The sequence below is a fragment of the Bacillus sp. SSR7 genome, from assembly GCF_055902415.1.
This window is the reverse complement of sequence record NZ_JBVVXV010000001.1, coordinates 461,374-519,044: the sequence shown is the minus strand read 5'-3', so window position 1 is coordinate 519,044 and position 57,671 is coordinate 461,374. Positions and strand designations below refer to the sequence as shown.

The window sequence follows — 57,671 nt, the reverse complement described above, 5'->3', positions numbered from 1 at the left end:
ACAGTTACAAAGTCTATGTCCACACTTCTTACAACGTTCAGACAAAAAAACATCTCCCATCCTATCAATTAGCTAATAGCTATTAGTAGGATATTCATCTTTTTAATAATTCGAAACGGATACTTGTCCAATAAGGGTTAAATTCATTTATAAAAAGGATCAGCTTAGGTTAAGAGTGAAAACCCTGTATATGATTTTACAAACGAACTTGCTAACACATATGAGAAATAGATATAAAATATCTTTGGTATACCACATTTAAAAATAGAATTAACCAATAAAAAACATTAAAACAAAATACTGAAAAAATTTTTTAATATGTATAGTAAAATATATGTGGACGAAGTGGTTATTAAATATTGAATAAGCGATATGGGGGGGAGAAAAATGAAAATAATAGAACTACCAATTGAATTCGAATTTAACGGGCAAAAACAATGTGTTTACCCAAGTTTAATTATATTACATAATGAATTAACGTTAGTCGATACAGGATATCCAAGTTTTTTACCTTTAATTGAAAATGCAATATTAAAACATGGATATGAGATGAAAAACTTAAAGAATATAATTATTACCCATTATGATGAAGACCATCTAGGGGCTTTATATGATTTCAAAGTGAAGTATCCTCAAATTAATGTTTTTGCTAGTGAAATCGAATCTAACTATATTAGTGGTGATATAAAATCAGAGAGGTTGGCTCAAGCTGAAAAAATGCTAGAATGTATGCCAAATGAAGAAAAAGAATTTGGTAAATGGTTTATACAACAGTTAAAAAAGATAAAACATATTTCCGTCGATGAAAAAGTACAGGATGGTCAAATGATTTTGAATAATGAATGTCAAATAGTAGCGACGCCAGGACATACTTCGGGGCATATTTCATTATATTTTCCGAATTTAGACTGTGTAATTACAGGAGACGCAGCGGTTCAAGAGAATCGAGAGTTAGTTATAGCTAATCCGAATTTTTGTTTAGATATAGAAAAAGCGAAACAGTCTTTAAATAGGATTAAAAGTCTTAAAGCAGCACAGTATTATTGCTACCATGGAGGAAAACTTATTTTATAAAATAATGAAAACTGATCTTTCCTAAATCGAATAGATCGGTTTTTTAGTTCATATATTTTGCAATTTCAACCAAGTCAGTAACATTATATTTCAGTAAAATTGAAATATATATGTAAAGAAGAATATATATAATTTGAGCAAGGGGATAGGGGGAGAAGATGGGTTCGTTATTTGAGGTAATAGCAAATGTTATTTTATTTTATCCTCGAAATGACATGAAATTAAAACATCATATTGAAAAATTAAGTGAATTAGAGTGGTTTCGAAAGCTACACGAAGATACAAAGTATACAAGATTAATTTGGAGTAATAGAAAAGTTAAGAAGTTCATTTTGTCTTCTACTAACATGGAAGCATTAATAAAATCCGAGAAAAAGCAAAAAGAATTTGTCCGACTAGTACACGATGAATATAAAAAAAGAAGATAAGAATTTTTTTATTTTTCATATTTGGCGAAACAAATGGTACAATGAAAGCTAATGTGAAAAATAAGGAAAAGAAGTGGTCTATTTGAAAAACTTTTTAGAATTAGGAATTAGTGAGACTTTTAATCATACATTACGTGAAAATGGAATTACAGAAGCAACACCAATTCAGGAGAAAGCGATTCCGGTTATACTGTCAGGTAAAGATATTATTGGGCAGGCGAAAACAGGAACGGGTAAAACGTTAGCATTCGTGTTACCGATTTTAGAAAAAATCGATCCAGAGTCTAGTGATGTTCAGGCTTTAATTGTTGCACCAACAAGGGAACTAGCCCTACAAATTACAACTGAAATTAAAAAAATGCTTGTTCAAAGAGAAGATATTAATGTACTAGCGATTTATGGCGGACAAGATGTAGCACAACAATTGAGAAAATTAAAAGGTAATACACATATTGTTGTTGCAACACCAGGACGATTATTAGATCATATACGACGTGAAACAATTGATTTAAGTAATCTTTCAACGATTGTACTAGATGAAGCGGATCAAATGCTTTATTTCGGTTTCTTATATGATATTGAAGATATTTTAGATGAGACACCTGGTAGTAAACAAACGATGCTATTCTCAGCAACGATGCCAAAAGATATTAAAAAATTGGCGAAACGTTATATGGATGAGCCGCAAATGATTCAAGTACAAAGTGAAGAAGTAACGGTAAATACAATTGAGCAGCGTGTCATTGAGACGACAGATCGTGCAAAGCCAGACGCACTTCGTTTTGTTATGGACCGTGATCAGCCATTTTTAGCAGTTATTTTCTGTCGTACAAAGGTTAGAGCAAGTAAGTTGTATGATAATTTAAAAGGACTAGGTTATAATTGTGCTGAACTTCATGGTGATATCCCTCAAGCGAAACGTGAAAGAGTTATGAAGAGTTTCCGCGAAGCAAAAATTCAGTACTTAATCGCAACGGATGTAGCAGCTCGTGGATTGGATGTAGATGGTGTAACGCACGTATTTAACTTTGATATCCCTGAAGATGTAGAAAGTTATATTCACCGCATTGGCCGAACAGGACGTGCAGGTGGATCAGGTATTGCAATTACGTTCGTTGCAGCGAAAGATGAAAAACATTTAGAAGAAATTGAAAAAACGCTTGGTGCACCAATACAAAGAGAAATAATCGAACAACCGAAGATAAAACGTGTAGATGAAAATGGAAAACCGGTACCAAAGCCGGCTCCGAAGAAATCAGGCGAGTATCGTCAAAGAGATAGCCGTGAAGGTTCAAGAAGTGATTCAAGACGTGGTTCGAGAAATGGCTCAAGAAGTGATTCAAGAAATAGTTCAAGAAATGAAAACAACCGATCATTTAATAAGCCAAGTAATAAAAAAGGTAGTACAAAGCAAGGTCAGCAAAGACGTGGCCGTTAAATAGTTATAATTGTAAAGAGTCGCAAAATATTGTGGCTCTTTTTTTGTTTGTATAGAACAAGGATGATAGCAAGAAAAAACAAAAATTTCATTCACCGTATTTAAAACTTATAAAGGAAATTTTATAACCCAAAACCAATAGAATAAGGGTATTACAACCATGTCGTAATTCAAGAACAAGTGCAACTTACGTATGGACAATATTTAATCGAAAAAAAATCGAGAGAAAGCAATTCGTACTAGCTCCTCTGATGATGATACGAATTATGAAAAAATCAATTGGTATAACGATACGAAAATATCTTTTGCTAATAAAGAATTGGATGATTTGGTGAAAGAAATTTATAACACATTCAAACGATACGGGAATGTTATGCTACAGTAAAAAGAGAATAGAACTTATTATGTCTACTATTTCAGTAGACCACTTTGGTTGAAAGAAAAGGTATTTAAGTGAGCGAGTATTTTCATTACACATTCCGCAATTATCGAAATGGAACAAGAGAAGTTTATGAAGGATTTAACTCGTATGGGGGTACGAACGTTGGAAACTGAAAAACTAATTTGTTAGTTTTGTTCGATGGGGAACTCGAGAAACACAACTGCCATCCTTATTGGGAAATTGCTTACTACGGCGATGAATGTAATGTAGTGTGAAACTACCAGAAGGGAAAGTGATATAAGAAAAAAGGACTAGCAGTCGTACCTGCTGTCCTTTAATAGGAGAAAAAGTAATCTTGTTTAGAACTACGCATAAACAGAAAATCTGCTTGTGATTAGTTTTACCCTAAATATAAGTGTCTATACAAAAAAGGGATAAGTAAAAAATACTTATCCCCGGAAGGGAAATCCCAAGCACCAAAATGGCTCGTATTGGTATGCAGGTTCAAAAGTAGTATATGTAAAATGAAAAATCTCATACAAAAAGCAGACAACGATTTTTGTTGTCTGCCAGTGAGTTCAATGAGTTAGCTAATTGTGATAAATTGCATCCTCATTACGAGAAGAGTGAAGCTGCTAGTTCAAACAGCTTGTTGGTATTATTTTCGATTTCTTAAAAAATATACAGAGAAAGCAGATAAGTGAAGAACCTACCTGCTTCTGCTGTAACAAAAGAAAGAAGTATTAGCCGTGGATACGGCGGCTTGAAAATAGTATGTATTTTTATTTGAAAAATATTCAAGAGATGAAGAGACATGGAATGTTTAATAAATGGTGTTTGCGAAATTAATCAGCTAATTAGTAAAACAAAGAGAAAAACAATGAGCAAATATAACAATAGAAAGGTAAATGTTCAAAAGAGCGATGAGTATAAAGTAAAACAAAATAGTTATTTGGGAGAAAGGGCGAATGAATACGGGATGAATTGAAGTTGTTGGAGAATTACTCGAGGTGATGAAAGAATGCTTTTTGAATGGAACATCTTTAAAGGTTGAAGCTAATAATTTTAATATTGTATCTTGGCTGATTGAAGAAGCGACGCGTAAAACAAAATAAAGATTTCATTTTGTAGCAAAGGGGAATAGATATGTGTACGTATTGGGAAACGCAGTTAAAGACTTCTTTAAGAGGTAAGAACTGGAACGAAATAAAAGAGCAGCTAGCAAGAGCTAACTGCTCAATAGAAGGAGATACAGAGAAGACTACTTTACATGAATGTTGGCATACAGCCTACATTCAGTATTGACCGAATATTTATTTTAAATTCAATTTATTTAAAGTAAACGTTCCAACAGATAAAATGGCTGCGCCTGCTACCGAACCTAGCCAGTCTCTCCAGCCTAATGTATTTAAAGATGCATCTTTTAAATCCATAATTAAGAAGATAGCAAACATTAATACACCAAATGCTAAGCATCCCCAAAATGTTTGCAAATATTTAATTATCTTATTTCGGAACTTGCTCATATAAATCACCCTTATTAATAATTTATATTGTTATAGATAAATTATTACACATATATAAAAATTAAAAGTACGAAACATGAAATATTGCATATTGGGACTCAACAAAATAATCCATTCATAAGTAAATAGATCGAACAGAGGGGAACCGTATCGTATGAATCAATTGTCATTTTTTGAAGCTATCGGTGAAAAGGAGATGCGTAGACTGTGGTAAAGGAGCTGAAAAACTACAAAGTATTGTGCGTCTGAATGAAGAATTAAGAAAAATAGGTTCAAGCAGGGGGCATCGTTCTTTTCCTAAAATGAAAGTTGACGATAAGAAACATGAGATACGTTTTAAACAAATTGAACGGACGTTATAAAATAAAAATTTATAAAGGAAATAGAAACTAAGATGGTGTATATGTAAAATAACAGGAAACTTTTTACTAACTAAGCATATAATTTAAATAGACCGACAGTCGGTCTGGCGGGAAGGAGAACTTGAATGCGAATAGTAAAGGAGTATGAGGAGCGTAGAAAAGAAATTTTAGAAACGGCTGAACGTTTATTTGTTACGAAAGGTTATACGAAAACAACAGTAAATGACATTTTAAAAGAGATAGGGATAGCAAAAGGGACGTTTTATCACTATTTTAAGTCGAAAGAGGAAGTAATGGATGAAATTATTATGAGGATTATTAAAGAAGATGTTGCTAAAGCAAAAGTAATCGTCTCGAATCCAAATATCCCAGTGTTAGAAAAGTTATTTCGAGTTTTAATGGAGCAATCGCCAAAATCAGGGGATGTAAAAGATAAAATGATTGAGCAATTTCATCAACCAAATAATGCGGAAATGCATCAAAAAAGTATAGTGCAATCCATTATTCATTTATCTCCTGTTTTAGCAGAGATTTTAGAACAAGGAATCGATGAAGGTGTATTTTCTACACCATACCCACAAGAAACGATTGAATTATTACTCTCTTCAGCGCAAGTGATATTTGATGAAGGTTTATTCCAATGGAAGCCAGAAGAAATGATGAGAAGAGCGAAAGCTTATATTAAAATGATGGAAGTATCTGTTGGAGCGAAAGAAGGATCCTTTGATTATATGATGGAGGTTTTAATGAAGCAGAAATAATGCTTTTCTGTTTGTTTATTATAGACCGACAGTCGGTCTAAATTAAAGGAAGGGTGTGATTATAATGTCTATTAGTATAAAACCTTCGATGAAAGATTTTTATTTAATGGTGAGTGGACAAATTATTACTATTTTAGGTTCAACACTTTTACGTTTTGCTCTGTCATTATATGTGCTAGATATAACAGGGCGTGCTGATATATTCGCAGGGTTATATGCAGTAACGAGTATTCCGTTTTTGCTAGCTCCTCTTGGGGGAGCGATAGCAGATCGTTTCAATCGCCGTAATGTAATGGTCATTTTTGATTTTATTAACGCTGCGATTGTATTAAGCTTTATAGTTTTATTATTTACTGGATCTGTATCTATTCTATCGATTGGGACAATTATGTTTTTATTAGCAGTTATTAGTGCAATGTACTCACCAGTTGTAATGGCGAGTATTCCTCAATTAGTTCCAGAGAAAAAGTTAGAACAAGCGAACGGTATCGTAAATGGTGTGCAAGCATTACCTAATATAGTTGCTCCTGTATTAGGAGGAATATTGTACGGCATAATTGGTTTGAAAATGCTCGTAATAATAAGCTGTCTTGCTTTCTTTATATGTGCGATTTTAGAAATGTTTATAACAATACCTTTTATAAAAAGAGCGCAAGAAAGCCATATCATACCGACAATTGTAAAGGATATGAAAGAAGGGTTTATATACGTTTTAAAACAACCATTTATTTTGAAATCTATGCTTTTAGCCGCATTACTAAATTTAATACTAACACCGCTATTTGTTGTTGGTGCTCCAATTATTATACGAGTAACAATGGAAAGTAGCCACACGTTATATGGAATTGGAATGGGATTGATCGATTTTGCTACTATTATAGGTGCATTATCAATAGGTTTTTTTGCGAAAAAGCTACAGATGAAAACATTGTATTATTGGATGATTTTAATAGCTTTATTAGTAATACCAATGGCACTATCAGTTACGCCTTTTATTCTTAATTTAGGATACTACCCACCATTTATCCTCTTTATACTTTCTTCTATTCTAATTGCAATGATCATGACAATTGTATCCATCTATGTGATTACTGTAGTTCAAAAGAAAACACCAAATGAAAACTTAGGAAAAGTAATGGCAATTATAACAGCGGTATCCCAATGTATGGCACCGATTGGGCAAGTCGTTTATGGTTTTATGTTTGAAGAATTCAGTATGAAAATTTATTTACCTATATTAGTTATTAGTTTCATAATGTTATTAATAGCGGTTGTGACGAAGAAAATACTATCGAATGAAGGGAACTAGCTTAATATGATTAGGAGAATGTTAAAAAGAGATTTCTCTCAAAATAAAATGATAATTACCATTTTATTTATGTTTATCATGTTATCAAGTCTTTTAATGGCTAGTGCTTCAAGTAACGTTATTAATCTATTGAACTCAATGGAGCAATTGGTTAAAGTATCAAACGCACCGCATTTCGTACAAATGCATGTAGGAGAAGTAAATCAAAAATCAATTGATTCTTTTGTAGAAAAAACTCCGTTTGTAAAAAAACAACAAACGGCTGAGATGGTCCAAATAAACGGATCTAACATTTTTATAAAGAAGAAAAATGAAGCGGAACATAATAGTGTAATGGACATAAGCTTCGTTAAACAAAATAGTAAGTTTGATTTTTTATTAAATTTAAATAATGAAGTGGTTGATATTAGGAAAGGGGAAATAGGTGTACCAATTTATTATATGCAAAAATATAATTTGCGTATTGGAGATAAAATATGGGTGGTTAAAAATAAGAATGAACTAGAATTTACTATTTCAGCATTTGTTCGTGATGTTCAAATGAATCCATCAATTGTTAGTTCAAAACGATTCGTAATAAGCAATGAAGATTTCAAAAGAATAAAAAGGAATTTTGGAGAAAGCGAATATTTTATTGAATTCCAGCTAACTGATGTAAATAAAATAAATGAATTTGAAAATCTATACGAGTCATCGAACTTACCTCAAAAAGGTCCCTCTATTACGTATTCCCTATTTAAAACACTCAATTCATTAACAGATGGAATAATAGCTGCGGTACTTATCATAATAAGTGCATTATTAATGTTAATTGCAATGTTATGTATTAGATTTACGATCATTACTTCGATGGAAGAAGATTATCGGGAAATTGGTGTTATGAAAGCTATCGGCATTACAAGTAAAGATATTCAAAAACTATATGTAACAAAATATGTTGTTATTTCAGCTGGTGGATGTATATGTGGATATATACTTTCACTATTTGTTACAAAGATATTCACTTCTAATATCACTCTTTATATGGGGGCGGCAGATAAAAGTATTTTACACAATGTTGTGCCATTCATAATTACAACACTGTTATTTTTAGTCGTTATCCTGTACTGTCGTATCATTTTGCGGAAATTTAGGGGAATTACAGCAATAGATGCTTTACGATCAAGAGATAAGTTAGGGAAAAGAAAGATTAGAAACTCTTTTTCACTCAATCGATCTAAATTTAAAAATGTAAATATATTTATTGGTATACAAGATATTATAAAAAGATTTAAGTTATATCGCGTATTAAGTATCGTATTAATAATAGCTGTGTTTATGATTGTTGTACCTGTTAACTTTTTGTATACGATTCAATCACCGAAGTTTGTTAATTATATGGGAACAGGAAAAAGTGATATTCGAATAGATTTACAGCAAACTGAAAATATAGAGAAACGATTTAAGGACGTTATATCATATATACGAAATGATGATGAAGTAGAAAAATATGCAACATTTGTAACGAGTACATTTAAAATGGTAAGCGCTGATGGTACAAATGAAAACTTACATGTAGAAGTGGGAGACTTCACTACATTTCCATTAGACTATATGCAAGGTAGGGCACCAAAAAATGAAAATGAAATTGCTCTTTCTTATATGAACACAAATGAATTAAAAAAGAATGTAGGGGATTCTATCGTTTTATTTGTTGATGGGAAAGAGAAAACACTTACGATTAGTGGTATGTATCAAGATGTAACAAATGGCGGGAAAACAGCTAAAGCGAACTTTTCTTATAATAACGAAAACATATTATGGTATGTAGTAAATGTAGATTTAAAGTCTAATGTTGATTTGCAAGAAAAAGTGAAGGAGTATAAACAAAATTTTAGTTCTGCAAAAATAACAGATACGGATGATTATTTAACGCAAACTTTAGGAGAGACAATTAAACAATTAAGACTCGTGACTCAAGTGGCTATTTTGATTGCGATATTGATATCAGTTTTAATTACTGCGATGTTTTTTAAAATGATATTAGCAAAAGATTCTTCGCAAATTTTAATTATGAAAAATATCGGTTTTTCTTATAAAGATATTCGTATACAGTATATAACTCGTTCTATTGTGATCGTATTATTAGGCATTGTGACAGGGACATGTATAGCTGCTACGTTTGGTGAAATGTTAGTAAGTTGGTTAGGCTCATTTATGGGAGCAGCTCATATAAAGTTTGTCGTAAATCCTATCGTTTCTTATATAATATGCCCAGCTATATTATTTATATCTGTGACTGCAACAACACTTTTCAGTAGTTTTACTATAAAGCAAACAAACGATGTAAAGCCAAATGGGGAGTAGGGGTGTAAAACTTGAAAAAAATTTTAGAAGTAAAGCAAGTAAACAAAACATATTCAATAGATGGAAATGCAAATTATCACGTGCTAAAAAATATAGATTTAGAGGTTTATGAGGGAGAATTTGTATCGGTTATGGGGCCTTCTGGTTCTGGGAAATCGACGTTACTATATAATATTAGTGGAATGGATCAAATGTCATCAGGAAGTGTGAAAATTGGTGATAAAGAAATATCTTGTATAAAAGAAGAAGCGTTAGCCAAGTTGCGCCTTACTGAAATAGGGTTTATTTTTCAGCAGAGCAACCTTCTTAGAAACTTGAATCTATTTGATAATATCATTTTGTCAGCATATTTAGCGAAATGTGAGAGTAAGAAAATAGTAAATAAACGTGCTCTAGAGCTAATGGGGAAAATGGGGATAAGTGATATAGCGTCTCATTATATAACCGAAGCATCTGGAGGGCAATTACAAAGGGTCTCTATTTGTAGAGCGCTCATTAATAATCCAAATATTATTTTTGCTGATGAGCCAACGGGTGCTCTAAATTTAAAATCAACAGAAGAGGTAATGCAAATTTTATTAAATATTAACCGTGATGGAACGACTATTATGTTAGTGACTCATGATGTAAAGGTAGCAGCGAAAACAGAAAGAGTTCTTTTTATGGCGGACGGAGAAATTGTGAGTGAAATACAGTTAGGTAAGCTTAGGAACGATGATTTAAAAGCGCGAGAAGAGAAGTTGTTAAAATGGTTAGCTATACTTGGATTTTAAAAATAAAAACTCCTATTGAATGTAGGAGTTTTTATTTTTGTCTGAAAGTTCTAAAAGATGTATAATGATTTTCTGACTATTTAAATTTGGAGGGATACAAGTGAAAAATGAAACGTTGCATAATCAAGAAGATATTATTAAAATGCTTGATTCATTATTAAGACCAGCAGAACCATTTTGGAATGAATTTTATGCGAATAGAGAAAAAGATGTTCCGTTTTTTGAAAATGTTCCAGATGAGAACCTAGTTTCGTATATAAATAAAAAGTGGGTTTCAAAAGGAAAAGTACTAGAACTTGGATGTGGTCCGGGTAGAAACGCAATTTATCTAGCAAATGAAGGATTTGATGTAACAGCAGTGGATTTATCTATAGAAGGCATTAATTGGGCGAAAGAGAGAGCGTTAGCAAAAGGGATAGAAATTCACTTTATTTGTGATTCGATTTTTAATTTGGAGGGTCAAAATGATTTTGACTTTGTATACGATTCGGGCTGTTTACATCATATTCCACCACATAGAAGAGTAAATTATGTGGATTTAATTAAAAACTCATTGAAATCAGGTGGTTATTTCGGATTAACATGTTTTGCGGCAGGTGATTTAGATGAGCGAAATGGATCAGAAATAACAGATTGGGACGTATATAGAGGATGGAGTCTACAAGGTGGTCTTGCTTATTCGGAAGAAAAATTAAGAGAGATATTTAAAGAATTTGAAGTGAGTGAAATTAGAAAAATGAAGCAAATGGAACAACCAAATACTATGTTTGGAGAATCATTTCTTTGGACAGCATTATTTAAGAAGAAATAAGAAAGTAGATAATTGACAAACTCATCGTTTTTATAGACAATATACTCGCGGGAATATATGTTCGATTTTACTAGCCGATGTATATTTTGCATCAATACATAACAAGGGGTTGTCTCTATATGAGTAACACAAATCAAAAAATCACTACATTTTTAATGTTTGAAGGCAAAGCTGAAGAAGCGATGAATTTTTACACATCACTATTTGATCAATCAGAAATTGTAAGTATCTCTCGCTACGATGAAAATGGACCTGGTAAAGAGGGTACTGTAATTCAGGCAACGTTTACGTTACACGGGCAAGAATTCATGTGCATAGATAGTTATGTAAATCATAATTTTACATTTACACCAGCTATGTCTCTTTATGTAACTTGTGATACGGAAGAAGAAATTGAAACGGCTTTTAATAAATTAGCGGAGGATGGAGCAGTACTTATGCCTTTAGGTGCCTATCCGTTTAGTAAAAAATTTGGTTGGTTAAATGATAAGTATGGTGTGTCTTGGCAGTTAACGCTTGCTGAATAAAAAAGAAAAATTGTAGCTTATTTGTTTAATGGGTTCAGTTAAGAGCTTTAGAAATTAAATAACATAAAAAAAGGCATTCCAACTGTCAACAGATTTGGAATGCCTTTTTATGTGTAAGTGAGTGGTTTGAAACTGCCAATTCTACGGTTATTCTAAGTAAATTGAATGGATATATAATTTTGTGAGTTTTTATAATTTTTAGTAATTATCGTCATTTATCTGTTAATATGAATATAGACAACTATGTAATAACTATCAGGCAGGTTAATAGAAAAAGGAAAGCATAAATAATTAATAAGCTTACACTTAAAATGCAACTAGGTCATTAGGAGGAATAACTGTAATGGATACTACACAACAAAATAGTAATGCATGGGATAAGAAGGTTGAAGAAGGTTCTAGATACACGCAGCCTGTGAGTACCGAGGTTATTGAGAAAAGCAGAACAGGTGAATGGGAGATTACAGTGACTACGGAAAAATCAGTTCCTAGAGATTGGTTTCCAAAGTCATTAAATGGATTAAAGATACTTTGCTTAGCGTCAGGTGGCGGACAACAAGCACCAATTCTAGCTGCTGCTGGAGCAGATGTAACAGTTACTGATATATCAAAGAAGCAATTGGAACAAGATGAAAAGGTAGCAAAACGGGATGGTTTAACTTTAAAAACAGTACAAGGAGATATGTCAGACCTTAGTGATTTTGAGGATGAATATTTTGATATTGTTATAAATCCTGTTTCTAATTTATTTGTAAAAGATGTTCATCTTGTATGGAATGAAGTTTCAAGGGTCTTAAAGAATAAAGGTATTCTCATTTCTGGATTTACAAATCCGTTACTATGGATTTTTGATGATAATCAAGAACAAAAAGGTATTCTTGATGTAAAACATTCAATCCCTTCATCGACATTGGATTATTTACCAGAGGATGAAGTTCAAGATTATATCGATTCAAATCAAACAATAGAATATGCGCATACACTAGAAGATCAAATCCAAGGCCAAGTTGAAGCGGGTTTTATTATAACAGGTTTTTATGAGGATGATTTTGGTGGAACAAGGATATTAGATAAGCATATTAAAACATTTATTGCTACAAAAGCTATAAAGTTAAAGACTGATTAAAAATTTTGACTTGTCACACGAGACGTTAGTCGAAGGATATTCTTAAAATATTATATATAAAAGGAAAAGGATGACACTTGTCATCCTTTTCCTTTTATATAGTTAGATTATGCTTGTAATATTAAGAATTTTGTTGGCCAATTCTTTTTCCAAGTTTAGCTAACAATTCAGGCTGATCCCCTTGGCTCATTACAACTTCAACAAAGGTAAGTTGATTCTTATCAATACTTATTTTACTTAAGGCTTCTTCTAACTCTGTTTCATTTTCTACTTTAAATGTTTGGCTTTTTTCTTCTGTTCCGAATACGTTCGCTAGTTTTGTGTAATCCCACATTTGTATGTCATTATACGGTTCGTTTTGGCCGTGAATTGCACGTTCAACAGTGTATCCATTGTTATTAATTAAAAATATAATCGGTTTTAAATTTTGCCGAAGTATTGTCGATAACTCTTGAACAGTTAATTGGAAAGAACCATCACCAATAATTAATATGTTGCGCCGCGATAAATCAGTAAGCTGTGTACCAAGTAGAGCAGGTAATGTATAACCGATTGATCCCCATAATGGTTGCGCTACATATGTAGTGTTATTAGGTAATGGGATAACGGCACTACCAAAGAAAGGCGTTCCTTGTTCTACGATTAAGACGTCATTTTCTTGTAAGAAATGGTACATTTGCTGCCAAAAACGTTTTTGCGTAACCATTTGCATTTTTGGATTAAACTTTTCTGTAATAGAAACTGATTCTGAAATAAACGGCTTAATTTCAAGAGTTCCCTCATTGCGATGCTCAATTAAGTCACTAAAATGTTGTAAAACATCTTTCATTACAACTGGCCCGTATTTTTTATCTATAATTTTCACAGTGTAGGGATGAATTTCTATAACTTGTTCTTTCGTAAAACCTTGTGTGAAACCGCCTGTAATAGTATCAGTTAACTTCACACCAATACTAATAATACAATCAGATTCATCAATTCTTTTTCTCAAGTACGAAGAACTTACATCACCAGTATAAACCCCTATGAATTGAGGGTGTTTTTCTGGAAATATTCCTTTCCCCATACTTAATGTCGCGATAGGAAACCCAGTTTTTTCTACGAATTGATGCAAATATTCTTCCGCATGAAAACGAGCCACTTCAAAATCAGCTAAAATAACAGGTTTTTTGGCGCTATTTATTTTTGAAATGGCATGTAGAAGCATTTTATCCAGCGCATCTTTATTACTTAAAACTGGTTTATGTAAAATTGGTTCCGTAGGTTTGTTAATAGGTTTATTATACACATCAATTGGTAATTGAATATGAACAGGGCGTTTTTCACTCCAACATGCACGTAACACACGGTCAATTTCTTCAGCGGCATGTTCAGGAATCAAATTTGTTTGTGCGACAGTGATTTCTCTATACATATTGGAAAAATGATGGAACTTTCCATCACCTAACGTATGATGAACGAGTGCTCCATTCTCCATTACTGTTGTTGGTGGTGTCCCCGTGATTTTTACAACAGGTACGTTTTCTGCGTATGAGCCAGCAACACCGTTAATGGCGCTTAATTCTCCAACACCGAAAGTGGTAATAAGAGCGGCGATTCCTTTTATACGAGCATATCCATCAGCAGCATATGCCGCATTTAACTCATTACAATTGCCAACCCACTCTAACTTTTCATGTGCTACTACGTCATCTAAAAAAGCTAAATTATAATCACCAGGGACACCAAAAATATGCTCAATTCCTAATTCGCTTAGTCGGTCTAATAAATATGTACTTACAGTATATTGCGTTTTCAAGTGAATCATCTCCTCATTGTTTTGCTTTCTTGTAATAAACGAAAGCAGTTCTAGAGTATTGATTAAAATATTCATTACTAGATTGTGGTATAATTTACATACAGGGGGAAAGTAGATGACACAACATAAAGAAGAACAGATGAATGAAGCATTAGCATTATTTTACTTTGCATATAAAACATTTACTGAAAAGCCAGATGAAATTATAAAAGAGTATGGTATACAACGAGTACATCACCGAATTTTATTTTTTATCGCACGCTTTCCAGGGATAAGTGTAAATGAGTTATTATCATTATTAGAAATAAGTAAACAGGCTCTTCACGGACCACTGCGTCAACTTGTAGAAAAGGGTTTAATTGAGAGCAATGAAGCTACACATGATCGCCGTGTGAAACAGTTATCTTTAACAGAAAAAGGTGTAGATTTAGAGAAAAAACTTAGCGATGTACAAAGGCAACAAATGAGTACTATTTTTTCAAAATTTGGTGAATCATGTGAAGAAAATTGGCATCAAGTTATGAATGAAATGGCAAATAGCCGAACAGGTTTTGATGCTTGGATATCGAAACGGGAAGTTGTAATCGATCAAAAATAATGAAAACTATATTTGTTTTTATAGTTTGAAAAAGAACAAATTTTATCCATACATTTGGCAACTATGGTTTGGTCATAGAGTGAATGGATAAAAAGATACATTACTAGATACTTTATACGTGTACGCAATGAAACAATAAAATTCACATTTCCGAGAGGGGAATTATCATGATTAAACTTGTACTTATTCGTCACGGACAAAGTCTATGGAATCTTGAAAATCGCTTTACTGGATGGACAGATGTAGATTTATCAGAGAATGGATTAAGTGAAGCGAGAGAAGCAGGAGCAATATTAAAGAAAAATGGATATACTTTCGATGTTGCTTATACATCTGTATTAAAACGAGCAATCCGGACCTTATGGATTGTGCTGCATGAGATGGACCTTACTTGGGTGCCAATACATAAATCTTGGAAGTTAAATGAAAGACATTATGGTGCATTGCAAGGTTTGAATAAAGATGAAACTGCGCAAAAATATGGTGAGGAGCAAGTTCATATTTGGAGAAGAAGTGTTGATGTGAGACCACCAGCTCTTACTGAAGAGGATACTCGATATGAAGCGACGGATCCAAGATATAAAACACTCAAAAAAGGTGAATTTCCGTTAACTGAATGTTTAGAGGATACGGAGAAAAGGGTGCTTGCTTATTGGCATTCAGAAATCGCGCCGACATTAAAGAGTGGTAATAAAGTAATCATTTCATCACACGGTAACACAATTCGCTCACTAGTGAAATATTTAGACAACCTTTCAAGTGATGGTGTAGTTTCATTAAATATCCCAACTAGCATTCCGCTTGTGTATGAATTAGACGAAAATTTACGTCCGATTCGTCATTATTACTTAAGTATGGACGGAGAAGTACCTGAAGGGGAAATTCCGAAACATATTACTTTTTAACATGAAAATTTGAAATGAATGCTTGTCTACATATACAATGTAGACTCATGATAAAGACGTGGCACCTTCTAATGTATATGCGATGTAGCTAAATTTAGAAGCTTGTCCACGTCTTTTGTCATAAAGAGAGTTGCTTGTGCATGTAATGATATCGTGAGTATTTTTTGAATGGAGGGTGATGTCATTGGTGATCTCTAACATTCGAATCGGCTTATTTATTTTAGCAATCGTTTTTCTATTACTTGTTTTCTTCTATTGGAAAAACGAAGAGTTGTACGAGGAGAAGAAGCAACGTATTCGAAAGACTTGGTATGGGTTGTTTATAATATCAGTCACCGTATATTTCATGATAAAAGGAATTGATTTAACCCTCTGGAAAAATCTTTTAATGTTCACTGCAATGGTTATTTTCGTTGATGTTGCATTTATTTTAACACCTAATATTTCAGAAATATGGGGAGCGAAATTTAGCGATATCGGCAAGACGGTTCAATCGATAAAACGGTCATTAATTGCTTCTAAAGCAAGAGGAGAAATATACACAACAATTATTCAAAATGTCAATCCAGCAGTATTCGGTACGATGGAATGGCATACGGAGGAAGAATATACAAAAAGCTTAAACGTATTTTTAGATTCGTACGGGGAAAAGATTGGAGCAAAAATTGTTGTATTTGAAGCGGCAAAGGAATTAAATACAAACTTTCGTGGTATCCGTTCTCAATTTAGTACTATGATTCCGTTAGAGTACATTGAGCAATTGAATGAGCAGAAAGCAGTGCAAGTAGAAAATGTCGGAATTATACCAGCAAAAATAGTGAGTGATGTTTTCATTGTTATTGACGGGAAGAAAAATAATCTTCAAGACCGGGATTTTGAAAATGTATATAATTTAACGATACATCATAGTTATTTTATTAAGTAGGACAGAATCTTCTGTCCTACTCTTTTATACATAAATTCGGACAAAGTTGAATAAAATCGGACAATCATTCCTACACTAGCACGTAGAGGTGATTGTAGTGATAAAAGATTATGACAATGATTTTTTCAAAGAAGATAATGAAGATACAACTGATTTCTCTTTAATAAAAGGAGATACGTTGCAGCAAGTAGAAGAGTTAGAAGAAGAATTAAAAAGAAAATGATACTTGTACACGCTGTCTACATTTGCGATATAATATAAATAGAAGATTGTATCTTTTTGAAAAGGGGGAGAAGAGATGGCTGAAGTAAATGTACAAAAGTCTTCGTTTTTTAAAGAAAAAAAAGAAGAACCAAATACAGATTTCTCTCTTGTGAAAGGTGCGTTAACGGAAAATATAAATCGCTTAGAGAAACTGATGAATAATAGCAGTTCAAAATATATACGAGTGAAAAAAACAAAAGAAAATGCATAGTGCATTTTCTTTTGTTTTTTATTTAATATTAAACTTTTCTTTTATTTTTTCAGGTAAATCTGCTTTCTGAATCTCTTCATAGGATTTTACTTCAATTGATGATATTTCATTTTTGTTCTTATCATCTTGATCTACATAAAGACATAAAAATGCATTTTCATTTAATTTATGTTCGTTTGATGCTTTCTTACTTCTAAATGTAATTTGTTTTTTTACTCCGTCTTCGTCATAAGCAGGCAGTGTGTAGTTTCTTAAGTTTTTACCTTCAACTTTTTCGATAGTTCCTTCGCCTTGTATCTGTACGTAATATACATCTTTACCAATTCGATTTAGTGATGCTCTCTCACAGCCAATAGTAAAACTAGAAAATAATAAACATAGTGTAATAATTGTTAAAAACTTTTTCATTTTCTTTATCTCCTTCAATTTCTTTCTTTACACAGTATACGGCTATTATGAAGTGAGAAAAATCGATATAGATTACAACATCCTTACAATGTTGTAAGAGTGTTGTACATAAAATGAATAACATATTAAAAAGTTAAAAGAAAAGTAAAATAACGAATCATGGTATAATGATAAAAGACCTACATATTATTTTGTTATTTTGAGAGGAGCTTAAAAATGTATTCTACTTTAGAACAATTAACAAAGCACCCTGTATTTTATCATTTTGCAGAAATTTCAAAGATTCCTAGAGGATCAGGTAATGAAAAAGAAATTAGTGATTACTTAGTAAATTTTGCGAAAGAGCGGAGCTTAGAAGTTATTCAAGATGAAGCGTTAAATGTCATTATTAAAAAAGAAGCAACTGTTGGTTATGAAAATGTACCAGCTATTATTATTCAAGGTCATATGGATATGGTTTGCGAAAAAAATCAAGCAACCGTACATGATTTTGAAAAAGATCCAATTGAATTACGAATTATTGGGGACATGTTATATGCAAATCAAACAACTTTAGGAGCTGATAATGGTATTGCAGTTGCATATGCATTAGCTTTATTAGATTCAAAAGACATTCCACATCCAGCACTTGAAGTAGTTATAACTACTGAAGAAGAAACGACAATGGGCGGAGCTTTCGCTGTTGATTCAAATCATTTTGAAGGAAAGATTTTTATTAATATTGATTCTGAAGAAGATCATAAATTATTAGTAAGTAGCGCAGGTGGTGCGAAAGCTGTTGAAACGATTCCAGTAATTTGGGATGAAGCACCCGCGAATATGGATGCATACCGTCTATATGTTGGTGGTCTAAAAGGCGGACATTCTGGTATGGAAATTGATAAACAACGTGGTAATGCGAACAAAGTATTAGGACGAGTATTACGCGATTTATCAGCAAATATTCAATTTGATATAAGTGAAGTTCACGGCGGATTAAAAACAAATGCAATTCCGCGTGAAAGTGTAGCTACAATTTTATTACGTCAAGAAGATGTAGAGAAGGTAGAAGAAAAGCTAGAGTCATGGACACGAGTATTACAAGAAGAAATGCGTGCTGTTGATCCAGATGTTCATGTTACACTTACAAAATTGGATGAGAAAGTAGAAAAAGTATTTGCTAAAGAGACACAAAAACAACTTATTGCATCATTATTCTTAATTCCAAACGGCATTCAAAGTATGAGCATGGATATTAAAGGTCTTGTAGAAAATTCAACAAATTTAGGTGTTATTGAAACGTTGCAAGATGAAATTAAATTACGTAACGAAGTGAGAAGTTCTGTAAGTAGTTTAAAACAACATGTTGCAGATGAGATTAAATGTATCGCCGATTTAGTTGGTGCAACATTTGAAATCGAGTCAGAGTATCCAGAATGGCCATACAATCCGAATTCACAAATTCGTAATTTGTTTGAAAAAGTGCATCAAGAAAAATACAATAAAGATGTTGAAATCTTTGCTGTACATGCAGGAATCGAATGTAGTGTATTCGTTCAAAAGATGCCTGAATTAGATGCAATTTCATTCGGTCCAGATATATTTAATGTTCACACTCCAGATGAACATATTAGTATTTCTTCTGTTGTGAATAACTGGGGATTCTTTGTTGATGTAATGAAAGGTACGAAGGAATTAGCTAAATAATAGTAATGAAATGAAAAGTAGCCTATAAAACTTTATAGGCTACTTTTTGTATAGAGTTTTATTAGAAATTCGTTTTTATGTAAGTATTTAATTTTTACTTTTATTTCTAAAAGAGATTGTACCAAAGATTGCTCCGGATATTGCTCCGATTAAAGTCATAAAAATTGCACTCCAAGCTGCAATTGACATTATTACACCTCCAAATAATAAATTATTATTTCTTATTCTTTTTAATAGAAATGATGATTGCAACAACTGCTAAGAAAATAAGAGGAGACCAAGAAAAGAAAGACATGTAGCATTCTCCCTTCAATAATTATGTAAGATATTTATATAAATTAATTATCACATGTTTTAAAATCGAACATGTGTAATATGCAATATTGCATATTGAATTGTAGAACTTAAAGAAGTGGAAACAGTTATTGAATAAAAATGATAATTTATAAAGAAAGTAAGGATTTTTTCTAACCTTAAAAAGGCAAACAATCAAAAACCTCCTCTATCTTATATAAGGTAGAGGAGTTTTTTGATTGTTGTTTAAGGAAAATAGTATTCAATATTTATTTACTGGTGAGATAAACGTAAATTATTTTGAGATTTTAAAGCTGCCCCCATAATAATAATTTTCTCCAAGTTTCATAACAGCTACATATGTTCCTGGATTATACACATTAGTAATAGGCGTTACAAATCTACCATAATTATGTTTTAAACCAGTGTCATAAATGGTTTTATATCTATGCAAGTTTATTTCATCATTTCCACTCAATTGATATATTTTTACAATACCAGTATCCTTACCACCAGTATATATAGTAACATCGAATGTATCTCCATGTTTTAAGTCACCAACTGCTAACTCTTCTATAAAATCTGCATTATGATGTAATAAAAAATAGCTTTGCCACTGCCAATTATCTAAAAATCGTGATTCTTTTTGTGTAAGTTGCGATTCAGCAGACACAGGTGGGAGCGTACCAATTGTATTCGAAAATAAAAATCCTCCAACAGTCAATGCACCAATAATTGTAGATTGCCTTAAAAGTTTCATCTTCTAAACCTCCTATTTACTTAAGGATTCAGAAATCGTTTTTGTGAAAAACTAGCTGTGAAATCTAAAGGATGATTATATCTTCTATAATCATATTAACATTTATTGATTTATCAGACAAATTAAAGGGTATAAAATTATATTAAGGGAGTTAAGGGGAATATAAGAAAGAGGTTAGATGTAAAACTAAGCAATCTTTATCATATGTAATTAGGATTTATTATTTCAAAACCTGATTATTTTAATACTGAAATTTTAATTCACACCATAAGTTTGAGTACATAATTTTACAATTTGACTAATATAATTTATCACGATATGATTCCTTTATAATAAAAGAAAGGCTTGAAGACAATGATTCGTCGTTTGAGAAAGCTAAAAAATGTAGCAGTCGTAGTAAGCTTCTAAGTAAATTACAAAAATCTACACTACTTAGAAGCGAGGAATAAAGTTATGGAGCATCCATTATTTAATCATTGGTCGGAAACAAAGTATATAAAAGATATAGTAACAAATCCACTTATTGAAGTAGGAGAGCACTCCTATTATTCAGGTTATTATGGTCATCAAAATTTTGAAGATGGCTGTGTAAGGTATTTGTGGGGGGATGCTAAGTCCCGAACACTGTTCAATCCAATTGAACAAATGGGATGGCATCTTGATAAACTCATTATTGGGAACTATGTTTGTATTGCCAGTGGAGTAGTCATTTTGATGGGTGGTAATCACAATCATCACTTAGAATGGATTACAGTATATCCATTCGCTGAGCAAATCGAACATTCATATAAACCGAAGGGTGATACAGTCATTAAAAGTGATGCTTGGATTGGAATGAATGCTATAATAATGCCTGGCGTTACAATCGGTGAAGGTGCAATCGTTGCAGCAGGATCTGTCGTAAGTAAAGATGTTCCGCCGTATACAATAGTGGGTGGAAATCCTGCTAAGGAAATAAAGAAGCGGTTCACAGATACAGAAATGAATATGCTAATGGAGATGCGTTGGTTTGATTGGGATAGAGCATTAGTTGATAAGGCAATTCCTATTTTATCTAGTTCATCTATTGAATTATTATATGATTTTTATAAAAAGGAAGTAAAAAATAGATAGATCTGTGAAAAAACTACATTCTATATAGGATGTAGTTTTTTTATTATAAAAAATGAATAGTCTAGACTAAGGAAAATTCATCTCTAGTATGAATTTAGCAAATAACTGAATTAAATAATTAAAATCCTTGATAGATAATAAAACCGGTGTGTCTCGATATTTAATCGGGACACACTGGTTTTATTTTTTGAAAATGTGGAACAAATGTATAATTTTGATTGTCTATTCATTGTAATCCTAAAAAATATGAAAGTACGGATCATCTTGAAAAATACAAGGGTATTAAAAATAGGTATGTGTGTAGGAACACAAAGTATCAGTGCGCCTAAAAGTGTGGGATGAGATGGTCTATATGAAAGCAATCCTAACGTCGTATATGTATATAGAATTTGAGAATACTGTCTATTTTTTGAGGATTATGTAAGAATAACATTTTTTTGAGTACAAAGATATTGGAGGTAACAGAAGTGAAAGGTATGTTTTGCAAGAGAAGTATTTCAATAGTAACAGTGCTTACACTATTTTGTAGCATGGTCGTTACATTTGGAAGAGCATCAGCGGAAACAGTGCCTGCTATAGACGTGGAAGCAGGATCAGCAATTTTAGTAGAAGTAAATTCTGGGAAAATTTTATATCAAAAAAATGCAGATGAATCATTAGCAATTGCTAGTATGACAAAAATGATGAGTGAATACTTAGTTCATGAAGCGGTGGATAAAGGAAAACTTAAATGGGATCAAAAAGTTAAAATCTCTGAATATGCATATAAGATTTCACAAGATCGCTCATTATCAAACGTTCCATTAGAAAATGGTGGCTCTTATACAGTAAAAGAGTTATATGAGGCAATGGCAATTTACTCTGCAAACGGTGCAACAATTGCTTTAGTTGAAGAAATTGCTGGAAAAGAATCCGATTTCGTGAAAATGATGAATGATAAGTCAAAAGAGTTTGGAATGAAAAATTATAAATTTGTAAACTCTACAGGTTTAACAAATCAAGATTTAAAAGGATATCACCCAGAAGGGACAACTCTAGACGAGAAAAATAAAATGTCCGCAAGAGATTGTGCGATTTTAGCACAACGTCTCATTCAAGATTTTCCGAAAATATTAGATACAGCAAAAATCCCCAAAAAAACATTCCAAAAGGATGGCAAATATCCAATTGATATGGTGAATTTTAACATGATGTTAAAAGGTTTAATTAAGCAATACGAAGGTGTTGATGGATTGAAAACAGGAACTACTCCAGAAGCTGGTGATTGCTTCACTGGCACAGTAGAAAGAAACGGTATGCGTCTAATATCTGTAGTGATAAAAGCAAACTCCCATACAGCACGTTTTGATGAGACGAAGAAATTATATGATTATGGATTTGCGAATTTTGAAGTGAAGAATATTTACGGAAAAGGTTCAGTAGTAAAAGGGCATGAAACAGTGCGAGTAGCAAATGCAAAAGACAAAGATGTAGTAGTTCAAACGAAGCAAACTGTTTCACTTCCAATACCGAAGAGCAACAAAGACGTTTATAAAAAAGAATTTAAAGTATTGAATAAAGAACAAGAAGCGCCTATTAAAAAAGGTGTAACAATTAGTAAAATGATTATCTCGCCTAAAGATAATACAGATCCTGGGTTCTTATCAGGTAAATCATTACAAATAGACCTTGTAACAAAATCTGATGTGGAACAAGCAAATTGGTTTACACGTTTTATACGTAAAACAGGATCTTTTTTTAGTAGTATGTGGGATAGTGCGATTGATATAGTAAAAAGCTAATTTTATAGGATACAACTAAATGTTTCACTTTATAAAAATTTAATAAAATCTTTTCTTTGTATTAAATATTTTGTTTTAAATTATGTATATAAAGAAATGGAGGTCAAATTAACTTTGTACTGCTTATATTAGGAATTTAAAGAAAGAATATGTACAATTCTCCCACTACATTCTTATAGTGGCCTTTATGAACAGCAAAATTTACAATTTACAAGGAGAACATTTTATGAGTAAGAGAATAAAAGAATTAGATTCCATACGAGGTTTAGCGGCACTTACTGTGGTATTTGGACATTTTTGTTTAATGCTACCATCGTTGCCTAATTCTATTAAATTTTCCCCGCTAAGGTTTTTATGGGCGGGTGGAGAAGCTGTTATCGTTTTTTATGTACTAAGTGGTTTTGTGTTATCTATGGCACTTTATCATTCAAAAATAAATTATTGGGGGTATTTAATTAAGAGATTTGTAAGAATCTATATTCCTTATTATTTTTGGATAATCGTTACCTTTGTTTTATTTATTTTGTTTTCGTCGTATGAAGTGGTAGGACTAAGGGATTGGTTCTATGATAGGTGGCAAGGGTCTACAACAAAATTAGATATTTTAAACCACTTTGTGCTTCTTAATAACTTTTTTACGGAAAATTATAATCCAGTTATTTGGTCATTGGCTCAAGAAATGCGTATATCTATTGTGTTTCCTTTGTTGTTCCTTCTTTTTTATAAACTGAATTGGAAGAAAACGATACTATTTGCTTTGAGCTTTTCTTTAATTAGTGTTGTTCTTAATATGTTGCATATTGGGAAAGCTGAAGGATTTTATAATGGTTATGCTGATACACTGCATTTTACATCTATGTTTATGGTTGGAATGTTACTTTTTAAGTATCAGGAAAAACTTATCTACTCATATAGAAATATGAAAAAATTTAAAAAAGGATTTCTTATTGTATTAGGGATTATTCTATATTTATATTCCATTTTAATTTATGGTTTTTCCCGTAATGATACAACTTTCTTATTAAAAGATTGGGGTGTCGTAATGGGGGTTAGTATATTTATTATAATGGCTATGAGTAACCTAAAAGTAAAAGCATTTTTAAATAAGAGTGTATTTGTATACTTAGGAGAAATTTCATACAGTATCTATTTGTGTCATTTTCCAATCATGATGGTACTATTTAAACTATTGTATACAAAGATACCTATCTTTTTCCTTCTTACTTTGTGCAGTGCAATGACATTACTTTTTTCTATAGTTTCATACCATTTAATCGAAAAGAAATGTATCAACTGGGCAAAACAAAGAACAACAAATTTTTTGAAAAAAGTATAATTCCTAGATAGATTTTATTTTTTTAGTAAATATATGAATATGACCGATTCCTAAGTATACTTAGGAATCGGTCAATTTTAGATTCTAAATGTAAATATAGTAAAGTGGAATATAATTGAAATCAAAAACTACTTAGAAATAACAATTACGGTGTGAGCTATTGTATAGTATAGATATGGTTAATAATAAAGGGGGAATACATATGTGGAAGCGATTTGTAGCAATTGGCGATAGTTTTACAGAGGGGATAGGGGATGAAGTTGAGGGAATTGCATTAAAAAGCTGGGTAGATCATTTTGTTCAACTGTGTGAAAACGATATAGAATATGCCAATTTTGCAAAGCGTGGGTTAGTAACTAAAGAAATTCGCTCGCAGCAATTGGAAAAGGCGCTAACTTTTAATCCAGATTTGGTTAGTCTCATTGCAGGGGCAAACGATGTTTTAAAAGGACGTTGGAATCATGATGCATATAAGAACGATATGGAATTTATGATAGATACATTAAGTAAAGCAGGGGCTGATATTATTATAGCAAACCTTCCAGATTTTACAGTTAGGCTTCCTTTTGCTTCTGAAAAAAAACAAGTAATAAAAGAACAATTATTAGAGGCGAATGAAGTTATACATTCACTGAGCAGAGAGTATAAGCTTTATCATGTTGATTTTTGGAATCATCATTTAGTTAATGACAATACGCTTTGGTCTAAGGATTTAATTCATCCAAACTCAAAAGGATATGTAAAAGTTGCTGAATTGATTTTTAGTAGTTTGCCTGTACAGAAGACAAAATAATAGTTTGCAATTTAACAAATATGATATTAATTGTATGAAGCTATGTTTTTTAATAAATGGAAAGAACTAAACATTTAGCAAACAAAGCGTATCTACGATATATTTCTACAGTAGTGCACAAATGCAGAATCACAAGAAAAGATCACCTACGGAAATAGGTGATCTTTAAACATTCTTATACCTAAATTAACATATTATATTACTAAATAAATTCGTACTACATAAAAATTAAGTTCTTTTATAGAAAAAATGATGATACATTAGCTTAAAATATATTATATTTTACAAGAGATTCATAACAATATTATATAATAACATAGTCAAATCATATTTTAGGGATTTATCCCGATTGTGTATAATATGTAATTTTTTTGAAGTAGTAATGTCTAATAAATTAAATAGGTAGTAAATGTATAGGTTCAATACTATATGATTCAATCTTTGTTATGAGTGCATTAGTAATTGTTAGTATTACATTTTTAATATCTATTTTAGTTATTGGAATTAATTTGAATAGAAAATATGTAGGATAGGGAAAGGTACATATACTTTAATGTATATGTACCTTTTTATTTAGTAGGATTTATAGTCTCTATTAACTATTATGTTAATAAAATTAAAAAGCTTAATTCTTAATATCCTTATGGTTAAAGCTATCTATAAAATGAAAATATAACTAAATAATAGTTTGTTATGATTTGTGGATTTGGTTTTTTTATCCGAATTTTCTGATTCAAATATTTCAACTTTATGAATATAGTAGGTGAAATATTTGTGTGATAGTATTTGAGATAGAAAAAAGCCAACTTTAAAAAGGATGTGAATTGAATGTGCAAACGACTGTAAAGGATTATATTAAGGCAACGTTTAGCTGTTATTAGTGTGAGGAAAAGGTCTATGTTGTAACAGTTGATATAAAAATGAAGAAATAGGTGTGTTTAAATTTATCTGACTATTTTAAAAATACAAAACCTTGAGGTTAGTCTAGATTTTAACGAAGTTAAATTCTAGGTGAAATATTTATAATGATTAATTAAGTTTAATAAAGGGGTACCTTATACCAAAAGCGTTTATATTAGTAACTTAAGGAGCTTGCTTTTATGAAAACTACCAATTCAAAAGGCCTATTAGGAAATAGGGTTTATTTACAAGTTTTCTCTGCCTATTCATTGCTTATGCTTGGTGTTTTTATTGATATGTTAGCGATTATGACTATAGTTGGGTTTGAATGGGAAGTAGATCCTACTATGATTGGATTGATTCCTGTTGCATATGCACTTCCTGGAATTATTTTTGGCTCATGGGCAGGTGTTATTGCAGATCGTTTTAGAAAAATTCCAATTATGATGTTCTGTAATCTAATGGTTGGTCTAATAACAATTGCTCTTTTATTTGTACAAGATATCCACTGGCTCTTAGTGGCATTAATGATTCGTTCCATTTTTATTGTTTTCTATTATCCTGCACAGCAAACACTAACAAGACAGATTGTATCCCCGGACTTGCTTACTAAAGCAGTAAGTATCAACGGAATAGTAGAGCAGGGTACAAAGATAGTAGGCCCACTTATAGGGGGCATGTTGCTGAGCTGGTTTCAACCAGAGTTCTGCCTCATTATAAGAGCTATAAGTTGTTTATTAGCTACCTTAGTTCTGATACCCACAATAAAATTTAAAGAAACTATATCGAAAGAATTTGTTGAAAAGCAAAAACAAAGTACTTGGACCGCTTGGGTACAAGGGTGGGGTTATGTGTTATCTAATCGGATAATATTATCAACCATGATTTTCGTTACAATAGCCATGGCAGTATTACAATTAGTAGACTCACAATTCCCAACTTTATTTAAGAGCTTATTCCCACATGATAAAAGTAAAATGGGATATATCATTTCTATTATTGGTCTTGGCGGAATACTTGGTGCATTACTAACTCAGAAATTAAAACAATTTCAATATGGCTGGGTAGTATGTGGAGGTATGGTTTTAATGGGAATTGGTTTTGGGGGGATTGGTTTGATAACGCCCGGTACGGTCTTCGTTTTAGCCTATTTAATTAGTTTTATCGCTGGTATCGGAAGTGGGCTGATGCTTGTATCTAATCAAGTCATTTTACAAATAGAATCCGATCAAGATCAAGTAGGAAGAGTATTTGGTATACAAAGCAGTTTAACAAACGCAGTTCTAATTATTTCTCCTGCTATGAGTGGTCCATTAGTGCATTTGTTTGGAGTAACTCAACTCTATGTTTATGGAGGGATTGGGCTTGTTATTATTGGAGTAATTGGAGTTTCACTGCAGAAATATTTATGGGCTAAACATAAACACGAACCTATAAGAGCAAATAATTTTTGAAGGGAAGATTTTTATGACCAATGAGGAATGTTATCCATTAAGCCATCCGCAGCGAAGAATATGGTATACAGAAGTTGTTCATTCTGATAAAGGAATATGTAATTTAAGATTTTTATTTAAACTTCATCGAAAAATGAATTATTCAAAATTAAACCAAGTTGTGAATCGCGTTATCAGTGAAAATGAAGGTCTGTGCATTAGGTTAAAAGAAAATGGGCATCAGGAACCGAAACAATATTTTACTAAACATGAAGAACAAGAATTTGAGTTTTTTGATTTCAGTAATGTGGAGAAAACAAATTTGCTTGAGGAATGGATTGAGCAGAAAACAAAAGAAACGTTTACATTATTTAATTCAAATCTATACTATTTCGCTTTAATAAAATTAAACGATAATGAATGTGCAGTCTTTGGAAATGTTCATCATATTATTATGGATGGTTTATCAATTCAAATATTTACTGAGCAGATTGCAAAATATTATTATGACATGCATAACGAGAATGAGGAAGGCGAAATTAAAAATTCATATGTTCAATTTCTGACCAATGAACAAACATATTTGAATAGTAGTCGCTTTCAAAAAGATCAAAAATTTTGGTTAGAGGAATTTAAAACACTGCCATCTGTGACTGGATTGAAGCCTTATAATACGTACCAAGTTAGTACCAAAGCATCACGTGAGACGTTTATATTAACGGAACATTTGAAGAGAAAGATAGAAAAATTTTCTGAATGTTACAAAATTAGTTTGTATACTCTTTTTGTTACTGCTTTCTCGTTGTCCATGTATCGGTGGACCTCATCGCTTGATATTGGTTTAGGAATGGCTTACGGCAACCGTATGACTAAAATGGAACGAAAATTGATTGGAATGATGGTGAGTACAGTTCCTTTAAGAATGGATATTGATCCAGAAGAAGAAGTACTTTCATTTATTAGTAGGGTGTCCAGAAAACAAAGTAAATCATTGAGACACCAGAAATATCCGTTTGATTTGTTATTAAAGCAGATTAATAAAGAGAATAACAGCAATGTGAGACTTTTCGGAACTACGATTGATTATAGGGATCGTGATGAAAGTGGTGATTCACTATGGATCGCAAACCGTGAAGAGGTACAAGATCTTGCAGTGCATATTGAAAATCTAATTGATATAGACTCCTTACATGTACATATTGATTATCGTGAGGAGCTATTTTCTAAGGAAGAGATAAAACGCTTTTTTAACGTTATGTTAGCGATAATGGAAAACACTTTTGAAAACCCAAAGCAAAAGGTAGCTGAAATCGAAATTATTTCTGATGAAGATAAAAGAAAAAGTATAGTTGAGTTCAACAATCCTAAGCTGGATTTCCCACCTCGGGAAACTCTTCATGAATTGTTCGAACGACAAGCAATGATTTATCCACACGCTATTGCAGTTACGTATGAAAAAGAAAAAGTTACTTATAGGCAACTTAATGAACGTGCAAACCAGTTAGCTCATTATCTGCAGAAAAAGGGAGTAGGACCTGATACTTTAGTTGGACTGTGCGTTGAACGTTCCCTCGAGATGATTGTAGGTATTTTAGGAATTTTGAAGGCTGGTGGGGCTTATGTTCCACTTGATCCAACATATCCAGAGCAGCGACTTCAATATATTTTAGAAGATGCTAGCATTCAGTTATTCGTAACGCAAGAAAGTTTAAAAGAATTGAACTGGTTACCAGAAAATGTTGAGTCGATTTGCCTGGATCGTGATCAAGATGAGATTGGGAAAGAAAGTAAGACTTTGCCGGTTTCTAGTGTCGGTCCCCAAAATCTGGCATATGTGATCTATACTTCGGGATCAACGGGAAATCCAAAAGGCGTTATGATAGAGCATCACAATGTTATACGGTTATTTAAATCGACGGATTGTTGGTATCAGTTTAATGAAAAAGATACTTGGACGCTTTTTCATTCGTATGCATTTGATTTCTCAGTATGGGAAATTTGGGGAGCGTTATTATATGGTGGAAAATTAGTTGTTGTTCCGTACTGGATTAGTCGATCACCTAAGGATTTTTATCAATTATTGGTGGAGGAAGAAGTCACAGTTCTAAATCAGACACCTTCCGCATTCCGCCAATTAATACGAGTGTGTGAACAAGAAGATAAGAATAAAAATTTGCAGCTGCGTTACGTGATATTTGGCGGAGAAGCGTTAGAACCTATTGGCTTGTTACCGTGGTTTCAAAGGTATGGGGAGAAAAAACCACAGTTAATTAATATGTATGGAATTACAGAAACTACAGTTCATGTTACATATTATCCAATTACTCTAGATGATGTGCAGCATGCTTCAAGAAGTAATATTGGAAAGCGGATTCCCGATTTAGAAGTGTATATACTAGACGCTTATCAACAACCTGTTCCTATAGGTGTTGATGGTGAACTTTATATTGGTGGAGCAGGATTGGCACGTGGATATTTAAATAGACCTGAATTAACAGCAGAGCGTTTTATATCTCATCCATTTAGTAGTAATCCAAAAGCAAGATTATACCGGACAGGAGACTTAGCTAGGTATTTGCCAGATGGGAATCTAGATTATCGCGGAAGAATTGATCATCAGGTTAAAATACGTGGTTTCAGAATTGAGATTGGGGAAATTGAGTCTACTTTAAATACATATGCATCTGTAACAGAGGCAGTTGTAATTGTAAGAGAAGATCAGCCGGGCGATAAAAGATTAGTAGCATATGTTGTAGGAGATGGAAATGTAGATGCGTGGAGAGAGTATCTTAAAGCGAAACTACCAAGTTATATGGTTCCTTCGGGATTTGTGGCGATGGAAGCTATTCCACTTACAGCTAACGGTAAAGTTGATCGAGAGGCCTTACCTATGCCAGAGGAAAAGCAGGTTAATAGTGAATGTGTTGGCCCTCGGAATAGTAACGAACAGATACTGACTACCATTTGGAAGCGAGTATTAGGTGTTAAAAAGGTGGGAATCTATGATAATTTCTTTGAAATTGGTGGCGACTCGATTCTCAGTATTCAAATCATATCTCAAGCAAGTCAAGTGGGGTTAAAACTTACTCCAAAGCAAATGTTTGAATGCCCAACTATCGCTGAGCTGGCACAAGTGGCTATAGAAACGCAGGGAGTACAAGCGGAGCAGGGAATTGTGATAGGTGATGTGCCTCTTACTCCAATTCAGTGCTGGTTCTTCGAGCAAGAACAACCACATACAGAGCATTGGAATCAATCAATGCTTTTAAGAGTAAAAGAAAGATTGGATGTGAAGTTACTAGAGGGAGCAATATTAAATTTAATCAAACATCATGATGCTTTACGTTTTCGGTACGAGCAGTTACCAAACGGAACATGGAGGCAGAGAAATGAAGGGACTGATGAGCTGTCAGTACTCCATGTTGTAAAACGGAACAAAGTTAATGAAAAAGAGTGGAATAAAATAATACAAGAAGAGATGAACATTAATCAAGCTAGTTTCAATTTAGTTACTGGTCCGTTAATGAGAGTAGTGTACTTTGAAGATAACTTGACTGGAAATGATCGAATATTCTGGGTGATTCATCATTTAGTAGTAGATGGAGTGTCATGGAGGATTCTATTGGAAGATTTACAGGTGGTATATAATCAGATGAAACAAGGTCAAGAAGTTCGCTTACCTGCGAAAAGTACCTCTTTTAAAGAATGGTCTGAACGACTTCAGACATACAGTGATTCGGGTATTTCAAAAGAAGTACTGGATTATTGGAATGAACAAGTAGAAAAAGAAATAATGACAATTCCAATGGACTATCCAATACAAGAAACAACAGAAGAATCGATTGATCAAGTGACGAGGACTTTAGGGGTAGAAGAAACACAAGCATTGTTACACGAAGTTCCAGTCACTCATAAGACAAGGATTAATGAGGTACTATTGGCGGCATTAGGACAAGCTATCGTCGATTGTACAAATCAGCAAACGGTTTCTATTCATCTAGAAGGACACGGGAGAGAAGAGATGATAGAAGGTATTGATTTATCACGGACAGTGGGCTGGTTCACGAGTATTTATCCTGTTCATCTAAATTTTCAAGGAACTAAAACACCAATTGAAGGCTTAAAGGCTGTCAAAGAACAATTGCGTCGAATTCCGAATCAAGGAGTAGACTATGGTATTTTACGTTACTTGAATAAAGAAATACTACCGTTTCATCAGCAAAAGCCTCCAATAAGCTTTAACTATTTGGGTCAATTTGATCAGGTGTTTTCAAAGGAATCTTTGTTTATGCAAGAGGCAGGGTTTACATTTTTAGATCATGCTCCAGATTCCAAGCCATCTCATCTAATTGATGTTATCGGAATGGTGAAAGATGAAAAGTTACATTTTATTTGGATGTATAGTAGAGAACAGTTTTCTAAATTAAAAATTCAAGTAATAGCAGATGGTATGTTGAGACATCTTTGCCAACTTATAAATAAACCAACAACAGAGTCTGCTTTTACGGTATCAGATTTTGCTGATGCAGAGGATCTTACGGATGAAAGCTTAAGCAAAGTATTACTTAAATTAACAAAGAAGAGGGTGTAAAAATGGGAGACGTTATTGATATATATGGTTTATCACCTTTGCAAAAAGGAATACTGTTTCATACTTTATACGATCAAGATGATGAACATTCTTTTTCCTATATTGTACAAGTAGGTTTCTTGCTCGGGGGGCAATTGGATGTTGCTACTTTTGAAAAAGCTTGGGAATATGTTATTCAACGACATGAGGTTCTGCGCTCAGTATTTGTTTGGGAGGAAGTAGAAAAACCTCTACAAGCAGTTTACGAACGTCTTCCTTTTACTATTCATCAAGAGGATTGGAGTACCTATTCGCATGAGGAGAAGGAGAAGAAATTACAACAGTTTTTGACTGCAGATCGTAGGAAAGGATTTTTATTGGATGAAGCACCATTGATGAGAGTCACTGCGATTAAAGAAGCAAAAGAGGAAACGAGAATTATCTGGACACATCATCATATTTTGCTAGATGGATGGAGTGTGTCATTGGTCTTTAGTGAAGTGATGGAAGTTTATCTCAAGATGATAAAGGGAGAATTGTTGAATCTTCCTAAATCTCTTCCTTATAAAAAATATATTCAATGGATAAATAAACAAGATCAAAGTCAAGCAGAGGAATTTTGGAAAGAAGAATTAAAAGGGTTCTATGCACCTACTCCATTAGCAATGGAAAGAAAGGATCAAGGACAAGAGAAGGGTTATGGGGAGTTTGCTTATCAAGTATCTGAGGAACTTACTGAGAATTTACAAGAGTGGGTACGAAATAGTCGATTAACGTTGAATACGTTAGTACAAGGTGCATGGGCTTATTTGATGAGTAGGTATAGCGGTGACAGTGACGTCGTATTTGGCGTAACTAGCGCTGGACGTCCTACTGATTTAATGGGTGCAGAGAATATGGTGGGGCTATTTATTAACACATTACCTACCAGAATTCGATTAACGGATAATACATCAGTAGTAGATTGGCTTCGTAAAATACAAATGAAAGAAATGGAACGAAGACAGTATGAGTATAATTCGTTGATAGATATTCAAGGCTGGAGTGAGGTTCCGCGAAATAGCTCCTTATTTCATACCTTGTATGTGTTTGAAAATTATCCAATTCAAGGTGAGAGAAATGATGATTTAAGATTACTAGATGTTAAAAGCACAGAACAAACAAATTATCCTTTAACACTCATTGTAATGCCCGGTAAGAAAATTACTTTAAAGTTGATGTATGATCGAAGCTATTTTAATGAAGAAACAATAAATCGGATTCAGAATCACTTATTGCAAATATTAATTCAGATGACGAAAAGCCTAGATTCAAAACTATTTGAAATTACTCATTTAACAGAAGAAGAACAAATACAGTTACTAGAGGAATGGAATCATACTCAAGTTAATTATTCGGCTGAAGGCATGATTCATACGATGTTTGAGGAGCAAGTTAAAAAAACACCGGAAGCAATCGCGGCTAGTTACGAAAATGAACAAATTACCTATAAAGAGTTGGAGAAGCGTGCAAATCAGCTAGCTCATTATTTACAAAAGCATGGTGTAGGCCCAGAGTCTCTAGTTGGTGTATATATGGAACGTTCATTACAAATGATGGTAGCGTTATTAGGTATTCTAAAATCAGGAGCAGCGTATGTTCCACTTGACCCTACTTATCCAGATAATCGGCTTCGATATATATTAGAGGATGCTGGAATCGAAGTACTAGTGACGGAAGAGAATTCTAAAAACTTGTTTTTATCTGAAAATATCGAGACGATTTGTATGAATAAAGATTACACTGCAATTGAAAAAGAAGAATCAACCCCATGTATAAGTGGTGTCACAGGAGAAAATTTAGCGTATGTTATGTATACTTCAGGATCTACAGGGAATCCAAAGGGAGTAATGATTGAGCATCATTCAGTAATTAATTATCTAGAATGGATGCAACATAAATATCCGCTTTCTGAAAAGGATGTGGTCTTGCAGAAAACGCCATTCTCATTTGATGTCTCTGTTTGGGAATTGTTTTGGGGCATTCACGTTGGTGCAAGTGTATCTTTCCTACCTCCAGGTGGAGAAAAAGATCCTTCTATTATAGCTGAAGTGATTAAACAACATCAGGTTACTATAGTTCAATTTGTACCTTCGATGTTATCTGTTTTCTTAGATCACTTCAATCATATTGAATTGAACATGAATTGTTCGTCCGTACGCCATGTATTTTCTGGTGGAGAAGAACTAAGTTCAGGGTTAGTTAGACGATTTCAACAGAAATGGAATTATAGTGGACAAGTGAAATTAACCAACTTTTATGGACCAACTGAAGCCACTATTTATGTGAATGCATTTGATATTCAGCCTAATCAAGAATTTGTTTCTATTGGGCAGCCAATACAGAACACGCAATTATATGTATTAGACCAACATCAACGCTTGCAATCAATAGGAACTGAGGGTGAGTTATATATTGGTGGTGCTGGTTTAGCGCGTGGATACTTAAATCGTCAGAATCTTACTGCTGAAAAATTCATTTCGCACCCATTTCGATTGGGGGAACGGCTATATCGAACAGGAGATTCAGTAAGATATCTAACTGATGGAAATATAGAATTTATAGGTAGAATGGATCATCAAGTCAAAATGCGTGGTTTTAGGATTGAATTAGGAGAAATTGAAGCAACTTTAGAAAAATGTTCGTTTATTAAAGAGGCTGTCGTATTAGTTAGAGAAGATCGTCCAGGTGATCAACGATTGGTTGCATATGTAATAAGCGATGGAAATACCCAAGAGTGGAGAGAGTACTTACAAAACCAATTACCGAATCATATGATTCCAGCGCACTTTATAGAGTTAGAACACTTCCCGCTTACTCCGAATGGGAAAATTGACCGAAAGGCCTTGCCAGCACCTGATGAGCAAGCTATTGAAGATTTAAATGTGCTACCTCGGACGCCATCGGAAGAGCTTATTGCCTCGGTTTGGAGTCAAGTGTTAGGAACAAAAAATATTGGCATTCAGGATTCCTTCTTTGAACGTGGTGGGCACTCACTACTTGCTACTCAAATCGTCTCTCGATTGCAAGAACTGTTCCAAATTAAAATTCCATTACGTGAACTTTTCAAGCACGATACAGTGGAAGCATTGGCGAAACGAGTGGATCAGTTACGAAAAGCAGATAAAAAAAGAGAGGTTGCTCCCCTTGTACCTATGAAACGAGAAGAAGTTATCCCACTTTCCTATGCGCAGAAACGTCTATGGTTTATTGATCAATTAATGCCAAATAGTGCTATGTACAATATCCATGCAGCGTGTCGCTTAACAGGTGAATGGTCAATTGAAGCATTGGAGGTCGGATGGAATCAATTGTTGGAGCGTCATGAATCATTAAGGATGACAATTCTAGAACAAGAGGGTGAACCTTTTCAACAAGTTCAATCTCATGTATTCAGACATATTCCTCAAATGAATCTAACAGATCTCTCTTTGGAAGATAGGGAAAGAGAAATGAAACGGATCATTCAAAACGAAGCTGAGGAACCATTTCATTTTGGACAAGGTCCTCTGATTCGAACACGAATATTGAAAGTGGACAGGGAAGAATGGGTTCTCATTTGTACGATGCATCATATTATTTCAGATGGATGGTCAATGGGGATCTTACTTGAAGAATGGATGGCTTTTTATGAAGGAGCATTAAGCGGCAAACCGGCGGAATTGAAGGAGTTATCTATCCAATATGCAGATTTTGTCATGTGGCAAAAGGAATGGCAAAAAGAAGAGAATTTGAATCAGCACCTTCAATATTGGAAGGAAGAATTATCTGGGGAACTACCGGTTTTACAATTACCGATGGATCGTCCTCGACCTGCAGTTCAAACCCATCGTGGTGCAAGTCAGTCCTTAATAGTGGCGAATTCCCTACAGGAAAAGCTCAAAGATTTAAGTCTGCAAGAAGGATGCACTTTATTTATGACATTGATGGCAGCGTATCAAAGCTTCCTTTCTCGTTATACAGGACAGGACGACATTATAGTTGGAAGCCCGATCGCTAATCGAAATGTGAAAGAGATTGAGGGATTAATAGGATTCTTTGCAAACACGTTGGTTTATCGAGCTGATTTCAGTGAAAATCCGACGTTCCAAGAACTTTTGTCGCAGGTAAGAAAAAAAGCGCTAAAAGCATACGAGTATCAGGACATCCCATTTGAGAAAGTGGTAGAATCCGTAAAACCTGAACGGAGTACAAGTCATTCACCAATATTCCAAACTATGTTTACTTTACAGAATACGAAACAAGAGTTTCTTCAGTTATCTGGACGACAAATGGAAATCATGGAAAGCCATGCTTCTGTTGCCAAATTTGATTTGAGTTTATTTGCTTCTGAGACGGAAGAAGGATTATCACTAACCTTTGAATACAATACTGATTTGTTTGATGATACAACCATTGAACGTATGGCAAGTCATTTTAAACATTGGTTAAATCAAATTGTCTCTCATCCAAAATGTGTACTATCAGAACTGAATATGTTATCGAAAGTAGAATATAAGCAACTACTAGAGGAATGGAATAAATCGGGTGTTATAGATATGGAAGAAAGTACGATTCATACAATGTTTGAAGAACAAGTAGAAAAAACACCAGAAGCAATTGCAGTAGTGTGCGAAGATGAAGAACTAACATATCGAGAGTTGGACGAACGCTCGAATCAGTTGGCACATTATTTACAAAAAAGTGGTGTAACATGCGAATCATTGGTTGGGATTTGCGTTACACGTTCATCCGAGATGATTGTTGGTCTCTTAGGAATTATGAAGGCGGGAGGAGCATATGTCCCAATTGATCCAGCGTATCCGGAAAGTCGACTGCAGTACATTTTAGAAGATGCTCAAATAAAGGTACTGGTGACACAGGAAAAGATACAACAAAAAATGGTTATACCTAAATTCGTTGACGTGATTTGTATGGATTGTAATCGTGCAGAAATAGAACAAGAAGTTACTACGGTATGTATGAGTGAAGTGACGGGCGATAACTTAGCCTATATTATCTATACTTCAGGTTCCACTGGAAATCCAAAGGGAGTAATGATTGAGCACAGGAATACAGTAACAATGATTCATTGGGCGCATCACACGTATTCCCGAAAGGAATTAGCGGGAGTGTTAGCTTCAACTTCGCTATCTTTTGATTTATCCGTTTTTGAAGTATTTGTTCCCTTAACGATGGGTGGTAAGGTGATTGTCACTGAAAATGCTCTACATCTAGAGAAGTTGTCTACCAAAGGTGTAACTTTGGTTAATACTGTGCCATCGGTAGCGAAGGAACTGGTTCGAGCAAAAACAATCCCTTCTTCGGTAAAGGTGATGAACTTGGCTGGAGAACCATTGCCATATTCGCTTGTTCAAGATTTATACGAGAGAAGTACGATCGAAAAGGTGTACAACCTATATGGACCGTCCGAAGATACTACGTATTCCACGTATATGGAATTAGAAAAGGGTGACATGCATAGGGTACCACCAATTGGTAAACCAATATTCAATACAGAAGTATATGTACTGAGTGCCGAACAAAAAATGGTTCCAATTGGTGTAGTTGGTGAGCTATACATTGGTGGATCAGGGTTAGCGCGTGGATATTTAAATCGCCCTGACTTAACGCAAGATCGTTTTATACCGCATCCGTTTAAAGAAGGAGAGCGAGTATACCGGACTGGAGATCTAGTAAGGTATTTACCAGATGGAAATTTGGAGTATGTTGGACGAATCGATCATCAAGTGAAAATTCGTGGGTTCCGGATTGAACTAGGAGAAATTGAAGCGACATTACAAAGGCATACACTAGTTAACGAAGTTATTGTGATGGTGCGGGAAGATTATCCTGGCAATCCACGTTTGATTGCCTATGTTGTAGGAGATGGAGATGCTCAAAAGTGGCGTGATTATCTCAAGGATCAACTACCAAATTATATGATTCCAGCCTATTTTGTTGGATTAAATGCATTTCCACTCACTCCTAATGGGAAAATTGATAGGAAGGCCTTACCAGTACCAGAGAGACAGGAGATAGCAAGTGGTTATATTGCTCCTCGTACGTCTACGGAAAAAACAATCGTTTCAATATGGCATGAAGTTTTAGATATGGAAAACATCGGAATTCAAGATTCGTTTTTTGAAATTGGTGGCCATTCACTACTCGCTACGCAAGCTGTTTCCAATCTTAAAGAGGCTTTTGGAATCGAGATACCATTGCATGATTTATTTATGTTTCATACGGTGCAGCAATTGGCAGAACAGATTGATCAATTGCTCTATAACAAAAATCGAGAAATGCAGAATGATAGTAAGGAGAATGTAAGTCTTCAAGACTATATTCAAAAAGAAGCAGAAGTCAGTAATGATGAAGAATTAATAGAACTGCTTAAGCAATTAGAAGAGCTATCAGAGGAAGAAGCACAAGGGATATTCGAGAGTAATTTGATTCAGGAAGGGGTAAAAAAATGAAAAGTGATTTACTTGCAAAGCTGAGTTCACTTTCTCCTGAGAAGAGAGCATGGCTTCAGAAGCAAATGCAAAAAAAGGAGAATAAAGAAGCACTCCCGTTGTCTTATGCACAAAAACGTTTGTGGTTTATGGACAGATTTAACCCAAACAGTTCTTTATATAATATTCCAACAGTATGGCATCTAAAAGGAAATTGGATACCTGAATCATTAGAGAAGGGATTCAATCGACTCATTGAACGTCATGAATCATTACGAACGGTTTTTAAAGAAATAGGAGAACAGCCTGTGCAGCAAATTGTCGAATTCCTTCCTAGAGCATTACCTGTAAGGGATTACTCTCAACTTTCTCTAGAAGTAAAAGAAAAAGAGGTAGATAGTTTAATTGCGAGAGAAGCGCAAGAACCATTTGATTTAATGAATGGTCCTTTAATTCGTAATCAACTTGTTCAATTAGAGAAGGATGAATGGTTATTACTGTGTACGATGCATCATATTATTTCTGATGCTTGGTCCATTGGTATATTCATGAATGAATTACTTGCTTTCTATGAAGAAGAAACGGGCGGAAATCCTGCTAAATTAAGTTCATTATCCATTCAATATGCAGACTTTACGAAGTGGCAAAAGGAGTGGTTGCAAGGTGATGTGCTAAATCGTCAGCTTACGTATTGGCAGGAAGAATTGTCTGGTGAGCTTCCTATCTTACAACTGCCAGTGGATCGACCTCGACCGGTTAAGCAGACTTACCCTGGGGCTGCGCATCATGTAATTTTGCCTTATAAATTGCTCAGTCAATTGAAGGATATAAGTCGACAAGAAGGATCTACTTTATTTATGACTTTAATGGCCGCATACCAGAGCTTTCTTGCTCGTTATACAGGACAAACAGATATTCTAGTTGGTAGTCCGATTGCAAATCGGAACCATAAGGGAGTAGAAGGATTAATTGGTTTCTTTGTTAATACGTTGGTTTATCGATCAGATTTGAGTGGCACCCCTACTTTTCGGGAGATTTTGAACCAAACAAAGAAAAAGGCGTTAAAAGCTTACGAATATCAAGATATACCATTTGAAAAAGTGGTAGAAGCTGTGCAACCTGAACGAAGTATGAGTCATTCCCCTATATTTCAGACCATGTTTACGCTACAGAATATAAAACAAGAACGACTAGATTTGCCTGATAGAAGTATTGAAATGGTAGAAAGTAATATGTCTATTGCTAAATTTGATTTGAGCTTAACTGCCTATGAAGTGGAAGAAGGTCTATTTGTCTCATTTGAATACAACACGGATTTATTTGATAGTAGTACCATTGCACGTATGGCAGGACATTTTGAGAACTGGCTAAATGAAATCACGCATCAACCAGATGAATCATATACAAAGCTGTCAATGTTATCGGATACTGAGCGAAAACAACTCCTAGAAGAATGGAATGATACGGACGTAGTTTATGGTCATGATTGTATGATTCATGAGCTATTTGAGCAGCAAGTTGCACGGACACCTGATGCAGTGGCGGTAGTTTATGAGGGTGGAAAGCTAACGTATCAAGAACTTAATGAAAAATCGAATCAATTGGCACATTTTCTACAAAAACGAGGTATCGGACCTGAATCATTGGTCGGTATATGTATTGAACGTTCTCCTGATATGATTATCGGTCTCTTTGGGATTTTGAAGGCAGGTGGGGCTTATGTCCCACTGGACCCAAGTTATCCCGAAAACCGCCTAAGATATATTTTGGAGAATTCACAAATTCAAGTGCTGTTAACAAAAGAAACACTACAGGACTGGTTACCTAAAGATATTCAAGCTATTTGTTTAGACCGGGATCAAGTGATGATTTCTAAAGAGAGTAATTTAGCTCCGGTAAGTGGAGTAACAGCAAATAACTTAGCCTATATTATATACACTTCGGGTTCGACGGGAAATCCAAAGGGGGTAATGATTGAACATCATTCCGTTATCAATCGTCTACAGTGGATGCAGAAAAAATATCCATTGTCCGAGGAGGATACAATCCTACAAAAGACACCGTTTTCGTTCGATGTTTCTGTCTGGGAATTATTTTGGTGGTCATTTGTAGGAGCACGTGTTTGTTTACTTCCACCAGGAGGAGAGAAAGATCCTGCGGTGATTGAGGAGTATATTGAACGATACCGTGTATCCACCATGCACTTTGTTCCGTCGATGTTATCTACTTTCTTAGATTATATGGAACTATATAATTCGAAAAGGGATGTCTCGTCTTTAATTCAAGTTTTTACTAGTGGAGAAGCGTTAAACACTGAGCAGGTTCGCCGGTTTAAGGGGATCTTTTACAATGCTCAGCAAACAAAGTTAATTAACTTGTATGGTCCTACTGAAGCGACTGTGGATGTGACTTATTATGATTGTGATTTAGAAAAAGAAGCAATGCTTATTCCGATTGGTCGTCCGATTGATAATACAGAGTTGTATGTGTTAGATCAATATCAACAAGTGGTCCCGATTGGTGTGGCAGGGGAACTTTACCTTGGAGGAGTAGGGTTGGCACGTGGCTACTTCAATCGACCAGATTTAACTACTGAACGTTTTATTCCGCATCCCTTTAAGGACGGGGAACGATTATATCGAACGGGTGACTTGGTGAGATATATGAATGATCGTAACTTAGAATATATTGGAAGAATAGATAACCAAGTTAAAATTAGAGGATTCCGAATTGAATTGGGAGAAATTGAAGCAGCTTTACATGATCACTCATCTGTAAAAGAGGCAGTCGTGTTGGTGAAGGAAGATCGACCAGGAGATAAGCAGTTAATAGCTTATGTAGTGGGTGAAGGGGATACTGGGGAGTGGCGTGAATATCTCAAGAAGCAACTGCCACATTATATGGTGCCGGCATACTTTTTCAAAATTGAAGGTATGCCACTCACTCCAAATGGTAAGGTGAATCGGAAAGCCTTACTGGAATTAGAAGAACAGTTCATAAGTGAAGATATTACTTCATCACGAACACCAGTGGAGGAGCTTATCGTTTCCGTTTGGAGCCAAGTGTTAGGAATAAAAAATATTAGTGTTCAGGATTCCTTTTTTGAAATCGGTGGTCATTCACTACTAGCTACTCAAGTAGTGTCACGTTTACAGGGGATTTTTCAAATCGAATTACCAGTACGTGAACTATTTGAATATACAACGGTGGAGTCACTAGCAAAGCGATTAGATCAGTTACGTAAAGGAGATAAAAAACGAGAGATTCCGCCTCTAATACCAATGAAACGAGGAGAAGCTATTCCACTATCTTATGCCCAACAACGCTTATGGTTTATTGATCAATTTACACCTAATAGTGCCCTTTACAATATGCCAATGGTATGCCGCCTTACAGGGCATTGGCTACTTGAGGCACTGGAAACGGGATGGAATCAACTAATAGAACGTCATGAATCACTGCGGACGGTCTTTCACGAAGTGAACGGTCAACCCGTACAGCAAATTGAACCGTATGCTTTTCAATCAATTCCGAAAACCGATTTAACTATGCTTTCTCCAGAAGACCGAGAAGAAGAAGTTAAACGTTTGATTCAACAAGAAACAGAAGTGCCATTTGATTTAACAGAGGGTCCATTAATCAAGGCAAGTATTTTGCACGTGGGAGAGGGAGAATGGATACTCCTTTGTACTCTACATCATATCATTTCAGATGGATGGTCAATGGGAATCCTACTTGAAGAATGGATGGCATTTTATGAGAAAGCAACGGATGGAAAGGTAGAGGAACTTGAACCATTGCCGGTTCAATATGCCGACTTTGCTCAGTGGCAAAAAGGATGGCTAAAGGAGGAGGTGCTCGATCAACAACTCCAATATTGGAGGGAAGAATTGTCTGGGGAGCTTCCTGTACTCCAACTTCCTATGGACCGCCCGCGACCCGCGATGCAAACTCATCACGGGTCGATATACACTCTGGTTCTGCCAAGCACGCTACATGATAAATTGAATGAACTTAGTCGAAAAGAAGGGGCTACACTCTTCATGACGCTTTTAGCTGCATATCAAAGTTTTCTATCTCGTTATACGGGACAAGAAGATATCCTGGTCGGAAGCCCAATTGCGAATCGGAATAATAGAGAAATTGAAGGACTAATTGGTTTTTTCGTTAACACGCTGGTTTATCGAGCTAATTTGAGTGGTAGACCGACATTTCAAGATGTACTATATCAGGTTCGTCAAAAGGCATTGAAGGCGTATGAATATCAAGATATTCCATTTGAAAAAATTGTAGAAGTTGTGCAACCGGAGCGAAGTACAAGTCATTCGCCAATCTTCCAGACTATGTTCATTTTGCAAAATATGAAACAAGAGTTTCCGATGTTATCTAGTAGAAGTATTGAAATGATAGAAAGCCATAGTCCAATTGCAAAGTTTGATTTAAGTGTAATGGCAGCTGAGACGGAAGAGGGATTACTTTTTACTTTTGAGTACAATAAGGATTTATTCAATGCTACTACTATTGAACGGATGGCAGGACACTTTGAGAAATGGCTACATGAAGTTTCTCATCGTCCACAAAATCCGTTGCATGACCTGAGTATGCTATCAGAACCCGAGCGTACTTTGTTATTAGAAACATGGAATGACACTGTAATGGAAATGTCTCATCAGGGTCTTGTTTGCGACAGATTTGAGGAGCAAGTAGTAAGGCGTCCGGATGCGATTGCGGTAGTTGATCAAACAAAACAGTGGACTTATGGTGAACTGGATACACAAGCAAATCAGTTGGCAAATGTTTTACAGCGAAAGGGAGTAGCCCCAGAGTCAGTGGTAGGAGTGTATCTTCCTAGGTCAGCTGAGCTGATGGCAAGTTTACTAGGCATTTTAAAAGCTGGTGGAGCTTATGTCGTTTTAGATCCGTTGTATCCAAAATCAAGGTTAGAATACATGATTGAAGATGCAGGAATTCAATTTGTAGTGACGGCGGAAGGACAAGAAGGACATTTCGCACACGTCGAAATGGTGAGGTTAGAAGAATTAACGGTGGAAAGTGTAATCGCACCTACACGTCAAATAAATCCAGAGAACTTAGCCTATATTGTCTATACCTCTGGTTCTACAGGAAAACCGAAGGGTGTCATGGTTGAATATCGCTCATTAATGAATATGGTTTCTTGGCATCAGGAAGTTTATCATATTTCAGCAGAGGATCGTGCGACTCAGATTGCAGGGGTTGCTTTTGATTCGGCTGTCCAGGAGATTTGGCCGTATCTAACTGCTGGCGCAGCACTCTACTTGTCAACAGAGGAACTGAGAATTAATCCAGAAGCGCTAAGGGACTGGCTCATTGATTCACAAATAACAGTTAGTTTTGCACCTACGCCTATTTTGGAAAGACTCTTGAAATTATCTTGGCCAGATAAAACGGATCTTCGTTTTATCATTACTGGTGGGGATCAATTAACGCAGTATCCATCTAACGATATTCCTTTTGCGGTAATTAATCAGTATGGTCCATCGGAAAATACCGTTGTTACCACAGATTGTTACGTACCTGTAGGAGTGACAACAGGTACGCCATCGATTGGTCGACCGATTGCGAATACAGAAGTTTATGTGTTGGATTCTCATCTTCAGCTAGTACCAATTGGTGTAATTGGAGATCTCTATATTGGAGGGAAGAGCCTTGCACGTGGATATGCTAATCGTCCGGATCTTACAAAGGAAAAATTTATCCCACATCCTTTCAAGTCAGGAGAACGTCTCTATTATACAGGAGACAAAGCAAGTTATCTTTCTGATGGTAATCTCCAGTTCCATGGACGTATAGATGACCAAGTGAAAATTCGTGGTTTCCGGATTGAATTGGGAGAAATAGAAGCTGTTTTGCAGGCACATTCTTCTGTGAAAGAAGCAGTTGTATTGGTACAAGAGGATAATCAAGGTGACAAGAGATTAGTAGCTTATGTAGTTGGTGAAGGAAGTGTACATGAATGGCGAGAACATCTACAAACACATTTACCAAATTACATGGTTCCAACAAACTTTATTGAGATGGAAGTTTTACCACTTACACCGAATGGAAAACTTGATTTGAAGGCATTGCCTATACTTAGTGAACAATCCGCCGAAAATACTGTATACCCACGAACTCCGCTGGAAGAACTTATCGCTTCAGTGTGGAGTCAAGTGTTAGGAATAAAAGAAATTGGTGTTCAGGATTCTTTCTTTGAGCTTGGTGGTCACTCTCTACTTGCTACACAAGTGGTCTCACGTTTACAGGAAGTCTTTCAAATCAAATTGCCAGTACGTGAACTGTTCGAATATTCAACGGTCGAGGCATTATCGAAACGAATAGATCAGTTACGTAAGGGGAGCGAAAAACGAGAAATCCCACCATTGGTGCCGATGGAACGCGGAAATAATATTCCACTATCTTATGCCCAACAGCGCTTATGGTTTATTGATCAATTTGCACCTAATAGTGCACTTTATAATATGCCAATGGCATGCCGCCTTACAGGGAATTGGTTACATGAGGGATTGGAGTTGGGATGGAATCAGTTGATAGAGCGTCATGAATCTTTACGGACTGTATTTTATGAAGAGGATGGCCATCCTATGCAGCAGATTCAACCGTACGTTTTCCGTCCGCTTCTCCAAATGGACTTAACTAAGCTTTCATTAGAGGAGCGAGAAAGAAAGTTGGAGCAATGGATTCAAACTGAAGTCGAATCTCCATTTGATTTAGAACAGGGGCCATTGTTCCGTGGGAAACTCATAAGAATTTCAGAAGAAGAATGGGTTCTTCTGTGTAATATGCATCATATTATCTCAGATGGATGGTCGATGGAAATCTTGCTTCAAGAATGGATGGCATTTTATGAGAATGCGATTGGTGAAAAACAAGCAGAGCTGGAATCACTACCAGTTCAATATGCCGATTTTGCTCAGTGGCAAAGAGAATGGTTGAAAGATGAAGTACTATATCAACAACTTGCGTATTGGAAGGAAGAATTATCCGGTGAGTTACCAGTCTTAATGTTGCCAATGGATCGTCCGCGTCCGCCAGTGCAAACCCACCATGGATTAACTCATAATGTTTTGTTATCGCGCTCATTACTGGATAAATTAAACGAACTAAGTCGTCAAGAAGGAGCCACACTTTTCATGACCTTATTGGCATCGTATCAAAGTTTCCTTGCTCGTTATACGGGACAAACAGATATTATTGTTGGCAGCCCAATTGCAAATCGAAACTATCGAGAAATTGAAGGACTGATTGGTTTCTTTGTCAATACATTGGTTTATCGAGCTGATTTAAGTAATGCACCGGCATTTCAAGAGTTGTTGTCTCAAGTGCGGATAAAAGCATTGAAGGCGTATGAGTATCAAGATGTTCCGTTTGAGAAAATTGTAGAGGTTATCCAGCCTGAACGAAATACAAGCCATTCTCCGATTTTCCAAACCATGTTTACTTTGCAAAATACGGGACAGAAGCTACCAGAACTACATGGAAGAAATATAGAAGTAATGGAAAGTAATGCTCCTATCGCTAAGTTTGATTTAAGTTTAACTGCTGCAGAAGTGGAAGAGGGTTTATTACTTACCTTTGTTTATAGAACTGATTTATTTGACAGCTTAACTATTGAATCCATGGCTGAACATTTTGGGAACTGGTTGAATGTAATCGTGGAGAATCCTGATAAATCATTAGCTAAGTTGCCTATATTGTCAGGATTACAACAAAAACAGTTGGAGGAGTGGAATAATGATGCTGTAGCATATCCACAGGAAAGTACGATTCATCAGCTGTTTGAAGAGCAAGTAAATCGTACACCTGATGCGGTAGCGGTGGTAGATGAAAAACAGCAGTTAACGTATCGAGAGCTGAATGAAAAAGCTAATCAATTGGCCCACTATCTTCAGCAATGCGGAATTGGGAATGAATCATTGGTTGGACTTTGCTTTGAGCGTTCAGTTGAGATGATTGTTAGTATTATGGGGATTTGGAAGGCTGGAGCAGCCTATGTTCCATTAGACCCATCATATCCAGAAAGTCGTCTACGATATATTTTGGAGGACACTGGAATTCAAGTATTAGTTACGAACGAGTCATTGGAAGACTGGATACCTAAAGAAATCAAGATAGTTTGTCTAGATAGGGATCAAGCAATGATTTCAAAAGAAAGCATTCTTTCACCAAAATGTGAAGTAACAGGAGAAAACTTAGCATATGTTATCTATACTTCAGGATCAACGGGGAATCCAAAGGGTGTCTTGATACAGCATCATTCTGTACTAAACTTGTCGCATGGTTTACAAAAAGAGGTTTTCGAACATGAGATACCATCTAACATGCATGTCGGTTTAAATGCGTCAATTGCCTTTGATGCATCTATCCAGCAATTACAAATGCTGCTTTATGGTTCAAGTTTGTATATTATTCCGAATGAAGTACGAAGTGATCCGGAGCAGTTTGTAGCTTATATTAGGGAGAACAAGTTAGAAATCTTTGATATAACACCTTCATTGCTTCAATTACTTATAGATGTCGGATTGTTAGAAACGTGCGATAGCGTTCATGTTCCAAGTAAGGTACTGGTTGGTGGTGAAGCGATTATGCCGTCATTATGGGAACTGCTAGTAGAGACTGATAAAATACAGTTTTATAATGTATATGGTCCTACAGAATGTACGGTTGATGCAACATGCTATCATATCAAAAAAGATAGTAAGAGAGTAACAATTGGGCGTCCATTGCCTAACGTCCAAACTTATGTATTAGATAGAAATAGGTTGCCAGTTCCAGTTGGTGTGATGGGTGAACTTTATATCGGAGGAGCGGGTCTAGCGAGGGGATACTTAAATCGTCCAGAGTTAACATCCGAACGATTTATTTCTCATCCATTCAAAGAAGGCGAGAGATTATATAGAACAGGCGATCTCGTGAGATATCTTTCTGATGGTAATATAGAATATTTAGGAAGAATGGATAATCAAGTGAAGATTAGAGGATTTCGAATCGAACTTGGGGAGATTGAGTCGGCTTTACAGGAGTATGACTTGATAAAAGAGGCAGTTGTAATAGTTAGGGAAAATCAGTCGGGAGATAAGAGGTTAGTAGCTTATATAGTGGGCGAAGGCAGTTTAGAAGAATGGCGTGAGTATCTTAAAATAAAACTGCCAATCCATATGATACCTTCCTACTTTGTCGAAATGAAAGAATTACCGTTAACCATAAATGGAAAGGTTGATCGGAAATCATTGCCTATACCAGATTATCAAGGAACACAAGAAGGCTACGTAGCCCCAAGAAATGAACGTGAACACAAGCTTTCTATCATTTGGGAACGTGTGCTGGGTTCAAAACGTATTGGTATTTATGATAACTTTTTTGAAATTGGTGGAGATTCAATTCTTAGCATTCAGATTGTCTCTCGTGCGAAGCAAGCTGGTTTACAGTTGACACCAAAACAACTATTTGAACACCAAACGATTGCTGAGTTGGCGCAAGTAGTCAAAGAAGAACAAGGTGTACAAGCTGAACAAGGAATTATAATTGGAGAGACGATACTTACACCTATTCAGCAAAGGTTTTTTGCACAAAATCATCCTAACCCACATCATTGGAATCAATCCATGTTCTTTAGAACGAAAGAAAAATTGGACATAGGATCACTAGAAAAGGCAGCGCGTAACCTTCTACTTCATCATGATGCCCTGCGTTTAAGATATGAACGTTTACCTAATGGGGCTTGGAAACAGTGGAATGAAGGAATTGAAGAACAATTGATGCTGACTGTCATTTCATTAGACGAAGTGCTGGAAGCGGATTGGCATGAAGTTATTCAAAAAGAGATTAATATTGCACAAGAAGGTTTAAATTTACATGAAGGTCCGTTAATGAGAATGGTGTATTTTGATGAAGGTGAGAAGACTGGCCGATTATTTTGGACAATTCATCACTTAGCCGTGGATGGTGTTTCTTGGCGAATTTTATTAGAAGATTTGCAAACAGCATATACGCAAGCAGTCCAAGGGCAAAAATTTCAATTACCTATGAAGAGTACATCTTTTAAAGAATGGTCGGAGAAATTACAACATTACGCTGAAACTGGAATATCAAAAGAAGTGCTACATTACTGGGAGCAGCAGGCTGAACAAGACGTGGTTATACTGCCAGTAGATGGTACTATAAGTAATCCAGTAAGCAGAGTAACTGAGGAAATTACTGTGGTGTTAAATGAGAATGAGACCCGTATGTTATTGCAAGAGACTTTAAGCACTCACCGTGTCCAAATCAATGAAGTATTATTAGCAGCATTGGTACAAGCTACAGCAGCATGTACGGGGCAGCCGATATTAAGCGTAGATTTAGAGGGACATGGTCGAGAAGAGATTATTGAAGATGTTGATTTATCGAGAACCGTGGGATGGTTTACAAGTATTTACCCAGTGCATTTAAATATTACTAGTGCTAATACGCCAATTGCAGCATTAAAAGCAGTTAAAGAACAAGTTCGCAAAATTCCTAATAAGGGTGTTGATTATGGGGTGTTGCGTTACATGAACGCAACAATGTGTGAGCAATTGAGCTCTCAACATACACCGTCTATTAGTTTTAACTATCTTGGACAATTTGATCAAATGTTTTCTAGCGATGCAATGTTTATGCCGGAGAATGAATTTAAGCGTTTAGATCATGCTGCCGGTTCCAAGCGATCGCATGTAATTGATGTAATTGGGGTTGTAACGAATGGAAAACTTCAGTTCACTTGGGTATACAATGTTGAACAATTCGCCAAATCAACGATTCAAAGTATTGCACAGAATATGCTATATCAACTGAGCAGATTGATTCAACCTTCAGATGGAGAATCTGCGCTGACCATTTCGGATTTTGCAATGGCTAATCTTAACCAAGTAGGTTTGACAAATGTACTAAACAAAATGAATCGTGGAAAGAACAATCAGATTACTGATTTATATCCACTATCACCTTTGCAAGAAGGTATGATTTTCCACACATTGCATGACCAAGGGAATGAACATGTTGCACCGTATATAGTGCAATTAAGTTTTATGATTAAAGGGAAAATGGATATTCCTACTTTTGAGCAGGCGTGGAAATCTGTAATTCAGCGGCATGAAATTTTTCGTACAGCATTTGTTTGGGACGAAATTGAAGAACCATTACAAGTGGTGTATGAAAATATCCCATTTAAAGTGAACAAAGAAGACTGGCGTACAATGACAACTAAAGACATAGAGGAAAAAAGAAAAGTCTTTTTGGCATTAGATCGAAAGCAAGCCTTCCAATTTGATGAAGCGCCATTAATGCGGGTAACGGTCATTCAAGAAGGTGAGGAAGAATATCGGATTGTTTGGACACAACACCATATTTTACTAGATGGATGGAGTTTACCATTGGTCTTTAATGAATTACTTACAGTCTATCAGAAGAGAATGAATGAAGAAGCTGTAAAGTTACCTAAACCCTCACCATATAAGAAATATATCCAATGGCTCAGAGAACAAGATAAGGAGCAGGCGGAAAAATTCTGGAGAGAAAAGCTTAAAGGTTTTACTGCACCAACTTTGCTGGGCTTAGAAAGTAAAGAGGAAGAAAAAGGTTATACAGAAAAGGTTACCTATTTATCAAAAGAGCAGACTCAAGCGTTACAAGGATGGGCGAAACGAAATAAACTTACTTTGAGTACAGTAATTCAAGGTGCATGGGCATATCTCATGAGCCGATATAGTGGAGAAAATGACATTGTCTTTGGTGTAACAAGCTCAGGACGTCCTACGGAGATTATTGATGTTGAAAACATCGTAGGTCCTTTCATTACAACGTCACCGACGCGAATTCAATTGATGGATGATATAAAAGTAATAGATTGGTTGCAGAAGATACAAGAGGAAGAGATAGAAAGAAGACAATATGAGTATGCTTCTTTGACAGAGATTCAGGGGTGGAGTGAGGTTCCTAGAGGTACACCGCTGTTCAATTGTTTATATGTGTTTGAAAATTATCCAGTGAAAGAAGAATCTTCAGGAAATTTGGAAATTGGTGAATTGAAAGGGGTAGAACAAACCCACTACCCATTAGGATTGGCTGTAGTTCCAGGAATCCAGTTATCGTTAAAGTTAATGTATGACCGTAGTAAGTTTAATAGAGTAACCATTGAACGAATGCTGGGTCATTTACACAAAGTGTTAATGCAAATGCTCAAAAACATTGATCAAAATCTATCGGAACTAGTATATATTACGGAGGCTGAACAAAGAAGGCTATTGGAAGAATGGAATAATAATGCTTTATCCTATCCACGTGAGAATGTAATTCATCAACTATTCGAAGAGCAAGTAAATCGTACACCTGACGCAGTGGCAGTGGTAGATGATAAACAGCAACTAACGTATCGAGAGCTGAATGAAAGAGCTAATCAATTAGCCCATCATTTACAGAAATGTGGAATTGGGACAGAGTCATTAGTTGGCCTCTGCTTTGATCGATCAGTTGAGATGATTGTTGGTCTCATGGGAATTTGGAAGGCTGGAGCAGCCTATGTTCCATTGGATCCATCGAATCCGGAAAGCCGCCTGCAATATATTTTACAAGACACGGGAATTAAAGTGTTAGTTACAAATGAGGTATTACTAGGATGGATACCTAAAGACATCAAGACAGTTTGCCTAGATAGGGACCAAGCGATGCTTTCTCAAGAAAGCAAATTTTCACCAATATGTGAGGTAACAGGGGAAAACTTAGCGTATGTTATCTATACTTCTGGTTCGACAGGGAATCCAAAGGGGGCTTTAGTACAGCACCATTCTGTAATAAACCTATCCTATGGTTTACAAAAAGAAGTGTTCTCACATGAGATACCTAGTAATATGCGCGTCGGTTTGAATGCGTCAATTGCCTTTGATGTATCTATTCAGCAATTACAAATGTTGCTTTATGGTTCAAGTTTATATATTATCCCAAGTGAAGTTCGCACTAATCCGGAACAATTTGTGTCCTATATTAGGGAGAATAAATTGGAAATGTTTGATATGACACCTTCATTACTTCAATTACTTATAGATGGAGGATTGCTAGAAATAAGTGCTGATGTTCATGTACCAAGTAAGATATTAGTCGGTGGTGAAGCAATCATGCCGTCATTATGGGAACAGCTAGTAGAGACCGAAAAAATTGATTTTTATAACGTATACGGTCCTACAGAATGTACGGTTGATGCAACGTGTTATCATATTCAAACAGATAGTAAGAGAGTTACGATTGGACGTCCGTTGCCGAACGTTCAAACTTATGTATTGGATAAAAATTTGCTACCTGTTCCAGTTGGTGTAACAGGTGAGCTATATATCGGTGGTGCAGGTATAGCGAGAGGATACTTGAATCGTCCAGAATTAACAGCAGAGCGATTTATCCGTCATCCATTTAATGAAGAAGAGCGTTTATATCGTACGGGAGATTTGGTTCGTTATTTACCTGATGGTAATTTAGATTACTTGAGAAGAATTGATAATCAAGTGAAAATTAGGGGCTTTCGTATTGAACTTGAAGAGATTGAAGCGAGTATAGAGAGGCATCCATTGGTAAAAGAAGCAGTAGTTTTGGTAACAGAGGATAAATTAGGAGAGAAGAGATTGGTTGCTTATGTAGTTGGAGATGGTAGTATGCATGAGTGGCGTGAGTATCTCAAGACACAAGTACCAAATTATATGGTTCCCGCACACTTTATTAAGGTAGACGAGATTCCTCTTACAATGAATGGAAAAATTGATCGAAAGGCATTGAACAATTTAACTATTCATAGAGAAAATAACTTCTCTACACCAATCATTCCAAGGGATGAAATTGAATATCAGTTGATTAAAATCTGGCAGGATGTGTTACAGATAGAAGATGTCTATGTAAATGATGATTTCTTTAATAGAGGAGGACACTCTCTCCTTGTAATTAAATTAGTTTCAAAAATTAGGGAGAAGTTTGGAAAAGAGATTAAGGTGTCAACATTGATGAAGAATCCAACATTGGAAGGAATCGCATGCCTTATTCGTGATAAGCATGATATGACGAAATCAGTAGCAGCGCTAGTTCCACTACAAGAATCAGAAAAAAGCCCTTTCTTCTGTGTTCATCCGTTTATGGGGAATGTATTTTGTTACATTCAACTAGCAAGATTACTTAAGAACCATTGTTCATTTTATGGTTTACAGAATCCTCTTATAGAAAAGGGAGATATTAATGAATTGACCTTGCCGGAACTAACTCAACTTTACATTGAAGAAATCAAACGTGTTCAGCCAGAAGGCCCATATCGTCTTGGAGGATGGTCTTTAGGCGGTGCAATTGCTTATGAAATCGCAACGGTGCTAAAGAATCAAGGTGAGGAAGTTGAGCTGTTGATATTAATGGATACTAAAGTACCTTCAGAGCAGGACTATAAAACAACGGAGGAAATGCTCTCATATATATATGAGCATTTCATTCCTAGAGATTTTACTGAGCAGGGGGAAGGTCTCTTCCATGAACAAGATATGCTTGTAGAGCAATTAATTATAGAGGGAGTACTCCCGCCAGATGCAGATCTTATGAATTTGAAGCAAGTTATCAATGCTCATAGGAAATGCCTGAACTTAATGGCAGAGTATGATTTAATACCATACTCTGGAGAAGTTCTCTACTTTAGTGCTGAGGAAGGAAAAGAGTTGTTTACAGATTGGGGACCTTTATTAAAAGGAAGAGTAAATATGTATTCAGTCCCTGGATCACATGAAGAAATAGTGGATTCACCTGCAGTTGAAAAAATAGCTATGTATCTACTAAATGAATTTGAAGGAATAAAAGAAAAATCCATTTTATTAACGGAAAAGTAGAGAGTATAAAAGATGCAACGCAATGAACGAAAAGGGGAGACCAATACCTGCATATCAAGTGTAGGGAATAATGAATATATTAAGAGCATTGCTTTTTAAGGGGATAATGTAAAAAGTAATTGGTAGAGACATAGAAATCTTTGTAATAGAAGCGAATGCCTGATGATATTACTGAGGAAAGGTGCATATTTTCATTGATATGTAAATATGCACCTTTTCTATTGTATTTGCAATTTAATAAAGTTAATTTGAATTTATGTAACGCACATATATGAAGCCATCCTTTAAAAAAGGAAGTGATTTATCATACACATTCAAGCTGTGAAAATACCAAAGAATATTGAAAGTCATTTGTTTAAGCAACTTAGTAACTTGGTTTCAAATGAGAAGAAAGAACGAATGAAGCGTTTATTAAACTCATGCGACGTTAATAGGAACCTGATAGGGGATTTACTAATCCGATCTCTAATCTGCCAAAAGTATAAAATTAATAATGAAGAAATTAGATTTATATATAATGAGTATGGAAAACCTTTTGTTGAAAACTTTTCTGACTTTCATTTTAATGTGTCACATTCAGGAGAATGGGTGGTTTGTACTACTGCTAATTTTAATGTGGGTATTGATATAGAAAAAGTTTCAGAAATAGAGGCTTTTAAATTAGCACATGAATTTTTTTCAGAGGAAGAATTTTATGATATATCTAATATGAATTCTGATGAACAAATTAATTATTTTTATGATTTATGGACATTAAAAGAAAGTTATATCAAAACGATTGGAAAAGGACTTTATATCCCGTTAAATTCATTCTCTATAAAAAAAGAGTCACAAACTGTAATTCCATACAAGAATATACCTAAAAACTTTTACTTTAAACAATATAACATTGATCCAAATTATAAGTTATCTGTTTGTGCAACAAGAGATGAATTTCCGCAAGAGATAATAATTAAAGACATTTATACAATTTGCCAAACTATATACAAATTTGAAAGTAAGGAGAAAATCAATGCAGAAGACTAAACTTTTTTGCTTTCCACATGCTGGGGGATCTGCGTTTAACTACGCAAAATGGAAAAATTACTTTAATCCATATATTGAAGTAGTCCCGATAGAATTAGCTGGTAGAGGATATAGAATTGAAGAAAGCTTGTACCAAGGTATGGAAGAGGCCGTAAATGATGCCTACACTAGTATAGTTAAGCAAATTGACGCTTCGCCCTACATTTTATTCGGGCATAGCATGGGGAGTTTGATTGCCTATGAAGTAGCCAGGAAAATACAGGATTCTAATAACGAATTACCTAAATTTCTTGTTTTATCCGGTAGAAATCATCCAAATAGTAAAATAAAAAATATCCGACATAATCTTTCTAACGAACAATTTAAAAGAGAAGTTATTGCAATGGGAGGTACACCATCTGGGGTACTTCAATCAGAAGAATTAATGGAGATTTTTCTCCCTATTTTAAGAGCAGATTTTAAGATTGTCGAGACATACATTCATGATAATAATATAAAACCATGTGATATTGATTTTCTTATATTTAATGGGAAAAATGATGAATTTACTACATATGATCAAGTAATAAAATGGAATAAATATACAAATAAAACATGTACTTTTCATTCTTTTGAAGGTAATCATTTCTTTCTAAATGAAAATATTGAAGAAATAGCAAAGAGTATTATAGGAAAGTTAAATTCTAAAAGATTATCAACTAGTTTTTAGAGGTTTTCTTTCATCATCAGACAGTCGTTGGATAACTGGCGAGTTAATTGATGCAATTTGTGGATCTTGCTTATAATGCTAATTGTAAGTATTATGTACTTTAAAATCAAAACTTTCTCAATTTAATGTTGAGAAAGTTTTGGTTTTTATTATTCTAGTAGTAATCACTTTTTAAAGTTATAGAAATTTAAAAATAAAGTATTGTATACATGTAAGTATGATTAAAAATGAAAAGTTGTAAATGCTAAATTTAATTAAATACGCCTTACTCTCTTTAACATTGGCCTGAATGAATAGTTTATAGGAGATTACACTGGCTAAAGATGCGATAATTGTTCCAAGCCCTCCAATATTTACTCCTAGTAATAAAGCTTTCCAATTAGAAGTAAAGTTTGATAGAAGAATTGAAGTAGGAAAATTGCTAATCAATTGACTCAAAAATATGGAACTAAAGAAGACTGAAGTATCTCCTCTTAAATTAGCGCGAGCAAATGTCTCCAGCGCATCCGAATGGGAAATGTTTCCGATAAAAATAAAAAAACCGACAAAGGTTATTAGAAGAAAGTAATCGATCTTAAAAAGTAAGTTTCTATCTAACGTAAATGCAGCTATCAATGTGACTATTAGCGCAATGTAATAATCAATGACACCAAAAATAGATGCAATGATAGTGATAAGTATCAAAATCCAGACGGTAGCTTTTTTTCGATTTTTCACGGTAATAACAGGTAGTTCTATTTTCAAATCTGTTTTTTGAAGTTTTTGAGTAAATATAAATAACAAACTAATTCCAAGTATAGCTAAAAGCAGGATTGAACCTAAAAATGGGATGAGCTTAATTCCATAGTAAGAATATAGGTATAAATTTTGTGGGTTTCCCATAGGCATCAAGCTACTACCGATGTTTGCTGCAATTGTCTGCAGGATGATTGTATCCATCATGTTCATTTGTGTTTTTTTACTAATGACAAGTGTTATTGGTACAAAAGTGAGGAGAGCGACATCATTTGTTACAAACATGGAGCAAATAAAGCATAACAAAATTAGAATAATAGATATTGACCTGCTGTTATTGCATTTATTTAAAATCGCAACGGCAAGTTTGTCTAATATCTTTAGCTGTTCCAAGGCCTTAATGGCCACCATTAGATTAAATAAGCTAATTAACACTTCAAAGTTAATATATTCGATCTTTGGCGAATGTATTAAGCAGCTTACAATTGCTAGTATCAGTGAAATGGTAAGCACTAAATCCTTTTTTAAAAATTCGAATTTCATAAGGAGTCTTTTTTTATTTTGAACGAATACTATTTCTTTCACAATACACCACCTGTAATCTATGTTAGTAAATATACGTTTTTTGGGATAACTCGATATTGCTAGAAAAGAGGATGTCATAAGGTCCTAAATAAGAGTTTTGTAATGTTTCATCCCTTCAACAAAATCCTTTTTTTCTTAGTGTCTTTCATGTTGTAAATATGTGCAATATAGACGAATCCAACTAGGGGGATTAATTGAGAAAACAAATGTTTTTTGTATGATACCATAAATAAATTAAATGCTTTATTTTTTGAATATTCTTATAATATTCTTATAATATTCTATTGATTCTTGATTTCAAATACTTTATATGAACTTCTAAAAGAGAAAAAGTATGCATGTTTTTATGAAGAAAATAGAGGCTTGTCAAAGGATAGGTAGAACAAAATCTGCGACGTTTGGATACTGTATAAAATTCACAAAATCTCACTGTTTTTTTAGATGGAAAATCTCAAAAAATTTTTTGTTTTTATAAAAATCTGTACTTTTTCGTAACATTCTGTACTTTTAATTATAAATTAAAGACAAGGTTTTTTTATTTAAAGATTGAAAGCGCTTTATAGATTTTTCGTGAAATTTTTACCTAGCCTATTTTTGAGATTAGT

35 protein-coding genes and 1 pseudogene (1 of these 36 running past the window's edge) are annotated in these 57,671 nt (G+C 34.7%); 30 read left to right on the top strand and 6 right to left on the bottom strand.

Going from position 1 to position 57,671, the window contains the following annotated elements; all coding sequences use genetic code 11:
- Nucleotides 1-45 carry the 5' end (the start) of a hypothetical protein gene (locus tag AC0NJG_RS02560; protein WP_061680180.1) on the bottom strand. Its footprint begins 501 nt before the window's first position, so only the first 45 of its 546 coding nucleotides appear in the window; the start codon lies at nt 43-45; its stop codon lies off the left edge, out of view.
- Nucleotides 46-387: 342 nt separating this feature from the next.
- Here AC0NJG_RS02560 and AC0NJG_RS02555 point away from each other — a divergent pair, with 342 nt between their 5' ends.
- From AC0NJG_RS02555 to AC0NJG_RS02535, 5 genes are all read left to right on the top strand, one after another.
- On the top strand, nt 388-1,074 hold the full coding sequence (locus AC0NJG_RS02555; protein WP_087996819.1) for an MBL fold metallo-hydrolase: 687 nt from the start codon (nt 388-390) through the stop codon (nt 1,072-1,074).
- A 158-nt stretch (nt 1,075-1,232) separates the two neighbouring features.
- Nucleotides 1,233-1,502 (top strand): hypothetical protein, encoded by a 270-nt coding sequence (locus AC0NJG_RS02550; RefSeq protein ID WP_270821519.1) that lies wholly within the window; start codon nt 1,233-1,235, stop codon nt 1,500-1,502.
- A 73-nt stretch (nt 1,503-1,575) separates the two neighbouring features.
- Nucleotides 1,576-2,940 carry a DEAD/DEAH box helicase gene (locus AC0NJG_RS02545; protein ID WP_087996823.1) on the top strand — a complete coding sequence of 455 codons (1,365 nt, stop codon included), beginning with the start codon at nt 1,576-1,578 and terminating at the stop codon, nt 2,938-2,940.
- A 1,196-nt stretch (nt 2,941-4,136) separates the two neighbouring features.
- Entirely contained in the window at nt 4,137-4,310 is a 174-nt protein-coding gene (locus AC0NJG_RS02540) for a hypothetical protein (RefSeq protein ID WP_165507110.1), read from the top strand.
- A gap of 158 nt (nt 4,311-4,468) precedes the next feature.
- Nucleotides 4,469-4,627, top strand: coding sequence for a hypothetical protein (locus AC0NJG_RS02535; protein ID WP_173601326.1), 159 nt, complete (start codon nt 4,469-4,471; stop codon nt 4,625-4,627).
- Between the two features lie 8 nt (nt 4,628-4,635).
- Here the strand turns inward: AC0NJG_RS02535 and AC0NJG_RS02530 are convergent, their stop codons facing one another.
- The gene (locus tag AC0NJG_RS02530; protein WP_087996825.1) at nt 4,636-4,848 is read right to left on the bottom strand and encodes a hypothetical protein; all 213 of its coding nucleotides are present in this window, start codon (nt 4,846-4,848) and stop codon (nt 4,636-4,638) included.
- Between the two features lie 173 nt (nt 4,849-5,021).
- Here AC0NJG_RS02530 and AC0NJG_RS02525 point away from each other — a divergent pair, with 173 nt between their 5' ends.
- The 8 genes from AC0NJG_RS02525 (at nt 5,022) to AC0NJG_RS02490 (ending at nt 12,863) form a co-directional block, all read left to right on the top strand.
- Nucleotides 5,022-5,210, top strand: a complete 189-nt coding sequence (locus tag AC0NJG_RS02525; protein WP_176398057.1) for a hypothetical protein — start codon at nt 5,022-5,024, stop codon at nt 5,208-5,210.
- 125 nt (nt 5,211-5,335) lie between these two features.
- Nucleotides 5,336-5,971: a TetR/AcrR family transcriptional regulator gene (locus AC0NJG_RS02520; RefSeq protein ID WP_087996827.1), complete on the top strand. Its 636-nt coding sequence runs from the start codon at nt 5,336-5,338 to the stop codon at nt 5,969-5,971.
- Between the two features lie 61 nt (nt 5,972-6,032).
- Nucleotides 6,033-7,280, top strand: a complete 1,248-nt coding sequence (locus AC0NJG_RS02515; protein ID WP_140421189.1) for an MFS transporter — start codon at nt 6,033-6,035, stop codon at nt 7,278-7,280.
- A 6-nt stretch (nt 7,281-7,286) separates the two neighbouring features.
- Nucleotides 7,287-9,626, top strand: a complete 2,340-nt coding sequence (locus AC0NJG_RS02510) for an ABC transporter permease (protein WP_429680601.1) — start codon at nt 7,287-7,289, stop codon at nt 9,624-9,626.
- A gap of 11 nt (nt 9,627-9,637) precedes the next feature.
- The gene (locus tag AC0NJG_RS02505; RefSeq protein WP_087952594.1) at nt 9,638-10,399 is read left to right on the top strand and encodes an ABC transporter ATP-binding protein; all 762 of its coding nucleotides are present in this window, start codon (nt 9,638-9,640) and stop codon (nt 10,397-10,399) included.
- A 100-nt stretch (nt 10,400-10,499) separates the two neighbouring features.
- Entirely contained in the window at nt 10,500-11,210 is a 711-nt protein-coding gene (locus tag AC0NJG_RS02500; protein ID WP_087952595.1) for a class I SAM-dependent methyltransferase, read from the top strand.
- A 119-nt stretch (nt 11,211-11,329) separates the two neighbouring features.
- Complete coding sequence (locus tag AC0NJG_RS02495; protein ID WP_087996838.1) at nt 11,330-11,737, top strand: VOC family protein; 408 nt, start codon at nt 11,330-11,332, stop codon at nt 11,735-11,737.
- 343 nt (nt 11,738-12,080) lie between these two features.
- Entirely contained in the window at nt 12,081-12,863 is a 783-nt protein-coding gene (locus tag AC0NJG_RS02490) for a class I SAM-dependent methyltransferase (protein ID WP_088326846.1), read from the top strand.
- 121 nt (nt 12,864-12,984) lie between these two features.
- Here the strand turns inward: AC0NJG_RS02490 and AC0NJG_RS02485 are convergent, their stop codons facing one another.
- A complete protein-coding gene (locus AC0NJG_RS02485) occupies nt 12,985-14,670 on the bottom strand; it encodes an alpha-keto acid decarboxylase family protein (protein WP_088328200.1) in 1,686 nt (561 codons plus the stop codon).
- 106 nt (nt 14,671-14,776) lie between these two features.
- Here AC0NJG_RS02485 and AC0NJG_RS02480 point away from each other — a divergent pair, with 106 nt between their 5' ends.
- From AC0NJG_RS02480 to spoIISB, 5 genes are all read left to right on the top strand, one after another.
- Nucleotides 14,777-15,259: a MarR family winged helix-turn-helix transcriptional regulator gene (locus tag AC0NJG_RS02480; protein ID WP_088328201.1), complete on the top strand. Its 483-nt coding sequence runs from the start codon at nt 14,777-14,779 to the stop codon at nt 15,257-15,259.
- A 167-nt stretch (nt 15,260-15,426) separates the two neighbouring features.
- Nucleotides 15,427-16,164 (top strand): 2,3-diphosphoglycerate-dependent phosphoglycerate mutase, encoded by a 738-nt coding sequence (gpmA, locus tag AC0NJG_RS02475; protein ID WP_087952606.1) that lies wholly within the window; start codon nt 15,427-15,429, stop codon nt 16,162-16,164.
- 187 nt (nt 16,165-16,351) lie between these two features.
- Entirely contained in the window at nt 16,352-17,089 is a 738-nt protein-coding gene (locus AC0NJG_RS02470; RefSeq protein ID WP_474062879.1) for a type II toxin-antitoxin system SpoIISA family toxin, read from the top strand.
- Between the two features lie 97 nt (nt 17,090-17,186).
- A complete protein-coding gene (locus AC0NJG_RS02465) occupies nt 17,187-17,312 on the top strand; it encodes a hypothetical protein (protein ID WP_000588712.1) in 126 nt (41 codons plus the stop codon).
- Nucleotides 17,313-17,387: 75 nt separating this feature from the next.
- A complete protein-coding gene (gene spoIISB / locus AC0NJG_RS02460; protein ID WP_000852620.1) occupies nt 17,388-17,564 on the top strand; it encodes a stage II sporulation protein SB in 177 nt (58 codons plus the stop codon).
- An 18-nt stretch (nt 17,565-17,582) separates the two neighbouring features.
- Here the strand turns inward: spoIISB and AC0NJG_RS02455 are convergent, their stop codons facing one another.
- Nucleotides 17,583-17,972: a YxeA family protein gene (locus AC0NJG_RS02455; RefSeq protein ID WP_087952612.1), complete on the bottom strand. Its 390-nt coding sequence runs from the start codon at nt 17,970-17,972 to the stop codon at nt 17,583-17,585.
- 216 nt (nt 17,973-18,188) lie between these two features.
- Between AC0NJG_RS02455 and pepD the strand changes: the two genes are divergently transcribed.
- Complete coding sequence (gene pepD, locus AC0NJG_RS02450) at nt 18,189-19,658, top strand: beta-Ala-His dipeptidase (protein ID WP_173601489.1); 1,470 nt, start codon at nt 18,189-18,191, stop codon at nt 19,656-19,658.
- Between the two features lie 589 nt (nt 19,659-20,247).
- Here the strand turns inward: pepD and AC0NJG_RS02445 are convergent.
- The gene (locus AC0NJG_RS02445; protein WP_087952619.1) at nt 20,248-20,712 is read right to left on the bottom strand and encodes a DUF5065 family protein; all 465 of its coding nucleotides are present in this window, start codon (nt 20,710-20,712) and stop codon (nt 20,248-20,250) included.
- A gap of 453 nt (nt 20,713-21,165) precedes the next feature.
- On the opposite strand from AC0NJG_RS02445, the gene AC0NJG_RS02440 reads away from it, so the two are divergent.
- The 11 genes and pseudogenes from AC0NJG_RS02440 to AC0NJG_RS02390 all read left to right on the top strand — a co-directional run.
- The gene (locus AC0NJG_RS02440; RefSeq protein ID WP_087996847.1) at nt 21,166-21,825 is read left to right on the top strand and encodes a CatB-related O-acetyltransferase; all 660 of its coding nucleotides are present in this window, start codon (nt 21,166-21,168) and stop codon (nt 21,823-21,825) included.
- Between the two features lie 467 nt (nt 21,826-22,292).
- Nucleotides 22,293-23,606, top strand: a complete 1,314-nt coding sequence (locus AC0NJG_RS02435; RefSeq protein WP_087952625.1) for a D-alanyl-D-alanine carboxypeptidase family protein — start codon at nt 22,293-22,295, stop codon at nt 23,604-23,606.
- A 187-nt stretch (nt 23,607-23,793) separates the two neighbouring features.
- Nucleotides 23,794-24,942 carry an acyltransferase family protein gene (locus AC0NJG_RS02430; RefSeq protein WP_087996851.1) on the top strand — a complete coding sequence of 383 codons (1,149 nt, stop codon included), beginning with the start codon at nt 23,794-23,796 and terminating at the stop codon, nt 24,940-24,942.
- Between the two features lie 202 nt (nt 24,943-25,144).
- The gene (locus tag AC0NJG_RS02425) at nt 25,145-25,735 is read left to right on the top strand and encodes an SGNH/GDSL hydrolase family protein (RefSeq protein ID WP_140168721.1); all 591 of its coding nucleotides are present in this window, start codon (nt 25,145-25,147) and stop codon (nt 25,733-25,735) included.
- A gap of 1,100 nt (nt 25,736-26,835) precedes the next feature.
- The gene (locus tag AC0NJG_RS02420; protein WP_087952630.1) at nt 26,836-28,089 is read left to right on the top strand and encodes an MFS transporter; all 1,254 of its coding nucleotides are present in this window, start codon (nt 26,836-26,838) and stop codon (nt 28,087-28,089) included.
- Nucleotides 28,090-28,102: 13 nt separating this feature from the next.
- The gene (locus AC0NJG_RS02415) at nt 28,103-32,659 is read left to right on the top strand and encodes an amino acid adenylation domain-containing protein (protein WP_474062814.1); all 4,557 of its coding nucleotides are present in this window, start codon (nt 28,103-28,105) and stop codon (nt 32,657-32,659) included.
- Between the two features lie 2 nt (nt 32,660-32,661).
- The gene (locus tag AC0NJG_RS02410; RefSeq protein ID WP_143881734.1) at nt 32,662-39,132 is read left to right on the top strand and encodes a non-ribosomal peptide synthetase; all 6,471 of its coding nucleotides are present in this window, start codon (nt 32,662-32,664) and stop codon (nt 39,130-39,132) included.
- Nucleotides 39,129-54,011: a non-ribosomal peptide synthetase gene (locus tag AC0NJG_RS02405; protein WP_474062813.1), complete on the top strand. Its 14,883-nt coding sequence runs from the start codon at nt 39,129-39,131 to the stop codon at nt 54,009-54,011. Before AC0NJG_RS02410 ends, AC0NJG_RS02405 begins: the two co-directional genes overlap by 4 nt.
- 321 nt (nt 54,012-54,332) lie before the next feature.
- Nucleotides 54,333-55,037, top strand: a complete 705-nt coding sequence (locus AC0NJG_RS02400; RefSeq protein WP_088328228.1) for a 4'-phosphopantetheinyl transferase family protein — start codon at nt 54,333-54,335, stop codon at nt 55,035-55,037.
- Nucleotides 55,024-55,746, top strand: coding sequence for a thioesterase II family protein (locus tag AC0NJG_RS02395; RefSeq protein WP_088328229.1), 723 nt, complete (start codon nt 55,024-55,026; stop codon nt 55,744-55,746). Before AC0NJG_RS02400 ends, AC0NJG_RS02395 begins: the two co-directional genes overlap by 14 nt.
- A 1-nt stretch (nt 55,747) precedes the next feature.
- Nucleotides 55,748-55,822, top strand: a pseudogene (locus AC0NJG_RS02390) (short-chain dehydrogenase); the annotation flags it as partial.
- 101 nt (nt 55,823-55,923) lie between these two features.
- On the opposite strand, the gene AC0NJG_RS02385 reads toward AC0NJG_RS02390, so the two are convergent.
- Complete coding sequence (locus AC0NJG_RS02385) at nt 55,924-57,066, bottom strand: anion transporter (RefSeq protein ID WP_087952642.1); 1,143 nt, start codon at nt 57,064-57,066, stop codon at nt 55,924-55,926.
- Nucleotides 57,067-57,671 lie beyond the last annotated feature (605 nt).

Excerpts from the sequence above, each read along its gene's own strand:
- pepD (WP_173601489.1), top strand. The coding sequence starts at position 18,189 with ATGTATTCTACTTTAGAACAATTAACAAAGCACCCTGTATTTTATCAT.
- AC0NJG_RS02425 (WP_140168721.1), top strand. The coding sequence starts at position 25,145 with ATGTGGAAGCGATTTGTAGCAATTGGCGATAGTTTTACAGAGGGGATA.
- AC0NJG_RS02410 (WP_143881734.1), top strand. The coding sequence starts at position 32,662 with ATGGGAGACGTTATTGATATATATGGTTTATCACCTTTGCAAAAAGGA.
- AC0NJG_RS02490 (WP_088326846.1), top strand. The coding sequence starts at position 12,081 with ATGGATACTACACAACAAAATAGTAATGCATGGGATAAGAAGGTTGAA.
- AC0NJG_RS02550 (WP_270821519.1), top strand. The coding sequence starts at position 1,233 with ATGGGTTCGTTATTTGAGGTAATAGCAAATGTTATTTTATTTTATCCT.
- AC0NJG_RS02415 (WP_474062814.1), top strand. The coding sequence starts at position 28,103 with ATGACCAATGAGGAATGTTATCCATTAAGCCATCCGCAGCGAAGAATA.
- AC0NJG_RS02535 (WP_173601326.1), top strand. The coding sequence starts at position 4,469 with ATGTGTACGTATTGGGAAACGCAGTTAAAGACTTCTTTAAGAGGTAAG.
- AC0NJG_RS02455 (WP_087952612.1), bottom strand. The coding sequence starts at position 17,972 with ATGAAAAAGTTTTTAACAATTATTACACTATGTTTATTATTTTCTAGT.
- gpmA (WP_087952606.1), top strand. The coding sequence starts at position 15,427 with ATGATTAAACTTGTACTTATTCGTCACGGACAAAGTCTATGGAATCTT.
- AC0NJG_RS02485 (WP_088328200.1), bottom strand. The coding sequence starts at position 14,670 with ATGATTCACTTGAAAACGCAATATACTGTAAGTACATATTTATTAGAC.
- AC0NJG_RS02405 (WP_474062813.1), top strand. The coding sequence starts at position 39,129 with ATGAAAAGTGATTTACTTGCAAAGCTGAGTTCACTTTCTCCTGAGAAG.
- AC0NJG_RS02555 (WP_087996819.1), top strand. The coding sequence starts at position 388 with ATGAAAATAATAGAACTACCAATTGAATTCGAATTTAACGGGCAAAAA.
- AC0NJG_RS02510 (WP_429680601.1), top strand. The coding sequence starts at position 7,287 with ATGATTAGGAGAATGTTAAAAAGAGATTTCTCTCAAAATAAAATGATA.
- AC0NJG_RS02430 (WP_087996851.1), top strand. The coding sequence starts at position 23,794 with ATGAACAGCAAAATTTACAATTTACAAGGAGAACATTTTATGAGTAAG.
- AC0NJG_RS02440 (WP_087996847.1), top strand. The coding sequence starts at position 21,166 with ATGGAGCATCCATTATTTAATCATTGGTCGGAAACAAAGTATATAAAA.
- AC0NJG_RS02495 (WP_087996838.1), top strand. The coding sequence starts at position 11,330 with ATGAGTAACACAAATCAAAAAATCACTACATTTTTAATGTTTGAAGGC.
- spoIISB (WP_000852620.1), top strand. The coding sequence starts at position 17,388 with ATGGCTGAAGTAAATGTACAAAAGTCTTCGTTTTTTAAAGAAAAAAAA.
- AC0NJG_RS02445 (WP_087952619.1), bottom strand. The coding sequence starts at position 20,712 with ATGAAACTTTTAAGGCAATCTACAATTATTGGTGCATTGACTGTTGGA.
- AC0NJG_RS02420 (WP_087952630.1), top strand. The coding sequence starts at position 26,836 with ATGAAAACTACCAATTCAAAAGGCCTATTAGGAAATAGGGTTTATTTA.
- AC0NJG_RS02530 (WP_087996825.1), bottom strand. The coding sequence starts at position 4,848 with ATGAGCAAGTTCCGAAATAAGATAATTAAATATTTGCAAACATTTTGG.
- AC0NJG_RS02395 (WP_088328229.1), top strand. The coding sequence starts at position 55,024 with ATGCAGAAGACTAAACTTTTTTGCTTTCCACATGCTGGGGGATCTGCG.
- AC0NJG_RS02520 (WP_087996827.1), top strand. The coding sequence starts at position 5,336 with ATGCGAATAGTAAAGGAGTATGAGGAGCGTAGAAAAGAAATTTTAGAA.
- AC0NJG_RS02480 (WP_088328201.1), top strand. The coding sequence starts at position 14,777 with ATGACACAACATAAAGAAGAACAGATGAATGAAGCATTAGCATTATTT.
- AC0NJG_RS02540 (WP_165507110.1), top strand. The coding sequence starts at position 4,137 with ATGGAATGTTTAATAAATGGTGTTTGCGAAATTAATCAGCTAATTAGT.